At 71.7% G+C, this 47,520-nt stretch carries 47 protein-coding genes; 11 read left to right on the top strand and 36 right to left on the bottom strand.

All coding sequences use genetic code 11. The features are described from left to right. A partial coding sequence (locus tag HMPREF0063_RS16765) for a YhgE/Pip family protein (protein ID WP_007077534.1) occupies positions 1 to 893 on the top strand: 893 nt, incomplete at its 5' end. An 11-nt stretch (positions 894 to 904) separates the two neighbouring features. Here HMPREF0063_RS16765 and miaB read toward each other — a convergent pair. The 4 genes from miaB to HMPREF0063_RS04805 are packed head-to-tail and all read right to left on the bottom strand — an operon-like array spanning position 905 to position 4,393. Then, positions 905 to 2,368: a tRNA (N6-isopentenyl adenosine(37)-C2)-methylthiotransferase MiaB gene (gene miaB, locus HMPREF0063_RS04820; RefSeq protein WP_007077533.1), complete on the bottom strand. Its 1,464-nt coding sequence runs from the start codon at positions 2,366 to 2,368 to the stop codon at positions 905 to 907. A 38-nt stretch (positions 2,369 to 2,406) separates the two neighbouring features. After that, the gene (locus HMPREF0063_RS04815; RefSeq protein ID WP_007077532.1) at positions 2,407 to 2,865 is read right to left on the bottom strand and encodes a hotdog fold domain-containing protein; all 459 of its coding nucleotides are present in this window, start codon (positions 2,863 to 2,865) and stop codon (positions 2,407 to 2,409) included. 40 nt (positions 2,866 to 2,905) lie between these two features. Then, positions 2,906 to 3,289 (bottom strand): hypothetical protein, encoded by a 384-nt coding sequence (locus HMPREF0063_RS04810; protein WP_007077531.1) that lies wholly within the window; start codon positions 3,287 to 3,289, stop codon positions 2,906 to 2,908. Between the two features lie 21 nt (positions 3,290 to 3,310). Next, the gene (locus HMPREF0063_RS04805) at positions 3,311 to 4,393 is read right to left on the bottom strand and encodes a WD40/YVTN/BNR-like repeat-containing protein (protein WP_007077530.1); all 1,083 of its coding nucleotides are present in this window, start codon (positions 4,391 to 4,393) and stop codon (positions 3,311 to 3,313) included. A 108-nt stretch (positions 4,394 to 4,501) separates the two neighbouring features. Between HMPREF0063_RS04805 and HMPREF0063_RS04800 the strand changes: the two genes are divergently transcribed. Beyond that, the gene (locus HMPREF0063_RS04800) at positions 4,502 to 5,932 is read left to right on the top strand and encodes a CapA family protein (RefSeq protein ID WP_007077529.1); all 1,431 of its coding nucleotides are present in this window, start codon (positions 4,502 to 4,504) and stop codon (positions 5,930 to 5,932) included. 7 nt (positions 5,933 to 5,939) lie between these two features. Here the strand turns inward: HMPREF0063_RS04800 and HMPREF0063_RS04795 are convergent, their stop codons facing one another. The 19 genes from HMPREF0063_RS04795 to dapA all read right to left on the bottom strand — a co-directional run bounded on the left by HMPREF0063_RS04795 (position 5,940) and on the right by dapA (position 27,027). Then, complete coding sequence (locus HMPREF0063_RS04795; RefSeq protein ID WP_007077528.1) at positions 5,940 to 6,881, bottom strand: M28 family metallopeptidase; 942 nt, start codon at positions 6,879 to 6,881, stop codon at positions 5,940 to 5,942. A 49-nt stretch (positions 6,882 to 6,930) separates the two neighbouring features. Continuing rightward, on the bottom strand, positions 6,931 to 7,452 hold the full coding sequence (locus HMPREF0063_RS04790) for a regulatory protein RecX (RefSeq protein ID WP_007077527.1): 522 nt from the start codon (positions 7,450 to 7,452) through the stop codon (positions 6,931 to 6,933). A 5-nt stretch (positions 7,453 to 7,457) separates the two neighbouring features. Next, positions 7,458 to 8,543 (bottom strand): recombinase RecA, encoded by a 1,086-nt coding sequence (gene recA, locus HMPREF0063_RS04785; protein WP_007077526.1) that lies wholly within the window; start codon positions 8,541 to 8,543, stop codon positions 7,458 to 7,460. Positions 8,544 to 8,810: 267 nt separating this feature from the next. Beyond that, complete coding sequence (locus tag HMPREF0063_RS04780) at positions 8,811 to 9,005, bottom strand: DUF3046 domain-containing protein (protein WP_007077525.1); 195 nt, start codon at positions 9,003 to 9,005, stop codon at positions 8,811 to 8,813. A gap of 5 nt (positions 9,006 to 9,010) precedes the next feature. After that, complete coding sequence (locus tag HMPREF0063_RS04775) at positions 9,011 to 9,313, bottom strand: helix-turn-helix domain-containing protein (protein ID WP_007077524.1); 303 nt, start codon at positions 9,311 to 9,313, stop codon at positions 9,011 to 9,013. Positions 9,314 to 9,380: 67 nt separating this feature from the next. Then, positions 9,381 to 9,878, bottom strand: a complete 498-nt coding sequence (locus HMPREF0063_RS04770; protein ID WP_007077523.1) for a CinA family protein — start codon at positions 9,876 to 9,878, stop codon at positions 9,381 to 9,383. After that, on the bottom strand, positions 9,875 to 10,501 hold the full coding sequence (locus HMPREF0063_RS04765) for a CDP-alcohol phosphatidyltransferase family protein (RefSeq protein ID WP_007077522.1): 627 nt from the start codon (positions 10,499 to 10,501) through the stop codon (positions 9,875 to 9,877). Before HMPREF0063_RS04765 ends, HMPREF0063_RS04770 begins: the two co-directional genes overlap by 4 nt. A 29-nt stretch (positions 10,502 to 10,530) precedes the next feature. Continuing rightward, positions 10,531 to 10,989, bottom strand: coding sequence for a hypothetical protein (locus tag HMPREF0063_RS04760; protein ID WP_007077521.1), 459 nt, complete (start codon positions 10,987 to 10,989; stop codon positions 10,531 to 10,533). After that, the gene (locus tag HMPREF0063_RS04755; protein WP_083788851.1) at positions 10,986 to 13,412 is read right to left on the bottom strand and encodes a DNA translocase FtsK; all 2,427 of its coding nucleotides are present in this window, start codon (positions 13,410 to 13,412) and stop codon (positions 10,986 to 10,988) included. The genes HMPREF0063_RS04760 and HMPREF0063_RS04755 overlap by 4 nt, the downstream gene beginning before the upstream one ends. Before the next feature lie 40 nt (positions 13,413 to 13,452). Next, positions 13,453 to 14,187 (bottom strand): sirohydrochlorin chelatase, encoded by a 735-nt coding sequence (locus HMPREF0063_RS04750; protein WP_007077519.1) that lies wholly within the window; start codon positions 14,185 to 14,187, stop codon positions 13,453 to 13,455. Between the two features lie 127 nt (positions 14,188 to 14,314). Then, positions 14,315 to 15,058 (bottom strand): sirohydrochlorin chelatase, encoded by a 744-nt coding sequence (locus tag HMPREF0063_RS04745; protein WP_007077518.1) that lies wholly within the window; start codon positions 15,056 to 15,058, stop codon positions 14,315 to 14,317. Next, the gene (locus tag HMPREF0063_RS04740; RefSeq protein WP_040320103.1) at positions 15,055 to 16,170 is read right to left on the bottom strand and encodes a uroporphyrinogen-III synthase; all 1,116 of its coding nucleotides are present in this window, start codon (positions 16,168 to 16,170) and stop codon (positions 15,055 to 15,057) included. Before HMPREF0063_RS04740 ends, HMPREF0063_RS04745 begins: the two co-directional genes overlap by 4 nt. Continuing rightward, a complete protein-coding gene (gene nirD, locus HMPREF0063_RS04735) occupies positions 16,167 to 16,508 on the bottom strand; it encodes a nitrite reductase small subunit NirD (RefSeq protein ID WP_007077516.1) in 342 nt (113 codons plus the stop codon). Before nirD ends, HMPREF0063_RS04740 begins: the two co-directional genes overlap by 4 nt. Further along, the gene (gene nirB, locus HMPREF0063_RS04730; protein WP_007077515.1) at positions 16,505 to 19,081 is read right to left on the bottom strand and encodes a nitrite reductase large subunit NirB; all 2,577 of its coding nucleotides are present in this window, start codon (positions 19,079 to 19,081) and stop codon (positions 16,505 to 16,507) included. Before nirB ends, nirD begins: the two co-directional genes overlap by 4 nt. Positions 19,082 to 19,127: 46 nt before the next feature. Next, positions 19,128 to 20,630, bottom strand: a complete 1,503-nt coding sequence (locus HMPREF0063_RS04725) for an FAD-dependent oxidoreductase (RefSeq protein WP_007077514.1) — start codon at positions 20,628 to 20,630, stop codon at positions 19,128 to 19,130. Next, complete coding sequence (locus HMPREF0063_RS04720) at positions 20,627 to 22,720, bottom strand: molybdopterin oxidoreductase family protein (protein WP_007077513.1); 2,094 nt, start codon at positions 22,718 to 22,720, stop codon at positions 20,627 to 20,629. The genes HMPREF0063_RS04725 and HMPREF0063_RS04720 overlap by 4 nt, the downstream gene beginning before the upstream one ends. Further along, entirely contained in the window at positions 22,717 to 24,282 is a 1,566-nt protein-coding gene (locus HMPREF0063_RS16540) for an MFS transporter (RefSeq protein ID WP_007077512.1), read from the bottom strand. The genes HMPREF0063_RS04720 and HMPREF0063_RS16540 overlap by 4 nt, the downstream gene beginning before the upstream one ends. Before the next feature lie 151 nt (positions 24,283 to 24,433). Next, positions 24,434 to 26,113, bottom strand: coding sequence for a ribonuclease J (locus HMPREF0063_RS04710; protein WP_007077511.1), 1,680 nt, complete (start codon positions 26,111 to 26,113; stop codon positions 24,434 to 24,436). After that, positions 26,113 to 27,027: a 4-hydroxy-tetrahydrodipicolinate synthase gene (gene dapA / locus HMPREF0063_RS04705; protein WP_007077510.1), complete on the bottom strand. Its 915-nt coding sequence runs from the start codon at positions 27,025 to 27,027 to the stop codon at positions 26,113 to 26,115. The genes HMPREF0063_RS04710 and dapA overlap by 1 nt, the downstream gene beginning before the upstream one ends. Before the next feature lie 33 nt (positions 27,028 to 27,060). Between dapA and HMPREF0063_RS04700 the strand changes: the two genes are divergently transcribed. Next, positions 27,061 to 27,867: a thioesterase family protein gene (locus HMPREF0063_RS04700; RefSeq protein WP_007077509.1), complete on the top strand. Its 807-nt coding sequence runs from the start codon at positions 27,061 to 27,063 to the stop codon at positions 27,865 to 27,867. Positions 27,868 to 27,871: 4 nt separating this feature from the next. On the opposite strand, the gene HMPREF0063_RS04695 is transcribed toward HMPREF0063_RS04700, so the two are convergent. From HMPREF0063_RS04695 to HMPREF0063_RS04685, 3 genes are read right to left on the bottom strand one after another with little or no spacing between them, the layout of a single operon-like run. Then, positions 27,872 to 28,243, bottom strand: coding sequence for a VOC family protein (locus HMPREF0063_RS04695; protein ID WP_040320102.1), 372 nt, complete (start codon positions 28,241 to 28,243; stop codon positions 27,872 to 27,874). A 59-nt stretch (positions 28,244 to 28,302) separates the two neighbouring features. Continuing rightward, a complete protein-coding gene (locus HMPREF0063_RS04690) occupies positions 28,303 to 28,776 on the bottom strand; it encodes a dihydrofolate reductase (RefSeq protein ID WP_007077507.1) in 474 nt (157 codons plus the stop codon). Between the two features lie 30 nt (positions 28,777 to 28,806). Then, positions 28,807 to 29,616, bottom strand: coding sequence for a thymidylate synthase (locus HMPREF0063_RS04685; protein WP_007077506.1), 810 nt, complete (start codon positions 29,614 to 29,616; stop codon positions 28,807 to 28,809). 73 nt (positions 29,617 to 29,689) lie between these two features. On the opposite strand from HMPREF0063_RS04685, the gene HMPREF0063_RS04680 reads away from it, so the two are divergent. Together HMPREF0063_RS04680 and HMPREF0063_RS04675 are read left to right on the top strand one after the other, a co-directional pair. Further along, positions 29,690 to 30,184 carry a hypothetical protein gene (locus HMPREF0063_RS04680; RefSeq protein WP_040320101.1) on the top strand — a complete coding sequence of 165 codons (495 nt, stop codon included), beginning with the start codon at positions 29,690 to 29,692 and terminating at the stop codon, positions 30,182 to 30,184. Position 30,185: 1 nt separating this feature from the next. Further along, the gene (locus tag HMPREF0063_RS04675) at positions 30,186 to 30,713 is read left to right on the top strand and encodes a GNAT family N-acetyltransferase (RefSeq protein WP_007077505.1); all 528 of its coding nucleotides are present in this window, start codon (positions 30,186 to 30,188) and stop codon (positions 30,711 to 30,713) included. Positions 30,714 to 30,725: 12 nt separating this feature from the next. On the opposite strand, the gene dapB is transcribed toward HMPREF0063_RS04675, so the two are convergent. Continuing rightward, entirely contained in the window at positions 30,726 to 31,469 is a 744-nt protein-coding gene (dapB, locus tag HMPREF0063_RS04670) for a 4-hydroxy-tetrahydrodipicolinate reductase (protein WP_007077504.1), read from the bottom strand. A gap of 38 nt (positions 31,470 to 31,507) precedes the next feature. On the opposite strand from dapB, the gene HMPREF0063_RS04665 reads away from it, so the two are divergent. Further along, a complete protein-coding gene (locus HMPREF0063_RS04665; RefSeq protein WP_040320100.1) occupies positions 31,508 to 33,328 on the top strand; it encodes a neutral/alkaline non-lysosomal ceramidase N-terminal domain-containing protein in 1,821 nt (606 codons plus the stop codon). 77 nt (positions 33,329 to 33,405) lie between these two features. Here the strand turns inward: HMPREF0063_RS04665 and HMPREF0063_RS04660 are convergent, their stop codons facing one another. Both HMPREF0063_RS04660 and rpsO read right to left on the bottom strand, forming a co-directional pair. Next, positions 33,406 to 35,634: a polyribonucleotide nucleotidyltransferase gene (locus HMPREF0063_RS04660; protein ID WP_040320099.1), complete on the bottom strand. Its 2,229-nt coding sequence runs from the start codon at positions 35,632 to 35,634 to the stop codon at positions 33,406 to 33,408. 275 nt (positions 35,635 to 35,909) lie between these two features. Beyond that, positions 35,910 to 36,200, bottom strand: coding sequence for a 30S ribosomal protein S15 (gene rpsO, locus HMPREF0063_RS04655; RefSeq protein ID WP_007077500.1), 291 nt, complete (start codon positions 36,198 to 36,200; stop codon positions 35,910 to 35,912). A 150-nt stretch (positions 36,201 to 36,350) separates the two neighbouring features. Between rpsO and HMPREF0063_RS04650 the strand changes: the two genes are divergently transcribed. Both HMPREF0063_RS04650 and HMPREF0063_RS04645 read left to right on the top strand, forming a co-directional pair. After that, a complete protein-coding gene (locus HMPREF0063_RS04650) occupies positions 36,351 to 37,211 on the top strand; it encodes an SGNH/GDSL hydrolase family protein (RefSeq protein ID WP_007077499.1) in 861 nt (286 codons plus the stop codon). A 281-nt stretch (positions 37,212 to 37,492) separates the two neighbouring features. Then, positions 37,493 to 37,687: a hypothetical protein gene (locus HMPREF0063_RS04645; protein ID WP_040320098.1), complete on the top strand. Its 195-nt coding sequence runs from the start codon at positions 37,493 to 37,495 to the stop codon at positions 37,685 to 37,687. Positions 37,688 to 37,756: 69 nt separating this feature from the next. Here HMPREF0063_RS04645 and HMPREF0063_RS04640 read toward each other — a convergent pair whose 3' ends face one another. After that, complete coding sequence (locus HMPREF0063_RS04640) at positions 37,757 to 38,719, bottom strand: bifunctional riboflavin kinase/FAD synthetase (protein ID WP_156794039.1); 963 nt, start codon at positions 38,717 to 38,719, stop codon at positions 37,757 to 37,759. A gap of 97 nt (positions 38,720 to 38,816) precedes the next feature. Here HMPREF0063_RS04640 and HMPREF0063_RS04635 point away from each other — a divergent pair, with 97 nt between their 5' ends. Genes HMPREF0063_RS04635 through HMPREF0063_RS04625 form a run of 3 tightly spaced genes read left to right on the top strand, consistent with a single transcriptional unit; the run spans position 38,817 to position 41,203 of the window. Beyond that, positions 38,817 to 39,125 (top strand): hypothetical protein, encoded by a 309-nt coding sequence (locus HMPREF0063_RS04635; RefSeq protein ID WP_156794038.1) that lies wholly within the window; start codon positions 38,817 to 38,819, stop codon positions 39,123 to 39,125. A gap of 9 nt (positions 39,126 to 39,134) precedes the next feature. Beyond that, complete coding sequence (locus HMPREF0063_RS04630) at positions 39,135 to 40,547, top strand: sensor histidine kinase (protein ID WP_007077495.1); 1,413 nt, start codon at positions 39,135 to 39,137, stop codon at positions 40,545 to 40,547. Beyond that, a complete protein-coding gene (locus HMPREF0063_RS04625) occupies positions 40,544 to 41,203 on the top strand; it encodes a response regulator transcription factor (protein ID WP_007077494.1) in 660 nt (219 codons plus the stop codon). Before HMPREF0063_RS04630 ends, HMPREF0063_RS04625 begins: the two co-directional genes overlap by 4 nt. A gap of 7 nt (positions 41,204 to 41,210) precedes the next feature. On the opposite strand, the gene HMPREF0063_RS04620 is transcribed toward HMPREF0063_RS04625, so the two are convergent. From HMPREF0063_RS04620 to infB, 6 genes are all read right to left on the bottom strand, one after another. Continuing rightward, positions 41,211 to 42,065 carry a serine/threonine-protein kinase gene (locus tag HMPREF0063_RS04620; RefSeq protein WP_007077493.1) on the bottom strand — a complete coding sequence of 285 codons (855 nt, stop codon included), beginning with the start codon at positions 42,063 to 42,065 and terminating at the stop codon, positions 41,211 to 41,213. Continuing rightward, complete coding sequence (locus HMPREF0063_RS04615) at positions 42,062 to 42,445, bottom strand: hypothetical protein (RefSeq protein WP_007077492.1); 384 nt, start codon at positions 42,443 to 42,445, stop codon at positions 42,062 to 42,064. The genes HMPREF0063_RS04620 and HMPREF0063_RS04615 overlap by 4 nt, the downstream gene beginning before the upstream one ends. Positions 42,446 to 42,529: 84 nt before the next feature. Beyond that, the gene (locus HMPREF0063_RS04610; RefSeq protein ID WP_007077491.1) at positions 42,530 to 43,780 is read right to left on the bottom strand and encodes a phospholipase D-like domain-containing protein; all 1,251 of its coding nucleotides are present in this window, start codon (positions 43,778 to 43,780) and stop codon (positions 42,530 to 42,532) included. A 127-nt stretch (positions 43,781 to 43,907) separates the two neighbouring features. Then, the gene (gene truB, locus HMPREF0063_RS04605; protein WP_007077490.1) at positions 43,908 to 44,789 is read right to left on the bottom strand and encodes a tRNA pseudouridine(55) synthase TruB; all 882 of its coding nucleotides are present in this window, start codon (positions 44,787 to 44,789) and stop codon (positions 43,908 to 43,910) included. Continuing rightward, the gene (gene rbfA / locus HMPREF0063_RS04600; protein WP_007077489.1) at positions 44,786 to 45,259 is read right to left on the bottom strand and encodes a 30S ribosome-binding factor RbfA; all 474 of its coding nucleotides are present in this window, start codon (positions 45,257 to 45,259) and stop codon (positions 44,786 to 44,788) included. The genes truB and rbfA overlap by 4 nt, the downstream gene beginning before the upstream one ends. 2 nt (positions 45,260 to 45,261) lie before the next feature. Next, positions 45,262 to 47,520 (bottom strand): translation initiation factor IF-2 (gene infB, locus HMPREF0063_RS04595; protein ID WP_040320097.1); only part of this gene is annotated, 2,259 nt, incomplete at its 5' end.

Below are 47,520 nucleotides of genomic sequence, written 5' to 3'. Positions count from 1 at the left end.
CCGACGGCGCCCGCCAGCTGCGGTCGGGGACGTCGCAGCTCAGCGACGGTGCGACGGGCGCGGCGAACGGGGCCGCCCAGCTCGCCGTGGGGGCCCGCGACCTCGCCGCAGGCGGCACGCAGCTCGCCGACGGCAGCGGACAGCTCTCGTCCGGGGCGTTCGAGCTCATGACCGGGCTGCGAGAAGGCAGCGACGACATCCCGGCCTACACCGACGCCGACCGCGAACGTCTCGCCCGGACGGCAGCGACCCCCGTCGAGGGCGACGCCGAGCGGCTGAACGCCGTCGACTCCTACGGCGAGGCGTTGGCGCCGTACTTCATCGCCCTGGCGCTGTGGGTCGGTGCGATGGCCGTCTACCTCTTGCTGCGTCCGTGGTCGGCCCGGGCCGTCGCCTCGACCACCGGCAGCATCCGCACCGCCCTGGCCGGCTACGTGCCCGGTCTCGCCCTGTCGGTCGTCCAGGTCGTGCTCCTGCTGACCGTCCTGCAGGGCGTCCTCGGGATCGACCCGGCGAGCCAGCTGCTGCTGATCGTGGTGGCGCTGGCCACCGCTGCGGCCTTCACCGCGCTGAACCAGATGTTCGTCGCCCTGTTCGGCGGTGCCGGACGATTCGTGGCGCTGGTCTTCGTCAGCCTGCAGCTGACCTCGGCCGGCGGCACCTACCCCATCGAGACCGCCCCCGGGTTCTTCACCGTCCTGCACGACCTGCTGCCGATGACCTACGCCGTCGACGGTCTCCGGGTCGCGTTGGCCGGTGGCACCGAGGGGGTCACCACCGACCTGCTGGTGCTCGCGGGGTTCACCGTGCTGGCCCTGGCCGTGACGATCCTCGCGGCTCGTCGCCGCCAGACCGTCACGGTCGGCCGACTCCACCCGACGCTGCGGGTCTGACCCGGCCGGCGTCAGGTGGCGCAGGAGGGGGCGGGCGGCAGCGGCGCCGGCACCCCCAGCGCGGGCATGCCGAGCCCGACGGTCCGGACCTCGGTCCGCCCCTGGCGGGACTCCCAGGCGTCGCCCGCGCGGGTGCGCCGGACGCCGATCGGCAGGTCGTCGCTGACCAGGTGATGGGGAGCGGCACGGGTGATGCGGACGTCCACGACGTCGCCCGGCCGGATCTCGTGCTCCCCCGGCACGAAGTGGACCAGGCGGTTGTCCCGCGCACGGCCGGTGAGCCGGCGGGTCGCCCCGTCCTTCTTGCCCTCGTGGTCGGAGACCAGCAGCTCGACCACTCGGCCCTCCTGCGTCCGCGCCTCGGCCCAGGCGACCTCGTCGACGACCTCGACCAACCGGTCGTAACGCTCCTGCACCACGGCCTTGGGCAGCTGGTCGGGCAGGTCCGCGGCCGGGGTTCCCGGCCGCCGTGAGTACTGGAAGGTGAAGGCGCTGGTGAATCGAGCCGCGCGCACGACCTCCAGGGTCTGCACGAAGTCCTCCTCGGTCTCACCCGGGAACCCGACGATGATGTCGGTGGTGATGGCCGCGTCGGGCATCGCGGCCCGGACGCGGTCGATGATGCCGAGGAACTTCTCGCGCCGGTAGGACCGGCGCATCGCCCGCAGCACCCGGTCGGACCCCGACTGCAACGGCATGTGGAGCTGCGGCATCACCGTCGGGGTCTCGGCCATGGCGGCGATGACGTCGTCGGTGAAGTCCTTGGGGTGCGGACTGGTGAACCGCACCCGCTCGAGACCCTCGATCCGCCCGCACGCCCTCAGGAGCTTGGCGAACGCCTGGCTGTCGCCGAACTCCACCCCGTAGGCGTTGACGTTCTGGCCCAGCAGCGTGACCTCGACGACACCGTCGGCCACCAGGGCCTCGATCTCGGCCAGGACGTCGCCCGGTCGCCGGTCCTTCTCCTTGCCGCGGAGGGCGGGCACGATGCAGAAGGTGCAGGTGTTGTTGCATCCCACGCTGATGGACACCCAGGCGGCGAACACCGAGTCGCGCTTCGTCGGCAGGGTCGACGGAAAGACCTCGAGCGACTCCAGGATCTCCACCTGCGACTCCTCGGCGACCCGGGCACGCTCCAGCAGCACCGGCAACGACCCGATGTTGTGGGTGCCGAACACGACGTCGACGTACGGAGCCCTGCGAGTGATGGTGTCGCGGTCCTTCTGCGCCAGGCAGCCACCGACCGCGATCTGCATGCCGGGATGCGCCGCCTTCACCGAGGCGACGTGGCCGAGGTTGCCGTACAGCTTGTTGTCGGCGTTCTCCCGCACGGCGCAGGTGTTGAACACCACGAGGTCAGGGGTGCCTGCGCCCACCGGTTCGTAGCCGGCGGTCTCCAGCAGGCCGCTGAGCCGCTCGGAGTCGTGCACGTTCATCTGGCAGCCGTAGGTGCGTACTTCGTAGGTCCTCGTCATGACCGCTCAATCGTACGTGGCGGTCGTGGTCGTCCCGCTCACCTCGTCGGCGTCACCCAGAGATGGATCGTCCCCTCGACGACGACGGTGCCGTCGCGGCGGGTGGCACGCACGGTCACCGGGACGTCCGGTGCCGCGGACCAGTCGGCCTCCGAGGTCTCGGCCGTGCACACCAGGTCGCTGTCGGACTTCGCGAGGTAGCTGACCTCCATCCCCTTGGGCAGCCACCGGTGGCCGGCCGGCGTCGTGGCCTCCGCGAGCAGACCCATGGCCGCCTCGAGCCCGTTGCACACCGCGATGGCATGGACCGTGCCGATGTGGTTCTGCACCGAACGACGCTTCGGCAGGGTCAGCTGGGCGAAATGAGGCCGCATCTCGTCGACCCTCAGGTGGATCGAGGCGAAGTACGGTGCCTTCTGGCTGAACGCGATCGAGAACAGCCGCTTGCCCTGGGGCAGCTTGGACATGGAGCGGTACATCTGCAGGGTCGAGGCCATGACGGGATCCTACTCGCCGGTAACCTCGGGGCGCCAACGGCTACCCCGCCAGCACGACGACCAGGCTCGAGCCCAGCATCACCCCAGCCACCGGCGCCCAGAGTCGGCGCTCGCGAGGGCTGGTGGTGAGGCCGTTGAGCACGAGGGACACGGCGGAGACGCCGACCGCCACCCAGCCGACCCACGGCAGGGCCTCGGCGATCCCCGCCGGGGCGACGTCCGCCACGGACAGGACCGTCACCACGAGCAGCACGAGCACCGACGCCTGGACCACGGCGGCGACGCGCAGACCCACAGGAAGCACGCCGGGGCGCGCACCGCCCATCGTCAGGGAACCCCACGGGGCACCGCCCGCGAGCGCCAGCTGGAACGCCACGGCGAGACCGGCAGCCGCGGCGAAGACGACGGCGGCGACATCACCCATCGACGCGCTCCGAGCGGGTCGTCAGACCTGCGCGGCCCGGATGCACAACACGTCGGGCAGGTTGCGCCGCACCTCGGTCCATGTCGCCGCCTCGTCGGCGCTGACCCAGACGGCACCGTGACGTGAGCCGGCGTAGAGGCCCAGCGGTTCGGCGGTGTCACTGGCGAACGCGTCACGCAGCACGACGGTGTGCGCCTCGTCGGGGAGGCCGGGTCCTGTCTCCGACCACGACTCCCCCGCGTCGTCGGAGCGCCACACCGCGGGCCGGCCCTCCGGCGGGAACCGCTCGATGTCGGCGACGAGGGGAAACACGAAGACGGTGCCGGGCCGGTGCGGATGGGCGACGATCGGGAACCCGAAGTCGACCGGGAGACCTGCTGCGATCGACTGCCACGAGCGTCCGGCGTCGTCGCTGCGGTACACACCGCCGTGGTTCTGCGCGTACAGGCGGTCGGGGTCGCCCGCGTCGACGGCGACCTTGTGCACGCACTGACCGAACTCCGGGGACTCGCCGGGGATGAACTCCGCGCCGATGCCCCGGTTGAACGGTGTCCACGAGTCGCCGGCGTCCTCGGTGCGGTACACGCCGCCGGTCGACATCGCGACGGTCACGACCTGCTCGTCGGAGGGGTGCGGCACGACGGTGTGGATGGCCTGTCCCCCTCCGCCGGGCGCCCACGTCGGTCGGTGCGGGTGGTCCCACAGCCCCCGGACCAACTCGAAGGTCTCGCCACCGTCGGTCGAGCGGAACAACGCCGACGGCTCGGTGCCGGCGTACACGACGCCGGGCTGGTCGGCCGGCGCCGGACGGAGCTGCCAGATGCGCTCCAGCGCCACTCCGGTGTCCTCGGGGAACCGGACCGCACCGCCCGGGGTCTCGGTCCAGGTCGCTCCGAGGTCGTCGGACCGGAACACCTGCGGACCCCAGTGCGGACTCGTCGCGCCGGCCAGCAGCCGCGGCGAGCCGCCGCGGGTGTCGACGGCGACCGAGTAGATCTCCTGCATGGGGAACGCCGGGGGGTCCCACGTCCACGCCGTGCGGTCGTCCTCGGCCCGGCCGACGAACAGCCCCTTGCGTGTACCGACCAACAGGATCGTCGCCATCAGTGCCCCTCTGCCTCGCCCTGCCCGGAATTCGAGGCTAGCCCTCGCGACCGGTCGTGTCCACGGTCGTCCGGACCGGTTGGTCGGACTGCCTAGGCTGGTCGCACCATGGTCGCGATCCACCGCACGACCCGCCGCGGGACCGGGAGACTCCCGGGGCTCATCGCGGTCGGCCTCGCCGCCTGTCTGGCCGGACCGGCCGCCTGCACGACCGAGACTCGCGAGCCTGAGCGCCCGGCACAGGCGTCGGCACCACAGTTCCGAATCCCGCTCGCCGTCGTCACCCACCTCTCCCGCGGCGTCGACGACGTGAGCCTGACCCAGGCCGAGGCCGTCCGCGCCGGTGAGGTGACCGACTGGAGCGCGCTCGACGGCGTGCCCGGACCGTTGCGGCTGGTCGACGCCTCGGACCCCTTGGCGGCCGTGGCCGAGGTCGCCGGCGATCCGCAGGCGGTGGCCGTCGTCCCCGCCGACACGGTCGACCCGCGCGTCCGTGCGCTCCGCATCGACGGCGTCGACCCGCTGCGCGCCGAGGGCGACGTCGCCTTTGACGCCGCGAGCGACGAGCCGGCGGCCACCGTCGTGCGGACCACGATCACCGGCGACATCATGCTCGGCCGCAGGGTCGGCCGCCTGCTGGAGGCGTCAGGTGACCCCGCGGCGGTGTTCCGGCCGCTCGCCGAGCGCCTCGCGGCGGCCGACCTGACCGTCGGCAACCTGGAGTCGACCCTGTCCATGAGCGGTCCGCCGACCCAGGGGGGTGACTCCTTCGGTGCCGATCCGAGCGTGCTGGCCGGCCTGGAGCTCGCCGGCTACGACCTGCTCTCGGTGGGCAACAACCACCTGGGGGACTTCGGTCTCGCCGCGATCAACGAGACCATCGCCGCACTGGCGGGCGCCGGCTTCGCCACGGTCGGGGGCGGCGCCAACCTCACGGAGGCTCGTCGTCCGACCGTCCTGACCCACGACGGCATCAGCATCGGGTTCGTCGCCACCGACTCGATCGGTGAGACCCCGGCCGCCACCGACAGCTCGCCCGGCACCAACCGCCTGAACGCTCCACCCCGCACCGGCCCCCTGGACTCCGCCGCGCTCGACGCCGTCGCGGCCGACATCAGGACGCTGGACGCCGAGGTCGACATCGTGATCGCGTTGCCGCACTGGGGGACGCAGTACACCAACGTGCCGGACGAGATCCAGCGGACGATCGCGACGACCTTCATCGAGGCCGGGGCCGACCTGGTGGCGGGAGGTCACCCGCACTGGGTCCAGGGGTGGGAGACCATCGGCGACGCCACCGTCGTGCACTCGCTCGGCAACTTCGTCTTCGACATGGACTTCCTCGTCGAGAACACCGAGGGCGTGTTCCTCGAGGTGGTGAGCCGCGGCGACCGGATCGTGGCGGTCGAACCCGTGCCGTACGTGATCGGCGACGACTACGCCCCCCGCGTCGTGGACGGCCCCACCGCCCAGGTCATCCTCGACCGGCTGCGGGAGACCAGCGCCGCACCCTGGAACAGCGTCCGACCACGGCCGTGAGCTCCGCTCAGGACGCGAGCCACTGCGCCATGATCAGGCCGACCCGCTCCATCTGACCCGGGTCGATGACGTCGGGGGTGTCCTGCGGCGAGTGGTACCCGGCGTACGGCAGGCTGCCGAGGCGTGCGGCCTCCAGGCCACCGCGCTCGAACGACCAGTGGTCGCTGGTGCGGTTGTCGCCGCAGACGGTGTGCGGGACGCCGGCAGCCACCGCGGCGGCCGCGAGGGAGTCACGCACCGCAGGGGTGGCCCGGCCTCCGTGGCAGATCGGCACCTCGGGTCCGGGCACGCCGACGCGGTCCAGCGACACCATGGCTGTCGTCGCTGCGCGCGCCGGCTCGTCGAGGGCTGCGACGTACTGCTGGGAGCCGAAGTGGTGCAGGTCGTCGCCGGGTCCGCGCGGCTCCTCGGCGCCGAAGGCGATGAACCGCACGGGCAGACTCCCGTCGACGTCGAGGCGGGCCAGCTCGAGCATCATCGCGACCCCTGAGGCGTTGTCCTCGGCACCGGGTGCGACCGGGATGGTGTCGAGGTGGGCACCGACCAGCCGGTGCGGGCGGGTCGGGTCGAAGCCCGGCGGGTCGGCGATGACGTTGACGGAGGTGCCGGCCGGCACGTCGACTCCCCAGGAGTTGCCCGCCGGCGCCTGCACGTCCTGGCGGGAGACGGTGTAGCCGAGCCGGTCGAACCGGTCCGCCACCCAGTCGGCCGCCCGGAGGTACGCCTCGGACGTGGCGTGCCGAGGTCCGATGACCACGGCGAGGTGCTCGACGTCGGCCATCGCCCGCGCGACCTCCAGCACCGGTGCGGGCTCCGGCGCGGGCGCTGCGCTCGTCTGCGGCGCAGACGGCTCGACCGTGGCGCGCGGAGCCGGATCGGATCCCCCGGAGCACGCCGCGAGGAGCAGCACGCCGGAGATGACGAGCGGGACGGTGTGGAGTCGTCGCATGGCAGAACAACGAACGGGCTCCCGGGATCGATCCCGGGAGCCCGTTCGTTCAGCAGGCGTCGTCGACGATCTCGGCGTCGAGCTCGGCTCGGACGACGTCGAAGGCGACCTGCGGTGCGTAGCCCTTGCGGGCCAGCAGGCCGGTCAGCCGCCGGATCTGCGTCGTCGGGTCGAGCCCCTGCATGGTCCTGAGCTTCTTCTGGACCAGCTGGTGGGCGGCCTGGCGCTCGGTGTCGGCGTCGAGCTCGGCGAGTGCCTCCGCGGCGACCTGGTCGTCGACCCCGTGCCGCTTCAGCTCCTGGGCCAGGACACCGGTGGCCAGGCCCTTGCTGCGCTGGCGCCCCTGCACCCAGGAGCGGGCGAACTCACGGTCGTCGACGAGCCCGGCGGCCTCGAACTTGTCGAGCACGACGGCGGCGACCTCGGCGGGAACCCGCTTCTTGAGCAGCGTCTGCTCGAGCTCGGAGCGACTCCGGGCCCGGACGGCGAGGCGGTCGTAGACCACCTGCTTGGCCACGGCATGCTGTTCGGCCACCTCGTCGGCCGTCAGCTCGGTCTCCACGACGCTCATCCCGCTCAGAAGTCGGCCTCGGCGCCGACGGCCTCGGCCGTCTCCTCGACCGCGACGCCGACCCCCATCTGGTCCTTGATGCGCTTCTCGAGCTCCTCGGCGAGGTCGGGATTGTCGTGGAGGAACTGGCGTGCGTTCTCCTTGCCCTGACCGAGCTGGTCGCCCTCGTAGGTGTACCAGGCGCCGGCCTTGCGCACCAGACCGCAGTCGACGCCGACATCGATGAGGCTGCCCTCGCGGCTGATGCCCTTGCCGTACATGATGTCGAACTCGGCCTGCTTGAACGGCGGGGCGAGCTTGTTCTTGACGACCTTGACGCGGGTGCGGTTGCCGACCATGTCGGTGCCGTCCTTCAGCGTCTCGATGCGCCGGACGTCGAGCCGGACCGAGGCGTAGAACTTCAGTGCCTTGCCGCCGGTGGTGGTCTCGGGCGAGCCGAACATCACGCCGATCTTCTCGCGCAGCTGGTTGATGAAGATCGCGGTCGTGCCCGAGCCGTTGATCGCTCCGGTCATCTTGCGCAGGGCCTGACTCATGAGGCGGGCCTGCAGACCGACATGGCTGTCGCCCATCTCGCCGTCGATCTCGGCACGGGGCACGAGGGCGGCGACGGAGTCGATGACGATGATGTCGAGGGCGCCGGAACGGATCAGCATGTCGGCGATCTCGAGCGCCTGCTCACCGCTGTCGGGCTGCGAGATCAGCAGCGCGTCGGTGTCGACGCCGAGAGCCCGGGCGTACTCGGGGTCGAGGGCGTGCTCGGCGTCGATGAACGCCGCCACACCGCCGGACTTCTGAGCGTTGGCGACGGCGTGCAGGGCGACGGTGGTCTTGCCCGACGACTCCGGTCCGTAGATCTCCACGACCCGGCCGCGCGGGAGACCGCCGATGCCCAGGGCCACGTCCAGCGCGGTGGCGCCGGTGGGGATGACGTCGATCTTGGTGCGGCCACGCTCACCCAGCCGCATGACGGCTCCCTTGCCGTGGGCGCGGTCGATCTGGGCGATGGCGTTGTCGATCGCCTTGGTGCGTTCGTCGGTGTCGCCGCCGGTGAGGCGGGTGACGGGGGCAAGTGGTGCTTTGGAGGCCATCAGAGGTCCGATCTGTCGTGGGTGGCGCGGCGTCTACGACGGTAGGAGAGCCCTCAGACATTCCTGGGCCTCGTCGACCCGTCTGTGGACGTCCGCTCTCCTGACGTCAACCTGTGGACGACCCTAGTACGAACATCCGTTCGATCGCGCGCGACACGCCGACCCCCCGAGGCGGTGGATTCGCGACCGAATAGGCCGGCCGGTGGGTTCGCGACCGTATGGGGCGCCTTTCGGTCGCGGATCCACCGCCCGGAAGGGGACGGGACCTCAGCGCTCGGAGGCGGGGAGCTCCAGCCGGGCGTGCACGGCGCGCCAGACGGTCTTGGGGATCACCCCGGCGTCGAGGGCCTCGGTGGGCGTGCGCCCGCCCAGCTCGGAGATGACCTGGGTGTCGGCCCAGACCCGGGCGTACCCGGCGCCCAGGTGCTGGTCCATCCGCTCCCAGAACTCGCTGTGTCGCACGCGGATCAGGCGGCGGAGACCCGGACGTCGCCGGGCGCGATGGAGGACACGCTCGCGAGCTGCGCCTCGGCGCTCTCGACCAGCTCCAGCCGGGCTCCCACGTCGAGCAGGACCTTCGACAGCGGCACGTCGAGCGCGGCGGCCAGAGCAGCGAGGAGCTCCGAGCTGGGCTCCTTCTGGCCGCGCTCCACCTCGGAGATGTACCCGAGCGACACCCGCGCCCGTGCGGACACGTCCCGCAGGGTGAGACCTTCGTCGAGACGGCGCGCGCGGAGGACTTCGCCGACGAGCTGACGCATCGTGGTCATGGTTCACCTCCGGGTGCAGGGCCGACGGGGCTGTCGGTGCTGTCGGTGAGAGCTGCCGACGTGACGGTCAACAGCCCCCGGGCCGTTCCTGTTCCCCCACCCTATCGACCGCGCACGACAGTGCAGCATCCACGGTCGCCCGGCGGATCGTGTCGCGGTCCCCGGCGAGGTCGAGCCGCTCGACCACCACGCCGCGGGCGTCGGCCACCGCCACGTAGACCAGCCCCACCTCACGGCCCTCCGCCGCCGTCGGCCCGGCATTGCCGGTGGTGGCGATCCCGACGTCTGCACCGCACCGCCCCCGGACCCCTGCCGCCATCTGGGCGGCCACGTCCGGGTCGATCGCCCCCCGCGTCCCCAGCAGCCCGGGATCGACGCCCAGCAGGTCCAGCTTCAGCCGTGACGCGTAGGCCACCACCCCGCCCCGCACGACGGCGGAGGCGCCTGCGACGCCGACCAGCTCGGCGCACACCAGCCCACCGGTCAACGACTCCGCGGTGGCCACGGTGAGACCGCGGTCGGCCAGCAGGCCGATGAGCCCCCGCGCGTCCCGCGTCGCGCTCACGACGGTCGGGCCGCCAGGAAGTCGGCTCGGATGCGTCGGGCGTCGACGACGTACTGCCACGCGGTCACCATCGTGATCGCGACCGCGCCGGCCATCAGGACGTGGGTGACCCACAGGGCGACGTCGCTGGCCGCGGTGTCCCACAGCTCGAGCGGGAGGATGTAGCCGGCGAGCGCGGTCGCCTGCAGGGTGGTCTTGATCCGACCGCCCTGGCTGGCCGGCATCACGCCGTACTTCTTGATGAACAGGCGCATGATCGTGATGCCCCACTCGCGCACGAGCACGGCGACGGTGACGAGCCAGAACAGCCAGTGGTCGAAGATCAGGGCCAGACCGATGAAGGCCATGCCGGTGAGCGCCTTGTCGGCGATCGGGTCGGCGAGCTTGCCGAAGTCGGTGACCAGACCGCGGCTGCGCGCGATGTCGCCGTCGATCCGGTCGGTGACCATGAGCAGTCCGAACGCGAGGAACGCCCAGAGTCTCCACTCGACCTGCTGACCTGCGTCGAACAGCAGCAACCACCCGAAGAGCGGGACACCCGCGATCCGCACGACGGTCAGCGCGTTCGCGATGTTGAGGTTGCTCGGCGCCTCCGGGACGGCGGAGGGTTCGGGCGGGGTCATGGGGGCCTTTCCGGCGACGTCAGGACACCTCAGTATGCGACAGCGCCGCGACGCTGCGCCAACTGCGTCCGGGCCTCGGCGGGCGCGACCGTCGTCGACAGACCCAGCGGCGTCGAGTACACCCGCAGCCCGTCGGCGCTCACGACCTTGACCCGAGCGTCGTGCCGCCACCCCTCGCGGGCCTCGACCCGGATCTCGCCCATCTCGTTCCACAACAGCCCGATCCACCCGTCCCCGTTGCGCATGCGGACCCCGTGGTCGTCGGCAATGAACAACGGCGTGCTGGCGTCACCGGTCCCCCGCAGCAGCGCCAGGGCCAGCACCAGGAACACGGCGGCCGGCGCCGCCAGCACCGGGTCGCGCTGGTCGTACGCCATCGCCCCGAACCCGGCTGCGAGCACCACACAGCACAGTCCGAGCACCAGGTACAGCCGCACCCGGCGATGGATCTCGAAGGTCGGGGCGGGCTCGGCGGCGTGCGCGCTCATGCTCCGGCACCGATCGTGGCCAGCACCTGCTCGAGCTCGTCGGGCTTGATGAGGACGTCCCGCGCCTTCGAGCCCTCGCTGGGGCCGACGACGCCCCGACTCTCCATGATGTCCATGAGGCGACCGGCCTTGGCGAACCCGACCCGCAGCTTGCGCTGGAGCATCGACGTCGAGCCGAACTGCGTGGTGACGACCAGCTCGACCGCCTGCAGCACCAGGTCGAGGTCGTCGCCGATGTCGTCGTCCAGCTCCCGCTTGCTCTGCGCGGGGGCGGTGACGTCGTCGCGGTAGCTGGGCTGCAGCTGCGTCTTGCAGTGCTCGACGACCGCGTGGATCTCGGCCTCGGTGATCCAGGCGCCCTGCATCCGCATCGCCTTGTTGACGCCCATCGGCAGGAACAGTCCGTCGCCCTGCCCGACCAGCTTCTCGGCGCCCGGCTGGTCCAGGATGACCCGGCTGTCTGCCAGCGAGGAGGTGGCGAACGCCAGCCGGCTCGGCACGTTGGCCTTGATGAGTCCGGTCACGACGTCGACCGAAGGCCTCTGCGTGGCCAGGACCAGGTGGATCCCGGCTGCTCGCGCGAGCTGCGTGATCCTCACGACGGAATCTTCGACGTCCCTCGGAGCCACCATCATCAGGTCCGCGAGCTCGTCGACGACGACCAGCAGGTAGGGGTACGGCGCGAGGACCCGCTCGCTCAACGCGGGCAGCTCCACCGTGCCGGCCCGGACGGCGGCATTGAAGTCGTCGATGTGGCGGAAGCCGAAGTTGGCGAGGTCGTCGTAGCGCATGTCCATCTCGCGGACGACCCACTGCAGCGCCTCGGCGGCCTTCTTGGGGTTGGTGATGATCGGCGTGATCAGGTGCGGGATGCCCTCGTAGGCCGTCAGCTCGACGCGCTTCGGGTCGACCATGATCATCCGGACCTCGTCGGGCGTCGACCGCATCAGGATCGAGCTGATCATCGAGTTGACGAAGCTGGACTTGCCCGATCCGGTGGCGCCGGCCACCAGCAGGTGCGGCATCTTGGCGAGGTTGGCGACGACGAACCCGCCCTCGACGTCCTTGCCGAGACCGATGACCATCGGATGGTGGTCGCTGCGGGCCTTGGTCGACCGCAGGACGTCACCCAGGGACACCATCTCCTTGTCGACGTTGGGGATCTCGACCCCGATCGCCGACTTGCCCGGGATGGGGCTGAGGATCCGGACCTCGTTGGACGCGACGGCGTAGGCGATGTTCTTGCTGAGCGCCGTCACCTTCTCGACCTTGACCGCCGGGCCGAGCTCGACCTCGTACCGCGTGACCGTCGGCCCGCGGGTGTACCCGGTGACCTGCGCGTCGATCTGGAACTGCTCCAGCACCTCGGTGAGCCGCTCCACGACCTCGTCGGACGCCGCCGACCGTGCCTTGTGCGGCGAACCCTCACGCAGCACCGTGCTGTCGGGCAGGGAGTAGATGACGTCCCCGGACAGGGCCAGCTGTTCGGCGCGGGCCGGCAACGGCTCCAGCGGAGGCAGCTGCGCCTCCTCGACCGGTGCGGTCTCGTGCACCGCGGGCGCGGGGTCGTCGGTGACGTCGTCGGGCACGTCGATGAGCGGGTTCTCGTACGGTTCGTCGACGACCGGCGCCGCCGGGGTGCGCGGGTGGGACCGGCGGGCGGACGGGGCCGGCTCGGCCTCCTGCGGACGACCGAGGATCCGGTCGCGGGTGGCGCGGAGTCGTTCGGGCACCGCGTGCACGGGGGTGTTGCTCAGCACCAGCACGCCGAAGGCCACGACCAGCACCAGCAGCGGCGCCACGACGTAGCCGGTCTTCAGCAGGTCCATGGGGACGGCGGAGAACAGGTAGCCGAGCGCTCCCCCGGCCTCCCGCACGGCCGCCATGTCGCCCGGGCGTGGCACACCGTTGGACAGGTGGACCAGACCGAGCACCCCGCCGCCGACCGCGAGCCAGGCGATCACCTGACGGCCGGCCGGACCCTGCTCGTCCGGGTGCCGCAACGTGCGCCACGCGATGATGGCCAGCACGACCGGCACACCGACCGACAGCACACCGACCGTGCCTTCACAGACCTGACGGATGACCCGTCCGGCCGCTCCGGGCAGCTGCCACCACGTGGCGGCGGCCACCACCATGCCGAGACCCAGGACGGCCAGGCCGACCCCGTCCCTGCGGTGGGCGGGATCGAGGTCGCGGGCGCTGCGGCCGATGCTGCGCGCGATCGCGCCGATCACCCCGGCCAGGCCGAGCCAGATCGCCCGGAGGAGCCGACCGAGGCCGGTGACGGCGCGAGCCAAGGGGCCAGGTCCGGTCTGCTTCGCGGCGGGGCGTCGTGGGGCGGGACGCTTCGCTGTGGGCTTCTTGCGGGCCTGGCTGCCGGACGGCCGCTTGCGCGGCGGGGAAGACGTACGGGTCGCCATGCCCCAAGCCTAAAGCAGAACTCGAGCCTTTCGCGGGACGTCAGCCGTGGGCGAGGCGGGGTTCGTCGCCGGGACCGGCGGCCTGCGGGGCTCCGGGCACGCTGCGGGAGCGGGCCCGGTCCAGCACGAGCCCCACGAGCCGGGGGTCCGGGGCACCGTGGGTGAGGATCGGTGCGGTGACCACGTCGGCCCCCGCCTGGCCGATGACGTCGAGCGCATGGCCACGGGTCAGCAGGTAGGGCGCCACGACGACCCGCCGCCCGTAGGCCCGGGCGACGTCGAGAGCCTCGACCAGCGAGGTGTCGGGACCCCCGAGCGACCCCACGTGGACCCGTCCGCCCCAGACGGCGCTGAGGAGGCGAGCCGCCTTCCCCACGTCGGTGACGGCGCGGTCCTCCACCAGGGCGTCGATCGCCAGCACGATGGTGTCACTCGGTCGGGCCCCGGCCGCGATGAGCCGCTGCACACCGATCTCGGCCAGCACCCAGTCGGGGCCGAGCGGCGCGGTCACCGTCACCGAGGCGTCGACGGCTGCCGCCCGGGTGATGTCGACCGACACGGCACGGTCGTGCACCAGCACGAGGGGCACCAGCGCCCGTGGCCCGCTGGTGGAGGCGACGACCTCGGCGATGCCCGGTTCCTGGCCGTCCAGGTAGCAGTCGACCACGTCCAGGCCTCGCGCCTCCCGTCGCACGGCGTTGACCAGTCGCGACAGGTCCGCACGGCCCGCGGGGTCCTCCGCGCCCCGCGCGCAGAGGATCAACGAACGGTTCACGGGCGGCGCTCCCCGTCGTCGGGCGGGCCGGCGACCGCAGAACCCGAGACACCTGCGGTGACCGTCCCGACACGACCCATGCCGTCAGCGTGGCGCGACGGTGTTTCGCCGGCGTTTCGCGGACGGTTCAGGACCGTGACAAGTGCCACTCGACCGCTCCCGACCGTGGCGTGGCCGCGGCAGCGCGGTCCAGCCGTCCGATCGCTGCGGCCACTCGATCGACGACCACGGACACCACACCGCGGTCGACCGGCCCGTCGTCCAGCAACGGTGGTGTGACGAGGTCGACGCCCGAACGGTCCAGCCGGTCGTGGAAGAAGCCCGGAGCCAGCAGGTAGGAGGCCGCCACGGTGCGTCGCCCGGGGCGGGCGACGGTCCGGACGACGTCCGCGAAGGCCGGACCCGAGCCGCCCAGGTGCCCGGCCACGACCGGGCCGCCCCGTGCTCGGGCGAGGTCGTCCGCGGCCCGGTCGACCTCGTCGATCGCGCGCCGCTCGGTGGAGCCCGCCACCCCGAGCACGACGACGTCGTCGGGGGTCGACCCGGCCTCGAGCAGCCGCCGCAGCATCAGAGCGGTCAGTCGGGGGTCGGGACCCAGAGGCTCGGCCGCCACGGCCCACGGACGATCGGCGGCCCGGGCGATGTCGACCCGCACGTGCCAGCCGGCGGTGAGCAGCAGCGGCAGCACCACGACCGGCCCGGGCGCGACGTCGACCACGGCGGCGGGCCGCGGCTCCTGCACGTCGACGAAGGCCTCCTGGACGTCCAGGTGCTCGACCGTGCGACGGACGGCGTCGACCAGGGCCGTGACGGCCCGTCGCGCGGCCGGCGCGTGGGTCCCGTGACTGGTGGCCACGACCGTGGTGGTCACGGCGCCTCCCGCACGGCCAGGCGGTACCCGCGCTTGACGACCGTCTGCACCACGGCGCGACCGACGGCGTCGCGGAGCCGCGCCACCGCGACCTCGGCGGAGTGCGGGTCGGTCGACTCCCCCGGCAGCACCAACAGCAGCTCCTCGCGTGTGCGGACCGTCCCCGGCTCGGTCGCCAGCAGGCGCAGCACGGCGAGGCCGCTCGGCGACACAGGGAGCGGCACGTGGTCGAGCGTCGCGGTGGTCGCACGCACCCGGAGGTCACCGCCCGCCGTGCGGACGCTCGTGGATGCGTCACCCAGCAGGATCACGAGTGATCGGACCAGCGCACCGAGCCGGGCCCGCTCCGGCAGCAGCGGGTCGAACCCGGCAGTCCGCAGGGGCTCCGCGGTCACCGGACCGACCGCCGCGACGACCAGTCGGTCGTCCTTCGCCAGCCGCAGGACCTCGTCGAGCACCCCGGCGGCCTGCACGACGTGGAGCCACGCCGCGGCGCCGGGCGCCGAGGTGAAGACCACCGCGTCGAAGCTGCCGTCGGCGGTGTCCCGGACCGATCGCTCGAGCACCGCGCGGTCCGGGGGCGGGCCCCACCGGTAGACCACCAGCCCGTACGGCCGCGCCCCTGCCGCTGCCAGGCGGGTCTCGAGTCCGTCGTCTCCTGCTCCGTGGTGCTGCACGGCGATCGACAGCCCGTCCACGCCCTCCGCCAGGAGGAAGTCGGCGATCTCGGCCGAGGTCTCGGACTCCGCGACCCAGTCCGGCACGAGCCCCGCCGCCTGCAACGCACCCCGCGCCTTGGGTCCGCGGGCGACCAGGCGCACCGACCTCAGGGCGTCGATCAGGTCACCCCCCAGACCCGCGGCCTCCGCGGTGTCGAGCCACCCCCGCAGACCGATGCCGGTTGTCACCACCACGATGTCCGCACCCTCGGCGATGAGGTGCCTGGTCCGGTCGAGCAGGGTCTGCTCGTCGATGTGGGACTCCACCCCGAGCGCAGCAGCGACGCTCACCTCGGCGCCTCGGCGCTCCAACGCGAGCGCGAGGTCCGACGCCCGGCGCTGCGCCGTCACCAGCACGCGGGTCCCCGCCAGGACCGGGCCGAGCGTCGTCACCGGTCCGTGCCCGTCGTGCCGATCTCCACCCATCCGTCCATGATGCGGGTCGGCCAGACGTCGAGGCCGACCTCGGGGTCGTCGAGGCAGAGACCGGTCACCAGGTCGAAGGTCTGCTTGTGCATCGGCGATGCCACCGTGGGCACCCCTTGGCGGGTCCCGACGAGCCCGCGAGCCATCACGTTCGCGCCGCTGAACGGGTCGCGGTGCCCGACTGCGTGGACGCGCTCGCCGGTGGCCGAGCGGAACAGGGCGATCTGGATGCCCCCGACGAGCGCGGCCGCGCCTCGGTCCGGCAGGAGGTCGTCGAGCCGGCACACCCGCTGCCACCGGCTCACGCGGTCACGTCCGACGGCCGGACGGCGATCGTGGCACCGGCGACGAGGACGCTCCGCTCGACCGGCGAGGCGGGTCGGCGCTGTCCGCGCTCGTCGACGTACGCCAGATCGGGGTCGGCCGTGTCCGGAGCATTGACGAACGACCGGAAGCGGCTCAGCTTGGCCTCGTCCGCGAGGGTCGCGGCCCACTCGTCGACGTAGCTGCCGACGTGCGCCTCCATCGCCGCGTCGAGGTCGGCCCCGATGCCGAGACTGTCGTGGAGCACCACCGCCCTGACCGCGTCGAGGCCACCCTCGACGGACTCCAACCACGGGGCGGTCCGCTGCAACCGGTCGGCCGTCCGCACGTAGTACATGAGGAACCGGTCGGTCGCTCGCACCAGGTCCTCGGTCGACAGGTCCTCGGCGAACAGCTGCGCGTGCCGCGGGGTGAAGCCGCCGTTGCCCCCCACGTACATGTTCCAGCCGCGGTCGGTCGCGATGACGCCCACGTCCTTGCTCCGGGCCTCGGCGCACTCCCGCGCGCAGCCCGACACGCCGAGCTTGATCTTGTGCGGTGACCGCAACCCCCGGTAGCGCTGCTCGAGCTCGATCGCGAGAGTCGTGGAGTCCTGCACCCCGTACCGGCACCATGACTGGCCGACGCAGGACTTCACGGTGCGCAGCGACTTGCCGTAGGCGTGCCCGGACTCGAACCCCGCGTCGACCAACCGGCGCCAGATGTCCGGCAGCTGCTCGATGCGCGCGCCGAACAGGTCGATCCGCTGTCCGCCGGTGATCTTGGTGTACAGGTCGAAGTCCGCAGCCACCTGGCCGATCGCGATGAGCCCCGCGGGGGTCACCTCCCCGCCCGGGATGCGCGGCACCACGGAGTAGGTGCCGTCCTTCTGCAGGTTCGCCATCACGTGGTCGTTGGTGTCCTGCAGGGCAGCGTTCTCGCCCTCGAGCACATGTCCGTGACCGAGACTGGACAGGATCGAGGCGACCACCGGTCGGCAGATGTCGCAGCCGCGCCCCGAGCCGTGCCGGCCCAGCAGTTCGCTGAAGGTGCTGATGCCGCTCACCCGGACGACGTCGAACAGCTGGGCCCGCGACAGCGCGAAGTGCTCGCACAACGCGGTGCTGACCTCGATCCCCGATGCGGCCAGCCGCTCGTCGACGAGCTTCTTGACCAAGGGAACGCACGACCCGCAGCTGGTGCCCGCGCGCGTGCAGGTCTTGACGCCCGCCAGGTCGGTGCAGCCCTCGTCGGTGACCGCGGCCCTCACCTGGCCGGCACACACGTTGTTGCAGGAGCACACCGTCGCCTCGTCGGGCAGGTCGCCGCCGGCGGCGGGCGCGACACCTTCGGGCAGCAGCCAGCCGGTCGGGTCCCCCCCGAGGGCGCGGCCCACCATCGGGCGCAGGGTCGTGTACGCGCTCGCGTCACCGACCAGGATGCCGCCCAGGAGCGTCGCGGCGTCGTCGCTCATGACCAGCTTCTTGTAGACCCCGGCGGTGGGGTCGGCATAGACGACCTCGAGGCTCCCCGACGTGAGGGCGAAGGCGTCGCCGAAGCTGGCCACATCGACGCCGAGGAGCTTGAGCTTGGTGGAGAGGTCGGCCCCCTCGAACACCGCCGTACCACCGAGCAGGCGGTCAGCGACGACCTCGGCCATCGTGTACCCGGGCCCGACCAGACCCCAGACACCCCCCGCGACGTGGGCGACCTCGCCGATGGCGTAGATCGACTCGTCGGACGTGCGGCAGCCGGGGTCGGCCACCACTCCGCCCCGCTCGGCGACCTCCAGCCCGGCGCTCCGCCCCAGCTCGTCGCGGGGGCGGACGCCGGTCGCGAACACCACGACGTCGGCCCCGATGCGATCCCCGTCGGCGAACTGCATCCGGGCGACGCGTCGGTCACGTCCTGCCACCACCCGCGCCGTGGCGGTGGCGGTCCGCACGGACACGCCGGCCCGTTCGATGAGCCGGCGGAGCGCCTCACCGCCGGCCTGGTCGACCTGCAGCGGCATGAGCCGGTCGGCGAACTCCACCACCGTGGTCTCACACCCCAGGGCGGACAGGGCTCCTGCTGCCTCCAGTCCCAGGAGCCCTCCGCCCACCACGGCCCCCCGCACGGGCCTGCCGAGTGCCGCGGCCCGGTCCAGGACCCACTGCCGGAGCTCCGTGACGTCGTCGACCGTGCGGTAGACGAAACAGCCCGGCAGGTCGGCGCCGTCGATCGGCGGCACCGTGGCGTACGAGCCGGTCGCCAGCACCAGGCGGTCGTAGGCAAAGGTCGTGCCGCGGGCGTGGACCAGTCGCGACTCGCGATCGATCGCGGTCACCGCGGAGTGGCGGTGGAGGCGGACCCCGGGCCGGCGCCAGAGCTCCCGGTCGCCCAGCACCAGGTCGTCAGGGTCCCGGTCGGCGAAGAACGAGGTCAGAGCCACCCGGTCGTACGGCGGCCGGGACTCCTCCCCGAACACGTCGATGTCCCACTCCGCGTCGGCACCTCGCTCCACCATCGCCTCCACGAGACGATGGGCCACCATGCCGGCGCCCACGACGGCGAGCCTCTTCTTGTCGGTCATGTCATCGACGCTAGGCCGCTCACGTGTCGGGGCCGCTGACGTCGTGTTACCCGGTGGGAACACTTGTCTCACGGGTGGTCGGGGCCGACTGTGAGGCGGCGTGCGGATCGGAGCGCTCCAACCAGTCGACGAGCCCGCAGACGAGCTCGCGACACCCGCCGCACCCCGTGGTGGCCGCAGTCGCCGCAGCCAGTGAGTCGACCGTGGTCGAACCCTCGTCCCACGCCGCGACCAGATCTCCCTTGGTCACCCCGTTGCACCGGCACACCGTGGTCGCCGCCGGCATCGCCGTGGGTGACGCAGCCGGTGGCCGGGCCGAGCCGGAGCCCGCGAGCAGGTGCAACGGATCCTCGGGCAGAAGTCCCGGCCGGTCGAACTGGGTGGAGAGGTGAGCCGCGAGCTCAGGAGCACCCACGCACGTGAACCCCGCCAGGGTGTCGCCCCGCGTCACGAGCTCGACGTGCCGGTGGACCTGTGGATCGGCCAGCGACACCACCCGGTCCCCCTCGTGGGCGGTCGTCGACCGATCCCCCATCGTCACGACGCTGAGTCCCGCTGCCTTGAGGCTCATGGCCGATCCACTGACGGCAGGCAGCTCCACGGGGACGTCGAGGGCGATGCTGCGGGCCAGGGCTCGCGCCTGTGCCCACCCCGGGGCCACCAGTCCGCTGATGCCGGCAGGGGTCTCGGCGCAGTCGCCGATGGCCGCGATGCGACGGTCCAGGGTCGTGCGGAGCCCGTCGCCCACGACGATGCCGACATTCGTCTCCAGCCCGGCCGCCCTGGCCAGCCCCGTCTCCGGTGTCGTGCCGGCCGCCAAGACGACCAACCCGGCAGGGTACGAGACCCCGTCACGCAGTCGCACGGCGGTGACCCGGCCGTCGGAGACGCCCACGGCCGCGATCTGGACGGCACTGACGACCTCGATGCCGAGCCCCTCGGCTGCGCCCTGCGCGATGCGTCCCGCGCCCGGGTCGAGGGCGCGGTCCAACAGGTGCGGAGCGCTCGACAGGACCGTCACCGCGACACCTCGGCGCCTCAGACCGCAGGCGAGCTCGACCCCCAAGGGACCGCTGCCGACGACCACCGCGTGGTCGACGTTCAGGGCTCCGGCCGAGATGTCACGGGCGTCGTCGAGCGTCCGGAGCACGTGGGCGCCCCTCGGCAGGCCGTCCCGCAAGCCGGGCAGCAGCGGGATGCGACCCCGGGCGCCAGTGGCCAGGACGAGGTGGTCGTAGGGGTGTTCACCCTGCGTCGTGACGACACATCGGCGTTCGCGATCGATCTCGATCACCGCCACCCCCAGCTCCATCCGGACCCGGCTCCCGTCGGTCGTGGGCAGCGACAGTCCGGCCAGGTCGACCCGACCGGCGATCAGCTCGGTCAGCAGCACGCGACTGTACGGCTGGTAGGGCTCCTCGCCGAGCAGCGTGATGTCGACGTCCGGGGCCAGGCGACTCAGCTCGTCGACGAACCGATGGCCCACCATCCCGGCACCCACCACGACGACCCTGGCGGTCCGGCCGCCGCTCCGTCCTGCGTGGCTCATGTCCTGGTCCTGGCGACGGAGACCGCACAGACCTTGAACTCCGGCATGCCGGACACGGGGTCCACCGCGGCAAGGGTGACAGCGTTGACGAGGCCCTCGTCCGCGAAGTGGAAGGGGACGAACACCGTGTCGGGACGGATGTCGGGGCTGATGCGGGCCTGCGCCCTCATGGACCCCCTCACCGAGGTGATGCTGATCTCGTCGACACCCTCCACCCCGATCCGCTGCGCCAGGGCAGGATGGATCTCGACGTAGGCCCGTGGCATCGAGCCGTTGAGCTTCGCCACCCTCCTGGTCTGCGCTCCCGACTGGTAGTGCTGGAGCACGCGCCCGGTCACCAGCCAGACCGGCGCGTCGGCACTCACGACCTCGGCCGGACCGGTCTGCCGGACCGCGACCATCGAGGCGCGGCCGCTCGGCGTCGGGAACGAGTCGGCGAACAGGCGCGGGGTGCCCGGGTGGTCATCGGTCGGACACGGCCAGTGGAGCGCCTCGCCGGCGTCCAGGCGGTCGTAGGAGATGCCGGCGTAGTCCGCCCGGCCCCCGGCGCTGGCGCGGCGCAGCTCGTCGAACACCTCCCGCGGCTCGGTCGCCCAGGTCCCCGGAGCCTCGAGGCGCCGGGCCAGGTCGGCGAATATCTCCAACTCGGACCGGACACCGGCCGGTGCCCGGACGGCTTGTCGACGGCGAAGGACGCGGCCCTCGAGACTGGTCATCGTGCCGTCCTCCTCCGCCCACTGGGTGACCGGTAGGACGTAGTCCGCCAGCATCGCGGTCTCGGACGGGACGATGTCGCAGACGACCACCAGGTCGAGCGACTCCAGCCGGCGGCGGACCGCCCCGGCGTCCGGCGCACTGACCACGATGTTGCTGCCGTGCACGAAGAGTGCCCGCGGGCCGTCAGGTGTGCCGAGGCTGGCGAGCAGCTCGACCGCCGGCACCCCGGGCCCCGGGATCTGGTCCGGCCGGACGCCCCAGACCGCGGCGACGTGCTCGCGCGCCGCCGGGTCGGCGATCATGCGGTATCCCGGCAGCTGGTCCGACTTCTGACCGTGCTCGCGACCGCCCTGACCGTTGCCCTGCCCGGTGATGGCGCCGTAGCCGCCGCGCTCGGCACCCACGAGGCCGAGGGCCAGGGCGAGGTCGATGACGGCCGTCACCGTGTCGGTGCCGTCGGTGTGCTGCTCGGAGCCACGGCCGGTCAGGAGGAAGGCGCCCCCACCCCCGCGGTGGGGACTGGCGTCCGCGAGGAGGCGGGCCATGCGACGTACCTGGGTCTCGGACACCCCGGTCGTGGCGGCCACCCGCTCCGGCCACCACTCGGCGACACTGCGGCGGACCGCATCCACGCCGTCGACCCGGTCCGCCAGGTATCCGGTGTCCACCAGGGACTCGGCGAAGACGACGTGCAGCAACCCCAGGACCAGCACGAGATCGGTGCCCGGGACCAGCTGGACATGCTCGCCCGCGCCGTCATCGGTCAGTCTTGCGGTGGCGCTGCGGCGCGGGTCGACGACGACCAGACCCCCGCGAGACCGCACACCGCCCAGGTGCTGGACGGCCGGCGGCATGGTGTCCGCCAGGTTGCTGCCGAACAGCACCACGACGTCGGCGTCGTTGAGGTCGGTGAGGGGGAACGGCAGTCCACGATCGACGCCGAGGGTCCGGTTCGCGGCGGCAGCGGCCGAGGACATGCAGAACCGGCCGTTGTAGTCGATCAGGCGGGTTCTGAGCGCGAGCCTGGCGAACTTGCCGAGCTGGTACGCCTTCTCGTTGGTGAGACCCCCGCCCCCGAAGACGGCGACACCGTCCGGTCCCGCCGACTCCCGGACGGCTCGGACCCGTGCGGCGATGTCGTCGAGTGCCTCGTCCCAGCCGACCTCCACGAAGTCGCCGTCGACCGTGCGGCGCAACGGAACCGTGAGTCGGTCCCGGACCGTCAGCAGCTCGGTGCTGGTCCAGCCCTTCTGGCACATGCCGTTGACGTTCGTGGGAAACGCCCGCGGCACGGCGACCAGGGTGTCGGCGTCCCCCTCCGACAACGTCTGGGCGCACTGGAGCGCACAGTAGGGGCAGTGGGTGTCGGTCACACGCCTGCCTCGGCCATGGTCGCTCCGGGTCGGCGGTAGACCGACCAGGTGACGACCGAGCAGAGGACGTAGTACGCGGCGAACACCATGAACGCCGCCTTGCACGCCTCCACGGGATCGCCGACCCAGGGCGAGCCGAACGTGATGGGGATCAGGAACCCACCCATCGCGCCGGCCGCTCCGATGATGCCCAGGGCCGCCGAACCCTCCTTGACGGCCCTGGCCTCTGCCGCCCTGCGCTCGTCGGTGCCGGCGGTGGTGGCATTCTGCGCCTGCGCCTTGAAGATGTGCGGGATCATCTTGTAGGTCGAACCGTTGGCGATTCCCGTCGCGGCGAACACGAACAGGAACAGCCCGAGGAACCACGGGAAGATGTCGGAGTTGTGGTTCACCGCGGCCGTGATCTCCGGCGAGAAGCCGGGGAACGAGGCGGGGTCGGCGGTCCAGGCCGCGATCTGCTCCGGCGCAGGTACGGGCACGGGATCGAGCAGGGTGAGGGAGTAGAAGACCCCCAGGGTGCCGACGATCATCGCCAGGAAGCATCCGAGGGTGACCCGGGCGCCACCGACGCGGTCTGCCAGCCAGCCGCCGAACGGGCGCGTGAGCGACCCCACGAGCGCGCCGAGGAAGGCGTAGTAGACGAAGTTGATGCCGATGGACTCCGTCGGGATCGGCGACCGGAAGAAGTTGATCTTGATCAGCAGCGGCATGGCCGCCGAGTAGCCGATGAAGGACCCGAAGGTCCCGATGTACAGCAACGACATGATCCAGGTGTGCTTGTACCGGGCCACGGCCAGCGTCTCGCGTGGCTTGCCGCTCGCTGACGCCAGGTTGTTCATGAACAGGTAGGCCGCCACCGCGCCGATGACGGCGAGGACGGCGTAGAGATATCCGACCCGCTGGAGGTTGATCGCGTCGGCCGCCTTGATCGCTCCGAAGGCGCCACCCGCACCGACGATGATCGGCAGGAAGAACTGGATCAGGGCGACCCCGATGTTGCCGCCGGCCGCGTTCAGTCCGAGCGCTGAACCCTTGAGCCGGGTCGGGTAGAAGTAGTTGATGTTGGTCATGGAGGACGAGAAGTTGCCGCCTCCGAATCCGGCTGTCGCGGCGATCACGACGAAGGCCCAGTACGGCGTGTCGGGCCGCTGGACCACGATGACGAACAGCACCGTGGGAACGACCAGCAGGGCGGCACTGATCATGGTCCAGTTGCGGCCACCGAACGTGGGCACCGCGAACGTGTAGGGAAGTCGCAGCAGCGAACCCACCAGGTTCGGCACGGCGACGAGGAAGAACAGCTGCTGGGCGCTGAAGTCGAAGCCGGCCCTCGCCAGCATCGCTGCGCTCACGCTCCACAACAACCAGACGGAGAAGCCGAGGTGCTCGGCGAAGATCGACCAGACGAGGTTGCGTCGGGCGACCTGCCGGCCGGACGACTCCCAGAAGTCCGGGTCCTCGGGGTCCCAGTGCTCGATCCAGCGACCCGTGCGGCGTCGGACGACCGCCTCGTCGCCGGGCTCGGTGGGCGGTTCGGTGGCGGGGGTGACGACGCTGGTCATGGCTGGCTCCCGGCTCGGCCCCCACGGATCGGGGACGGTACGACCGAACCTAGGTACGCCGTGTTTCTCCCAAGGGGGCCACGCGGTCAGATCCAGGTAACACCTCGCGCACAGGTCCGCCGTGCGGTGTGTGAGAACGGCCCAGCCCGGCTCAGGCCTCCAGGACGATGGGCACGATCATCGGCCGACGCCGCAGCCGGCGACCGGCGTACGACCCGAGGGTGCGGCGCACGGTCTGCTCGAGCTGGCGGGCGTCGCGGGTGCCGTCAGCCATCGCACGCTCGAGGTCGACCACGATCTTGGACCTGACCTCGTCGAAGACCGAGTCGTCCTCGGCGATGCCACGGGCGTGGATCTCCGGTCCGGTGACGATCTTGCCCGAGGTGGAGTCCACGACCACGACGACGGAGATGAACCCCTCCTCGCCGAGGACGCGACGGTCCTTCAGGTCGGAGTCGGAGATGTCGCCCACCGACGACCCGTCGACGTACACGTAGCCGCAGTCGAAGGCACCGGTGATGGAGGCGTGCCCGTCGACGAGGTCGACCACGTAGCCGTCCTCCGCGAGCAGCACGTTCGGGACACCGGTCTGGGTCGCGAGGGCACCGTTGGCGTGCAGGTGGCGGATCTCGCCGTGCACCGGCATGACGTTGGTGGGCTGCACGATGTTGTAGCAGTAGAGCAGCTCGCCGGCCGATGCGTGACCGGAGACGTGCACCAGGGCATTGCCCTTGTGCACGACCTTGGCACCGAGCTTGGTCAGTCCGTCGATGACCCGGTAGATGGCGTTCTCGTTGCCGGGGATCAGCGAGGACGCGAGCAGGACCGTGTCGCCGGGCTCGAGGCTGACCTGGGGGTGGCTGTTGTTGGCCATCCGGGACAGCGCGGCCATGGGCTCGCCCTGCGAACCGGTCGACATCAGCACCATCCGCTCCGGCGGAGCCGCGTCGATCTTGTCGACGACGACGCCGTCGGGCACCTTGAGGTACCCCAGGTCGCGGGCGATCTGCATGTTGCGCACCATCGACCGGCCCACGTAGGCGACCTTGCGGTCGTACTTCACCGCGGTGTCGAGGACCTGCTGGACCCGGTGGATGTGCGAGGCGAAGGAGGCCACGATGATGCGCTTGGTGCTGCGGGCGAACACCGCCTCGATCGCGGGCGTGATGTTGCGCTCGGAGGTGGTGAAGCCGGGCACGTCGGCGTTGGTCGAGTCGGTGAGGAACAGGTCGACACCGGCCTCGCCCAGCCGGGCGAACGCCCGCAGGTCGGTGATGCGTCCGTCGAGCGGCAGCTGGTCCATCTTGAAGTCGCCGGTGTGCAGGACGACCCCCGCAGGGGTGCGGATGGCGACCGCCAGGGCGTCCGGGATGGAGTGGTTGACCGCGACGAACTCGCACTCGAACGGCCCGAAGGTCTCGATGTCGCCCTCGGACACGATGTGCTTGGGCACCTCCTTGAGCCGGTGCTCCTTGAGCTTGGGGTCGAGGAAGGCCAGCGTCAGCTGGGACCCGGCGACCGGGATGTTCCCCCGCTCGCGCAGCAGGTACGGCAGACCGCCGATGTGGTCCTCGTGCCCGTGGGTCAGCACCACGGCGACGATGTCGTCCAGACGGTCCCGGATGGGGCCGAAGTCCGGCAGGATCAGGTCGACGCCGGGATGGTGCTCCTCGGGGAACAGCACCCCGCAGTCGACGACCAGCAGCTTGCCGTCGTACTCGAAGACCGTCATGTTGCGACCGATCTCGCCGAGGCCGCCGAGGGCGAACACGCGCAGCCCGTGCTCGGGCAGCGGCGGGGGCGGGTCCAGCTCGAGGTGCAGGTGACTCATCAGGCCTCCAGGAGGTGGGCGGCCACGAGACCGGCGCGGATCGCCGCGATCTCGTCGTCGGTCGCCGGGGGAAGAGGGGATCGTACGGTGGCGTGCTCCAGCACACCGAGGAGCTGCAGGGCGACCTTGGCGGTCATCGCGCCCTGGGAGGTGGTCATCAGGGCCCGCACGGCCGGGACCAGACGGGTGTTGATGGCCCGCGCGGCCGGCAGGTCGCCGGCGTCGACCGCACGCACCATGGCGGCGTAGTCGGCCGCGGCCGCATGGCCCACGACACTCACGACGCCTGCCGCACCGATCGCCAGCCACCCGAGGTTGAGGGCGTCGTCACCGGAGTAGACCGCGAGACCGGTCTCGGACATGATCCAGGCTCCCCGCTCCAGGTCGCCCACGGCGTCCTTCATGGCCACGACGGTCGGGTCAGCGGTGAACTCGCGGTAGGTGTCCTCGGAGAGCTGGACCCCGGTCCGCCCGGGGATGTCGTACAGCATGATCGGCACGTCGCCCCCGGCCCGGGCCACCTGGCGCACGTGGGCGACGATGCCGCGCTGCGGCGGCCTGCTGTAGTACGGCGTCACGACCAGCAGCCCGTGGGCGCCGGTGCGCCGCGCCTGCTCGGCCAGCTCGACGGAGTGACGGGTGTCGTTGGTGCCGACGCCGGCGACGACCGTCGCGCGGTCACCGACGGCCTCGAGGACCGCCGCCAGCAGGCGGCCGTCCTCGGCGATGGTCGTCGTGGGCGACTCCCCCGTGGTGCCACTGACGACGAGCCCGTCGTTGCCGGCGTCGACCAGGTAGGTGGCGACCTTCTGGGCGGTGGCGAGGTCCTGCGCCCCGTCTGGCGTGAACGGCGTGACCATGGCGGTCAGCACGCGACCGAACGGCGCGGCCGGGCCGGCGAGGGGGGACGTCATGAGGACGAGGCTACCGCCCGGCAGGATGGCTCCATGAGCAGCACCGAGCCCACCTCCGACGAGGACGTCTACCTGGTCGACACGACCTCCACCGCGCGCACCCCCGGCGTCCGCGACCTGGTGATGACGGACCGGTGGAACACCCCGATCGAGCGGCCCAACGGCGGGTACGTGCTGGCGGCCATGCTGCGGGGAACCGGGGACGAGCTGGGGGTCCCGCACGACCCGCTCTACGCGGCGATCTCCTACCTCGGTCCCCCGTCCGTCGGGCCGGCGACCATCGAGGTCGAACCGGTCAAGCAGGGGCGTCGGGTCGTCACGGCCTCGACCCGGTTGCTGCAGGATGGTCGGCTGGTCGCCGTGATGACCTCCGGATTCGGGCCCCGGGAGGACGAGCGCACCACCGAGCTCGGATCCCCTCCGGCCCTGCCGGCGCCCGACCAGTGCCTGGACCCCTCCGACCACGGGGGGCCAACCGGCGGGCTGTTCGACCGGGTGGACCACCGGTTCGCCACCGTGCCCGGCTGGTCGACGGGCGCCCCCAGCGGTGATCCTGCCCACGACCTGTGGCAGCGGTTGGCCGGTGGACGCACGATCGACGCCTACGCCCTGGGCTTCCTGGTCGACTCCGCACCGCCGCCGGTCATGGAGCTCGGCGAGATGGCCTCGATGACCGTGCAGCTGACGGTGCACTTCCATCGTCGGCCGACGCCGGGGTGGATCGCGACCCGCCTCTCGACCCGTCACCTCGTCACCGGGTTCCACGAGGAGGACTGTGAGCTGTGGGACGAGTCCGGCCGCCTCGTGGCCCAGAGCCGGCAGCTGGCGATCCTCGGCTGAGCCGTCAGGACCCGCCGGTGTCGGTCGTTCCCTCGTAGAGACCGATGTGGTTGCCGTCGGGGTCCTCCAGGACCGCGAACCAGCTGGTCTCCGAGATCGGCGACCGACCGACCAGCACCCGGCCCCCGCGAGCCTCGGCCAACGCGAGCGTCTCGTCGATGGAGTCGACCTCGACGGTGGAGCGTGGCTGGGTGAACGAGTCCTCCCGAGGCGCCAGACCTCCGCCCGAGAGCTGGTTCGGGGCGCGCCACATGGGATAGCCCTCGAAGCCCGGGTACTCCTCGATCTGCCACCCGAAGAGTGCGGAGTAGAACCCGGTCGCGCGCTGCATGTCACTGACCGGGATGTCGACGTGTGTGATGTCTCCGTGGGCCATGGCGTGTCCTCTCGTCGAGGTCAGTCTCGCGGCGTCCATCTCGACGGGCAAGGGCCGGTTCAGCGCCGCTGGTGGGTGACGACGTCGAACCCGGTGCGGTGCTCGCGCGCGACCTCGCGCCAGCCGGCGGGGTCGACCGGCGGGAAGAAGGTGTCGCCGTCCGGCGCGGCGTGCACCTCGGTGACGACCATCGTGTCGACCAGGTCGCGGTCGAGGGCCTCGGCGTACACCTGGGCCCCGCCGACCAGGAAGGCCTGGTCGTCCAGCGCCGCCGCCCGGTGCACGGCGTCCTCGACCGAGTGGGCGACCTCGACCCCCGGCGCGGACCAGCCCGGCTGGCGCGTGACGACGATGGTGGTCCGCCCCGGGAGCGGGCGGCCGATCGACTCGTAGGTGGCCCGTCCCATCACCAGGGGGTGACCGTGCGTGATCTGCTTGAAGTGGGCCAGGTCCTCGGGCAGGTGCCAGGGCAGCGCACCCTCGGCGCCGATGACGCGGTTGGTCCCCATCGCCACGACCAGGGTGAGGGTCACCCGGACACCCCATCCCTCATGACGCTGGCCTCATACGGCGATCGGAGCCTTGATCGACGGGTGCGGGTCGTAGCCCGTCACCTTGATCGAGTCGAAGCCGAAGCCGTCGATCGAGTCGACCTGCGGGTCCAGCCAGAGGTCCGGCAGCGGCCGTGGCGCACGGGTCAGCTGCTCACGCGCCTGGTCGAGGTGGTTGAGGTACAGGTGCGCGTCGCCGAGCGTGTGGACGAAGTCACCGACCTCCAGCCCGGCGACCTGCGCCACCATGTGCGTCAGCAGGGCGTAGGAGGCGATGTTGAACGGCACGCCCAGGAACACGTCCGCCGAGCGCTGGTACAGCTGGCAGGACAACCGGCCCGGCCCGTCGGTGCGGGGCTCGACGTAGAACTGGAACAGGGCGTGGCACGGGGCCAGGGCCATGGCGTCGAGGTCGGCGACGTTCCAGGCGCTGACGAGATGGCGGCGCGAGTCCGGGTCGACACCGAGCTGCTGGACCACCGCGGCCAGCTGGTCGACGTGCTGGCCCGACGGTGTGGGCCACGACCGCCACTGGTGTCCGTACACCGGGCCGAGGTCACCGTTCTCGTCGGCCCACTCGTCCCAGATCGTGACGCCGTGCTCGCGCAGGAAGGCGGTGTTGGTGTCGCCGGACACGAACCACAGCAGCTCGCCGACCACCGACGGCAGGTGGATCCGCTTGGTGGTGACCAGCGGGAACCCGGCCCGCAGGTCGTAGCGGGTCTGGTGGCCGAACACGCTCAGCGTCCCCGTGCCGGTGCGGTCGCTCTTCTCGACCCCCTCGTCGAGGATCCTCCGGATGATGTCCAGGTACGCCTGCATGCAGCGAGGATACTCGCGCCCGCGTCGCTGACCCACGCCCGAGGCGGCGCGTCGCTGTGGGAGGATCTCGGACGTGCCTCCGGTCCGCTACGACGCCACCGCCCGACAGCTCCGCCAGTTCGCGGCGCTGCAGGTCGGGCTGACCGGTGCCTTCCTCGTGGTGCTGTTCGTGATGCTCGGCGACGTGGGCGGCGACCTCCCGCCGTGGTGGGTGGTGCTGGCTCTGCTCGTCGCGGTGGCCATCGGGGCAGCCCTGGCCGAACGGGTGTGGCTGACCGCCGATCCGCTCGATCCCGCCGCCGACCCCGAGGAGGTCCGGGAGGAGGCCGTCTCGGTCTTCGCCGGTCAGACGGTCCGCAAGCTCGTGTACTGCGAGATCCCGATCCTGTTGGCGGTCGTCACGACCTTCCTCCTCGATGCCGCCGCGTGGCCGATCCTCGTCGCCGGGCTGCCGGGTCTGGCCGTCCTGGCGTTCGAGGTGTGGCCGTCCCTGCGCAACGCGACCCTGACCTCGGCGATGCTCGACGCCGGCGGAGCCCGTTCCGACCTCGTCCGTTCGTTCGTCTGACGTGCCCACCGCCGACGTCAGCGCCCGGTTGGCCTGGCCCGACGACGCCCGGGCGATCGCCGGGGTCCAGCTCGCCGCGTGGCAGCACGACCGCCTCCTGCCGGACGGTGTGCCACCGATCGAGGTCGACGACCATGCCGCACGGTGGGAGGCCACCCTGACCCGCTCACCCGAGGCCCGCTTCCGCGTGCTGGTCGGTCTGGAGCGGGCGTCCGTGCGCGGGGTCGTGGTCGTGCACCCCAGTACCGACCCCGACGCCGACCCCGTGGTGGACGGCGAGATCGGTGAGCTGCTGGTGCACCCGGACCATCGTTCCGCGGGGCATGGCTCCCGTCTGGTGCAGGCCGCGGTCGACACACTTGTCGCGGACGGGTTCACCCGCGCCCGCTGGTGGATCATGGCCGCGGACGACGCCCGTCGCGCCTTCGCCGAGAGCGCGGGCTGGGCCGCCGACGGAGCCCACCGCACGCTCGAGGACGGCGCCGGTCACACCGTCAAGCAGGTCCGCCTGCACACCGCCCTGAGCTGACCGGCGCCCGGTTCAGACGCCGAGGACCGACTCGAGCCCGACGGTGACGCCCGGGCGCGCGCCGACGGCACGCACCGCTGCGACCACACCCGGCATGAACGAGGCCCGGTCGTGCGAGTCGTGCCGGACGGTCAACGACTCCCCCACGCCACCGAGGAGCACCTCCTGCGAGGCGACGAACCCCCGGGCACGAACGGCGTGCACGGGGATGCCCGCCACGACGCCCCCGCGGGCGCCACCCGGATCGGTGGTGGTGGCGTCGGGCAGCTCGGGCGACCCGGCGGCCCGCCGCGCCTCGGCGATCATCTCGGCCGTGCGGGTCGCGGTGCCCGAGGGCGCGTCGACCTTGTCGGGGTGGTGCATCTCGATGACCTCGACGGACTCGAAGAACGGCGCCGCCACCGCGGCGAAGCGCATCATCAGCACCGCTCCCACGGAGAAGTTCGGCACCACGAGCACCTCGACCTCGGGGCTCGCGCCCAGTCGTCCACCGACGGTCGCGACGCGGGTGTCGTCGAAGCCGGAGGTGCCGACGACCACGTGGACGCCGTGCTCGATGCACCAGAGCACGTGGTCGAGCGCGACGTCGGGCTGGGTCAGGTCCAGGGCCACCTCGGCACCGGCGGCGGCGATCAGGTCGAGATCGTCGCCCACGTCGATCTGCGCCACGACCTCCAGCCCGTCGGCCGCCTCCAGCGCGCGCACCGCTTCGGACCCCATGCGCCCCTTGGCGCCCAGCACCGCGACCCGTGTCATGGCGTCAGCCTATCGACGCCGGCACTACGGTGTCGGGCATGGCGACGTCGCAGCGGTCCTTCCTCGTCGGACGGGGGCGCGCCGACATCACCGGCGAGCCGTGGGGCGTCGGCATGATGGGCTACGGGATGCCCGACCAGCGCACCCGCGGCATCCTCAGCCGGCAGACCGCCCGGGCGTTCGTGATCGACGACGGGTCCCGCAGGATCGCGTTCGTCGTGGCGGACATCGGGATGTTCTTCCAGGCCGGGGTGGACGAGATCCACGTCCGGCTCGGTCGCCGCCTCGGCGGGGTCTACTCCGCCGACAACGTCGTCCTGACCGCCACCCACACCCACTGTGGGCCGGGAGGACACGGTCACCACGCGCTCTACAACGTCACGACCTCCGGGTTCCACCGAGCCACGTTCGAGCGGCTGGTCGACGGCGTGGTCGAGGCGGTCGCACGGGCTCACGGCGACCTCTCGCCCGCCCGCCTGGTGCTGACCCGTGGCGAGCTGTCCGACGCCAGCGCGAACCGGGCGCGCGAGGCGTTCGAGCGCAACCCCGCGCCCGACCGGGCGCCGTTCCCCGACGGCGTGGACCCGGCCGCCACCCTGCTGAGGTTCGAGCGGGACGAGCGGCTCGTCGGCGCGATCCACTGGTTCGCCGTGCACAACACCTCCATGACCAACCGCAACCGGCTGATCAGCTCGGACAACAAGGGGTGGGCGGCCGCGGCGTGGGAGGCCGAGGATCCGGACCTGGTCACGGCGTTCGCCCAGACCAACGCCGGTGACCTGTCGCCGAACCTGGACCTGCGGCCCGGCAGCGGTCCGACCTCGGACGAACGGGAGAACACCCGGATCATCGGTGAGCGGCAGCTGGCGTCGGCCCGATCGCTGGCTGCCGAGTCCGGTGCCGAGCTGGAGCCGGTCGTCGACGTGCGCCGGGTCCATCTCCGTCTCGCCCGCCGCACGACGGCCGACGGCACGACGGGTCGGGCCGTGCTCGGCGCCAGCTTCGCCGCCGGCAAGCTGACCGACGGTCCCGGTTCACCGCTGTTCGACGAGGGACGCCGCAACCCGGTCCCCGAACGGGTCAGCCGCTGGTTCTACCGGCGCCGCCCGGGGTTCGCCGACGCCCAGGCGCCCAAGGACCTGTTCCTCCCGGTGGGCCCCATGGGGTGGGTCGCCGAGACCTTCACGGTGCAGCTGGTGCGGATCGGCGCCCTGCACCTGGTGTGTCTGCCGTTCGAGGTCACGGTCGTCGCCGGACTGCGCATCCGCACCGCGGTGGCGGCCGAGCTCGGCGCCCGGGTGGAGGACGTGCTGCTGCAGGGCTACGCGAACGGCTACGGCCACTACGTCACGACCCCCGAGGAGTACGAGGTCCAGCTCTACGAGGGCGGCTCGACCCTGTTCGGCCGTCATCAGCTGACGGCCATCACCGAGTCGGTCGTCGGTCTGGCGCGGGCGATGGCCACCGGTACCGACGTCGAGCCGGGTCTGGCGCCGCGGCCGCACCGCTTCCGGGTGAACAGCCCTGCCGGTTCGGCCCGGTTCGAGCGAGGGCGGACGCTGGACGTCCTCGTCCAGCCCGGGCCGGCCGTGGTCGGAGCCACCGTCTCGGCGCGGTTCGCGGCCGACCACCCCAACGCGGTGCTGCGCGCCACCTACCTGCGGGTCGAGCGTCGCCAGGGCGACCGCTGGGTCACGGTGGCCGACGACGCATCGCCCGGCACCACGATCACCTGGTCGCGCGACCGGCGCCTGCGGTTCACCGCCGACGTCACCTGGGTGGCCGGCGCCCCCGGCACCCACCGGATCACCTACGTCGGTCGGACCGAGGTCTCGACCACAACGTTCGAGGTGGGCTGACTCCCCCACGACGTCGTCCGCCCCCGGGGATCCCCGGGGGCGGACGACTCGGGCCACCATCGGCGGCACGGGGTGGGTCAGGCGTCGGCGGTCTCGGTCGCCGGCTCCTCGGAGCTCTCGGACACCGGAACCAGCGAGATCTTGCCGCGGTCGCCGAGCTCGGCGATCTCGACCTGGATCTTCTGGCCGACCGACACGACGTCCTCGACGTTGTTGACGCGCTGGCCGCCGTTGAGGTCGCGCAGCTTGCTGATGTGCAGCAGGCCGTCCTTGCCCGGGGACAGGGAGATGAACGCGCCGAAGTCGACTACCTTGACCACGGTGCCGAGGTAGCGCTCGCCGACCTCGGGCATCGTCGGGTTGGCGATCGCGTTGATCGCGGCCCGGGCGGCCTCGGCAGCGTCGCCGTTGTCGGCGCCCACGTAGACGGTGCCGTCGTCGTCGATCGAGATCTTCGCGCCGGTGTCGTCCTGCAGCTGGTTGATGACCTTGCCCTTCGGGCCGATCACCTCGCCGATCTTGTCGACCGGGATCTTGATCGTGATGATCCGCGGCGCGTAGGGGCTCATCTCGTCCGGCTCGTCGATGGCCTGCGCCATGACGTCCAGGATCGTGAGACGGGCACCCTTGGCCTGGTTCAGCGCGCCGGCCAGCACGTCGGCGGGGATGCCGTCGAGCTTGGTGTCGAGCTGCAGGGCGGTGATGAATTCCGGCGTGCCGGCGACCTTGAAGTCCATGTCGCCGAACGCGTCCTCGGCACCCAGGATGTCGGTCAGGGTGACGTACTCGGTCCGACCGTCGACCTCACCGGAGATCAGGCCCATCGCGATGCCCGCCACCGGCGCGCGCAGCGGCACACCGGCGTTGAGCAGTCCCAGCGTCGACGCGCAGACCGAGCCCATCGACGTCGAGCCGTTGGAGCTGAGCGCCTCCGAGACCTGACGGATGGCGTAGGGGAACTCCTCGCGCGTCGGCAGCACGGGCAGCAGCGCACGGCCCGCGAGCGCGCCGTGACCGATCTCGCGACGCTTCGGCGAGCCGACCCGGCCGGTCTCACCGGTGGAGAACGGCGGGAAGTTGTAGTTGTGCATGTAACGACGCTTGGTCTCGGGGCTCAGCGTGTCGAGCTTCTGCTCCAGGTCGAGCATGTTGAGCGTGGTCACGCCCAGGATCTGGGTCTCGCCACGCTGGAACAGCGCCGAGCCGTGGACGCGCGGGATGACGCTGACCTCGGCGGAGAGCTCGCGGATGTCGGCCAGGCCGCGTCCGTCGATGCGGACCTTGTCACGCAGCACCCGGTCACGGACGAGGGACTTGGTGAGCGAGCGCAGCGCGGCGCCCAGCTCCTTCTCGCGACCCTCGAACCGCTCTCCGAGCTGCTCGACGACGTTCGCCTTGATCTCGGACTCCCGCTCCTCGCGGTCGGCCTTGTGCAGGATGGTGAGCGCCTGGGCGAGGTCACCGGAGGCCACCTCGGCCACCGCGTCGAACGCGTCGTCCTCGTAGTCGAGGAAGATCGGGAAGTCCTTGACCGGCTTGGCCGCAGCGGCGGCGAGCTCGGACTGGGCCTCGCACATCTGGCGGATGGCGACCTTGGCGGCCTCGAGGCCACCGGCCACGACCTCCTCGGTCGGCGCCTGGACGCCGGACTGGACGAGGTCCCACGTGGCCTCGGTCGACTCCGCCTCGACCATCATGATCGCGACGTCGCTGGAACCGTCGGCCTGGGCCGCGATTCGACCCGCGACGACCATGTCGAACACGGCCTCCTCGAGCTGGCTGTGCGACGGGAACGCGACCCACTGGCCGTCGATCAGTGCGACGCGGGTGGCGCCGACCGGCCCGGTGAACGGCAGGCCCGAGATCTGCGTCGACGCCGACGCGGCGTTGATGGCCAGCACGTCGTACGGGGTGTCGGGGTTGAGCGCCATCACGTTGATGACGACCTGGACCTCGTTGCGCAGGCCCTTCTTGAAGGTCGGGCGCAGCGGACGGTCGATCAGGCGGCAGGTGAGGATCGCGTCCTCGCTGGGGCGGCCCTCGCGACGGAAGAACGAACCGGGGATGCGACCCGCGGCGTACATGCGCTCCTCGACGTCGATCGTGAGCGGGAAGAAGTCGAGGAACTCCTTCGGGTGGCGGCCGGCCGTGGTGGCCGACAGCAGCATGGTGTCGTCGTCGAGGTACGCCGACACCGAGCCGGCGGCCTGCTGGGCGAGCACGCCGGTCTCGAACCGGACGGTGCGGGTGCCGAAGCGACCGTTGTCGATCACGGTCTCGACGGTGTGGAGGGTGGATTCCGTCATGGAGATCCCTTCCGCAGGCGGGTGCCTGCTCATCGGATGAGGACGAGGCACACCGGCTGGCGATCGCGTCCCGAAGGGGCTCGCCGGTCATCGATCGAGGCCTGCGGGGCCCGCCTGTGCGGGGCCCGAGGGCCACTACCGAGGACCGAGCTGTGCGTCGTGCCGGGGTGTCTCGTCCGTGGTGGGTGGTGCTGTGGAGTTGGGGTGGTGCGGGTGGTGCGGGTGGTGCTGTGACGACGGGCGGCCACTCGTGGGAGTGACCGCCCGTCGGGGGTTCAGCGGCGCAGACCGAGGCGCTCGATCAGCGAGCGGTAGCGCTCGATGTCGGCCTTCTGCAGGTAGTTGAGCAGCCGGCGGCGCTGGCCGACGAGCAGCAGCAGACCACGACGGCTGTGGTGGTCGTGCTTGTGCTCCTGCAGGTGCCCGGTCAGGTGGGCGATGCGGCCGGTGAGGACCGCGATCTGCACCTCGGGGGACCCGGTGTCGCCCTCGTGGGTGGCGTACTGGGCGATGATCTCGGCCTTGGGCACGTCTGCGACGGTGGGCGCGGCAGTCTTCTTCGACATGGGTCTCCTGGGAGGTGAGGTTGCACGGCGCGCCCGGGCCTGTTCACCGGGGCACTCTGGATCCGTGGCCGTTGCACGGCACCGCTCAGGGTATCAGCGCCGGGCGTGCCGGGACGAATCGAGGTTGTCGCCGGGGGCTAGCCTCCCCCCATGGTGACCGCACGGGTGGCACGGGCCCTGACCGCGACGGCGGTGGCCGTCGCGCTGGCCTCCTGCTCCACTGCCGATCCTTCCGCCGACGCCGGCGCCGCAGCCGCCCCGGTGCCCACCGCGGCGACGGCCGGGCCGGCGGCCGGGTTCGTGGCCCTGGGCGACTCCTTCACGGCGGGCCCGGGCATCGGTCTGCTGCAGGTGGAGAGCGGCTTCTGCCAACGGTCGCAGGAGAGCTGGCCGCAGCTCCTGGCCGGGCAGCTCGGCCGCGACGTCGTCGACCTCAGCTGCGCGGGTGCCACGAGCGGCGACCTGGAGAGCACCGTGGCCGGAGGTGCCCTGGGCCCGTCCACCGATCTGGTCACCGTCGGCGCGGGCGGCAACGACGGCGGACTGTTCCTCGCCCTGCTGCGAGCCTGCAGCCGCGATCGCAGCGACTGCCGATCCTTCGTCGAGCAGCGGGCCCCCGAGATCCTCGACCGGACCGCCGACGACCTGGCCACTCTCCTCGCCTCGATCCGCGAGGCCGCCCCGGCGGCCGACGTACTGCTGGTCGGGTACCTGCGCATCCTGCCGGACGCCGGCACGTGCGCGGCCGTGGGCATCGGCGCCGACAACGCCGATGCGGTGCGCACGGCCGAGGAGGCCCTGGACCGGACCCTCACCGAGGCCGCACGGGACGCGGGGGTCACCTACGTGCCGGTGCGCGAGGCGAGCCGCGGTCACGACGCCTGCGCCGGGGACGAGGCATGGACCAACGGCATCCGGGCGGCCGACGGTGACGGCATCACCTTCCATCCACGCCGGGTCGGGATGGCGGCCGTGGCCGACCTGGTCGCGAGCGCGGTCTCACCTCGGTAGGCGGCACCGGAAGACGGCTCCTTTCTGATGTGATCACCATCACATCGATCAGCCGTCACAGGCAGCCGCTTGCGGAGGTCCTCCACGAAGTAGTCGAAGCGGACTGCATTCGACACCACACAGGAGCATCATGCGCACACACCCGGGGAGATCAATCCCCAGCTCAATCTGGCTGACGCCTGCCTTGGTGGCGCCACTCACGGCGACGCCCGTGCCCGCTGCACGAGCTGAGGCGTCGGATGAGATCGCTTTCGCCGCTTCATTGGATGGATGGGCGTGTCATGTTGACCCGGCGCCGAAGTGAGATCGCCTTCGTGCTTGCAGTCGTCGTGGCCGGGGGCCTGGTGAGCTTCTTCGTCGTCAGCGACGACGCTGGCGTCTGGACCACCATGACGATCTCGGTCGTGTGCTTCGTCGTGGCCTCAGTCGGCGTCTCGGCGATCCGGAAGAAGCCTGCCCGCGGCAAGGAGCCGTAGACCGACCGTCTCCGTGATCGTCCGCAGTGGGTTGCTCCGCCGGACCCCGCCCCCTCGTCGGGGCACCGCTCACTGGACGCCGAGGGCTCGTCGGGCGTCGTCGACGTCGGCCGCCATCTGCTCGAGCAGGGCGTCGAGTCCGTCGTAGCGTTCCATCGCCCGCAACCGGAGGACGAACTCGACGACGACGTGCTCGCCGTAGAGGTCGAGGTCGTGGCGGGCCGACCCGTCGGACGCCATGACGTACGACTCGACCCGCCGCTCGGTGCCGTCGAAGGTGGGGTTCGTGCCGACCGACACGGCGGCCGGCAGACGCTCCCCGGACGCCCGGACGAACCAGCCGGCGTACACGCCGTCGGCGGGGACGGCCTCACCGTCAACCACGGGCACGTTGGCCGTCGGGTAGCCGATCTCGCGGCCCCGCTGGTCACCGCGGACGACCTCGCCCTCCACCGCGAAAGGTCGCCCGAGCACGTCGGCGGCGCCGGTGACGTCACCGGTGGCGACCAGCCGCCGGACCAGGGTCGAGGAGTGGTCCTCGTCGCCGCCGTCCAGGGCGAGCCCCTCGGCCACGAAGTCGTGCTCCTCGCCGAGCCGCTGCAGCAGGGCGACGTCGCCGGCCGCCCGGTGCCCGAAGCGGAAGTTCTCGCCCACCACCACGGCAGCAGCGTGCAGGTCGTCGACGAGGACCCGGCGCACGAACTCCTCGGGACTCCAGGCCGCCATCGCGTGGTCGAAGGCGAGCACCCGGACCTCGTCGGCGCCGGCGTCCCGCAGGAGCCGGACCCGCCGGGTCAGGCTGGTCAGGCGCACCGGCGCGCGCTCCGGCGCGAACACCTGGACCGGATGGGGATCGAACGTCACGGCGACCACCGTGGGGACCGGTGGTGCCAGGGCTGCGGCGAGCTCGCGGCAGCGGTCCACCACGTGCCGATGGCCCCGGTGCACGCCGTCGAAGTTGCCGATCGTGACCACGCTCCGACCACTGACCGGACCGAGGTCCGCTCCGCCTGCGTCACGCCACGTCGCCACGGGGGAACTGTGCCACACCGCCGGGCCCGCCGAACCATGAGAGGGCTCTCATCGTCGTCTCATGTCGCTGCCATGCGCGATGCGGCACAGTGGATCCGTGCGCGCACCCCTCCGAGTCCTTCCTGCAGCCCTCGTGCTGGTGGGGTTCGTGCTGGTCGTGCTCGTGGTCGGACGCATGGCCGCCACGGCCGGACCGGATCCCGCCGAGATCACCCCCATCACGATCACCCCGGCCCCGGCCGAGCCCGCCGAGCCCGCTCCTGCACCACCGCCGCCCCCCGAACCTGCACCCGAGGCGCAGCCACCGACCGGCGGGGATCCCCAGCGGATCGACTCCCCTCCCCGCGACATCGACGACGACGACGACTTCGACGACGACGATGACGACGATGATGATGACGACTGACGGGCGCCGATGACCCGCAACCTGTCGGTCCGCAGTCGCATCACCGCGGCCGTGGCCGTCCTCACGGGCGCGTCGCTGCTGGTGGTGGGGGTGACGCTGTGGTTCGTCGAGACCGAACGGATCGAGCGGACGTCCACCCAGGCGGTCCTGCAGGAGGTCGCCGAGTTCCGGACCTTCACCGGCAGCACCGACGCCACGACCCGACCCGCCCCGACCTCGGCCGACGACGCCGTGCGCGACTTCCTCGCACGGAACTCGCCCGACGCCCGCGAGATGCTGTGGATCTTCCCCTCGACGGGCACCCCGCAGTACGCCGGTGAACCCGATCGGCGGCTGCAGCGGTCACCGCAGTTCGTCGACCTGGTCGGGACGTTGCGCTCGGACGGGGGGTTGGAGGTGCTGCGCGTCGACGGCAACGACTACGTGGTCGCGGTGCAGCCGATCTCCGACGGAGCGACGACGGCGGCGTTCGTGGTCAGCCACGACCTCACCGCGGCGAGGGCCGACCTGCGCGAGCTGCTGGTGACCTACGGCCTGCTCGCGGCCCTGTCGTTGCTGGCGATCACCGCTGTCGCGTCCTGGTCGGCCGGCCGTCTGCTCAGCCCGCTCCACCGCCTCCGGGCCACGGCACAGGGCATCACGGGCGGCGACCTGCAGGGACGTCTGGTCGTGACGGGACAGGACGACATCGCAGAGCTCCAGCGCACCTTCAACGACATGCTCGACCGGGTCGAGGCCGCCTTCGGGGCCCAAAGGCAGCTGCTCGACGACGCCGGTCACGAGCTCCGGACCCCCCTGACGATCCTGCGGGGCCACCTGGAGGTGCTGGACGCGGCCGATCCCGGTGACGTGGACGCGACCCGGACCCTGTTGCTGGACGAGATCGACCGGATGTCCCGACTGGTCGAGGACCTGATGATGCTCGCCAAGTCCCGTCGTCCCGACTTCGTCAGCCCGCGTCCGACCGAGGTGGAGCCCCTCACCCGCGGCATCCTCGACCGGGCCACCGGCCTGGGCGACCGTGACTGGGTGCTCGACGCCGCTGCCCCCCTCACCACCGAGCTCGACGGCCAACGGATCGTCCAGGCGATGGTCCAGCTGGCCGGCAACGCGGTCCGGCACACCGCGCCCGGCGAGGTGGTCGCGGTGGGGTCCCGCGTGCACCAGGGTCGGCTCGAGCTGTGGGTGCGCGACACCGGCACCGGCGTCGACCCGGCCGTCAGGGACCACCTGTTCGACCGGTTCGTCCGTGGGGTCGACGACGACACCGGCTTCGGTCTGGGCCTGTCGATCGTCCGGGCGATCGCCGTCGCCCACGGCGGCGACGTGGTCCTCGACGACGAGGTGCCCGGCGGCGGGGCGACCTTCCGGCTACGGTTGCCGGTGGTCCGGGTGGACCCCGAACCGGAGGACCTGTCGTGAACCGGATCCTGATCGTCGAGGACGAGGAGCGCATCGCCTCCTTCGTCGCCAAGGGTCTGCGCGCGCACGGGTTCACCCCCACCGTCGTCGCCGACGGCATCACGGGGATCGACTACGCCGTCAGCGGCGAGTTCGACCTCGTCGTCCTCGACATCGGACTTCCCGGCGCCGACGGGTTCGAGGTCCTGGAGCGTCTGCGACGCGAGCGGCCGGGGTTGCCGGTCATCGTGCTGACCGCCCGGGACTCGGTCACCGACACCGTCGCTGCGCTCGAGGGAGGGGCCGCCGACTACATGTCCAAGCCGTTCCGATTCGACGAGCTGCTCGCGCGGGTACGGCTGCGGCTGCGGGTCGCGTCCGAGCCGGCCGCCGACGACGCCGTGGAGGTCGGCGACGTCCGCCTCGACCTGCGCACGCGGCGCACCACCGTCGCGGGCCGGGAGGTCGACCTCTCGGCACGGGAGTTCACCCTGGCCGAGGTCCTCATGCGCCACCGCGGCCAGGTGCTGTCGCGCGAACAGCTGTTGTCCCAGGTCTGGGGGTACGACTTCGACCCGGGGTCCAACGTCGTGGACGTGTATGTCGGCTACCTGCGCAAGAAGCTCGGGGCCGACCTCGTCAGCACCGTGCGAGGGGTCGGCTACCGGGTGGACTGACCGCGGCCTAGCGCAGCGAGAACCCGCCGAGCCGGGCGGTCGGCAGCGCCTCGAGGACCCGTTCGAACGCCTCGGCGACCTCGACCGGGTGCGGCCGGTCGGCGGCGAGCGGCGACAGGCACCTGTCGAGGATGTCCGCGACCGGGCCCGGCACGTGCGGGGGCAGGGCGCGGCGGGGCTGGTCCAGCTGCGCCCAGCGTGGCTCGCTCGGCCACGCCCGGCGCCCGGCGGCGGCGCGGAACATCGTGGTGCCGAAGCCCCAGACGTCGCTGGCGGGTCCGACCACGCCCAGCTCGCCCGGTCTGCACTGTTCGGGAGCCATGTACTGGTCGCTGCCCGCCGGGTGCGACAGGGCAGCAGCGGTCGGCAGGTCGACGGCGATGCCGAGGTCGAGCAGCTGGGCCGGCGCGCCGGCGACGACGTTGCTGGGCTTGATGTCGAGGTGGACGACGCCCTCGTGACGCAGGTACACCAGGGTGGCGGCCAGCTCGATGCCGACGGGCACCAGCTGGTGGACCGGGAGTGCACCGTCGCGACCGATCAGGTCGGACAGGGTGGGCCCGTCGATGTGCTGCAGCAGGAGGTAGGGGCGGTGGGCGTCGACGTCGGCGTCGAGCAGCCGCACGATGCCCGGGTGTCGCAGGCGTTCCAGCAACGCCGCCTCCCGGCGCATCTGGTCGCGGGTGACGGCGGAGTCACGCTCCGTCCGCAGCACCTTGGCGACCACGACGCAGTGCCGACGCTCGTCGAACGCCAACCACACCTCGTGGTCCACCCCGCCACCGAGCGACGACACGGCCGCGAGACCGGGGGCGATCATGTCGCCCCCGGTCAGCACGGTCGTGTCGGGTCCGTCGGTCACTGGCTGTCGGCCGACGCGGCGCTCGGCGCCGACGGGGCGCTGGCGGCGCTCGGAGCCGACGGCGCGCTCTGCGGCGTCTGGAAGGACGGGGCGCTCGGGGCCGACGGCGCACTGGGTGCGGACTGGACACTGGGCGCCGACTGGACCGTGGGCGCGGAGACGACGCTCACGCCGGTGTTGCGGGTGTCCAGGTCCCCGTCACGGTCGCGGTCACGGTCGGTGTCGTCGTCCTCGACGGTCACGACGGACGACGACGAGTCCTCCCGCTTGACGGCGGGGTCGACGGACGAGTCGGCATTCGCGGCGATCGCCACGCCGGCTCCGCCGACCACCACCACGGCGGCCAGGGTCACGAGTCCAGTCTTCAGGGGCAGGTTCATGGTTCCTCCTCGATCGGTTGATGACTCGACTCTCCTGCGCTCAGGTGAGTCGTCCATGAGCCGATCGTGAGAGGACTCTCATGCTCAGAGCAGCGGCCGCAGGGGTCGCAGGATCAGTTCGCAGACCCGGGCCACCAGGTGGCGACGCTCCCACTCGGCGCGGGTCAGCTCTCGCGCCTGCGGTGGGCGGGTGTCGTTGTCGAACACCGCCTCCAAGTGCGCGGCGAGTCCGGGATCGATGATCTCGAGATTGATCTCGTAGTTGCCGGTCAGGCTCAGCCGGTCAATGTTCGCCGTGCCCACGGTGCTCCACCGGCCGTCGATCGTCGCGGTCTTGGCATGCACCATCCAGTCCTGGTACAGCAGGATCCGCACGCCGCCCGCCAGGAGACTGCCGTAGAACCCGCGGGACAACCAGTCGGCCACGACGTGGTTGGAGACCTCCGGCATCAGGATGCGGACGTCCACCCCGCGGCGCGCGGCGTCCAGCAGTCCCTGCAGGATGTCGTGGTCCGGGATGAAGTACGCCGCGGTGATGTAGATGTGGTGCTGGGCCCGGTCGATCGCCTCCAGGTACATGCCGCGGATGGGGTACATCAGCTGTCCGGGCGTGTTGCGGTGGGCTCGCACGTGCGGGTCCCAGCTGGCGGTGCCGATCTGGTGCAGCCGTCGCAGCGACCCGCCCCGCAGGTTCCAGAAGTCGACGAAGGCGTTGTCGAGGTCCCACACCGCAGGGCCGGTCACCCGCAGGTGGGTGTCGCGCCAGTCGGTCGCGTAGAGGTCGCCGATGTTGTAGCCGCCCACGTACCCCACGGTCCCGTCGACGACCAGGATCTTGCGGTGGTCCCGACCGAGTCGGCGCGGGTTGAACACCTGGAGCCCGGCCGCCCAGACCGGGTAGCGCAACACCTGGATGGGGGCCGGGAACCTGAGGAACGACGGTGACACGACGAGGTTGGCGAAGCCGTCGTAGATCACGTGCACGTCGACGCCGCGCCCCGCGGCCCGGACGAGCGCGTCCTTGAACCGTTGACCGGTCGCATCGGCCTTGAGGATGTAGGTCTCGAGCAGGACCCGCTCCGACGCGGCGTCGATCGCCGCGAGCATGTCCTCGAACAGCTCGGCCCCGTCGGTGAAGGTCGCGATCTGCGACCCGGCGACCGGGACCGCCCGTACGGGCGTCCGCCGGAACGGCTCGGCGGCCCGCTTGCCGCGCAGCAGCTTGCGGATCTTGGTGGTCGACATCAGCCCCACCACCACGACCACCACGGCCACCAGCCACGTACGGGCGGCCCGCCAGGCGATGGCACGCGGGGACGGGGGGCGGATTCTCATGGTGCGCCCACCCTAGTCATCCCGACCCGTCCGTCGGGCGGTGGATTCGCGACCGATACAGCCGTCTTTCGGTCGCGGTGACACCGACGGGCCCATTCGGTCGCAGATCCACCGCCCCGGATCGGGGTCAGACGAACACGGCGACCGGGCGGGCGTCGTCGCCGGCCTGCTCGTACAGCGCGAGGAACCGGCCGTCCGGCGCGAACAATGCCACGGGTCCCGCCGACGGGAGCGTCGTGTCCGGCAGCGCGCGACCGAACCCGACATGCCGGGCCGCCTCCTCGTCGAGGTCGACCGCGTCGAACGTGGCGCGGGCCACCTCGTCCAGGGGGACCACCGAGAACTGCACGGCGAGCTGGTCGAGCGTCGCTGCGACGCCCAGCCCGAAGGCGCCGACCCGCGTGCGTCGCAACACGGTCAGGTGGCCACCGACGCCCAGGGCATCGCCCACGTCGCGGGCGAGGGCACGCACGTACGTGCCGCTGGAACACGTCACGCGGACGTCGACGTCCACGAAGCCGTGGTCGACGCGCACCTGCTCGGCCACGAGCTCCGCGACCGTGACGCGGCGAGCCTTCAGCTCCACCTGCTCCCCGGCGCGCACCCGTGCATACGACCGCTGACCGTCGACCTTGATCGCCGACACCGAGGACGGCACCTGGTCGATCTCGCCCCGCAGCGGGACCAGGGCGGCCTCGACCTGCTCGGCAGTCAGGTGCGAGGCGTCGGTGGTCGACGTCACCTCACCCTCGGCGTCGTCGGTCGTGGTCGCCGCGCCCAGCCGCACGGTTGCCAGGTACTCCTTGTCGGCCAGCTGCAGGTGCCCGAGCAACCGGGTCGCCCGCTCGATCCCCAGCACGAGGACCCCCGTGGCCATCGGGTCCAGCGTGCCGGCGTGCCCGACCTTGCGCGTGCCGGCCAGCCGGCGCACCCGGCCCACGACGTCGTGCGAGGTCCAGCCGGACGGCTTGTCGACCACCACCACGCCGCCGCGGGGCGGTGCGGTCACGGACGCCCCGGGCCGTCGGTCTCGTCGCCGTCGGACTCGCCGTCGGACTCCTCGCCGTCCGAGGTGCGGTACGGGTCGGGCTCCCCGGCGTAGGTCGCCCCGACCGCCTGAGCGGCGACCGCCTCGTCCTGCTCGCGGGCCCGGTTGAGGAGGTCCTCGATCTGCCGCGCGGTCTCCGGCACGGCGTCCAGGAAGAACTCCAGGGACGGCGTGTGGCGGATGCCGAGCTGCTTGCCGACCTCCTTGCGGAGCACGCCGTTGGCGCTGGCCAGGGCTGCCGCGGTGCGGTCGATGTCGGCCTGGTCGCCCAGCACGGTGTAGAAGATCGACGCGTGCTGGTTGTCACCGGTGAGCCGGACGTCGGTGATCGTGACGAAGCCGAGCCGCGGATCCTTGATCCGCCGCTCGAGCATCTCCGCCACGACCACCTTGATCCGGTCGGCGATCTGGTGGTGCCGAGGGCCGGGCACGACTAGGCCCGCTTCTTCTCACGCAGCTCGAAGGTCTCCACGACGTCACCGATCTTGATGTCGCCGTAGCCCCGCAGCACCAGACCGCACTCGAAGCCCTCACGGACCTCGCTGACGTCATCCTTCTCCCGCCGGAGGCTGGAGAAGTCCAGGTTGTCGGCCACGACCGAGCCGTCACGCAGCAGGCGAGCCTTGGCGTTGCGCTTGATGGTGCCGCTGGTGACCATGCAACCGGCGATGTTGCCGATCTTGGACGACCGGAAGATGTCGCGGATCTCGGCCGTGCCGAGCTGGTGCTCCTCGAACTCCGGCTTGAGCATGCCCTTGAGGGCGGACTCGATCTCCTCGATCGCCTGGTAGATGACCGAGTAGTACTTGATCTCGACACCCTCGCGGTCGGCGACCTCGGTCGCCTTGCCCTGGGGCCGGACGTTGAAGCCGATGATCACGGCGTTGGACGCCGCAGCCAGCATCACGTTGGTCTCGGTGATCGCACCGACACCGCGGTCGATGATCCGCAGGGCGACGTCGTCGCCGACCTCGATCTGCGACAGCGCGTCCTCCAGCGCCTCGACCGAACCGGAGCCGTCACCCTTCAGGATGAGCAGCAGCTCGTCGGTCTCGCCCTTCTCCATGGAGGACATGAAGTCCTCCAGGGTCCGGCGACCGGTGCGCTGGGCCAGCAGCGCGTTGCGCTCGCGCGCCTCACGCTTCTCGGCGATCTGACGCGCCAGACGGTCGTCGGCCACGACCATGAAGTTGTCGCCGGCGCCGGGCACCGCGGTGAGACCGAGCACGAGAGCCGGCCGCGAGGGCGTGGCCTCCTCGATGTTCTCGCCGAACTCGTCGAGCATGGCGCGGACGCGGCCGAACGCCGGTCCGGCCACGATCGAGTCGCCGACCCGCAGCGTGCCGCGGTGCACCAGCACCGTGGCGACCGGACCGCGACCGCGGTCGAGGTGGGCCTCGATGACCAGACCCTCGGCGTTCTGCTCCGGGTTGGCCCGCAGGTCCAGGGACGCGTCCGCGGTGAGGACCACGGCCTCCAGCAGGGCGTCCAGGTTGAGACCGGCCAGGGCCGAGACGTCGACGAACATCGTGTCGCCGCCGTACTCCTCGGGCACGAGTCCGTACTCGGTGAGCTGGCCGCGTGCCTTGGTCGGATCGGCGTCGGGCTTGTCGATCTTGTTGACCGCGACCACGATCGGCACCCCGGCGGCCTTGGCGTGGTTGAGCGCCTCGACCGTCTGGGGCATCACGCCGTCGTCGGCCGCGACCACGAGGATCGCGATGTCGGTGGCCTGGGCACCACGAGCACGCATGGCGGTGAACGCCTCGTGACCCGGGGTGTCGATGAGGGTGATGGCCCGGTCGACGCCGTCGACCTCGGTCCGCACCTGGTAGGCACCGATCGTCTGGGTGATGCCGCCGGCCTCCTTGGCCACCACGTTGCTGCTGCGCAGGGCATCCAGCAGCTTGGTCTTGCCGTGGTCGACGTGACCCATGACGGTGACGACCGGGGGGCGGGCCTCGAGGTCCTCGTCGTCGCCCTCGTTCTCACCGAACTCCAGCGAGAAGGACTCCAGCAGCTCGCGGTCCTCGTCCTCCGGGGAGATGACCTCGACCTGGTAGTTGAGCTCCTCGCCCAGCAGCAGCAAGGTCTCGTCGTTGGCCGACTGCGTCGCGGTGACCACCTCGCCGAGGTGGAACAGCACCTCGACGAGCGACGCGGCGTCGACGCCGATCTTCTCGGCGAAGTCGCTCAGCGACGACCCGCGGGTGAGGCGGACGGTCTCGCCGCCGCCCTTGCGGACCCGCACGCCGCCGATCGCCGGCGCCTGCATCTGGTCGAATTCCTGGCGCTTCGCGCGCTTGCTCTTGCGACCGCGACGCACCGGGCCACCGGCGCGACCGAAGGCACCCTGGGTGCCACCACGGTTGTTGCGGTTGGCAGGTCCGCCACCCGGACGACCGGCGAACCCGCCGCCACCGCCCGGGGCGCCCCCGGGACGGCCGGCGAACCCGCCGCCACCGCCCGGACGACCACCGGGACCACCGGTGCCGCCGCCGGGGCGACCGCCGGGACCACCGGCGCGGCCGCCGGGACCCGGACGACCGCCGGGACCGGGACGCGTGGACGGACCGGACAGGCCCGACTGCTTGGGCATCATCGCCGGGTTAGGACGCGGCATGCCGGGTCGAGCCGGCGGAGCGGCACCGTCGCGGGCGGCCGGCGGCCGCGGTGCGCGGTCGGCCTGCAT

Source organism: Aeromicrobium marinum DSM 15272 (genome assembly GCF_000160775.2).
In the GTDB taxonomy this organism is placed as follows: domain Bacteria; phylum Actinomycetota; class Actinomycetes; order Propionibacteriales; family Nocardioidaceae; genus Aeromicrobium; species Aeromicrobium marinum.
Note: the sequence above shows the minus strand (reverse complement) of the source record. Positions and strands in the feature narration are given on the sequence as shown.

Excerpts from the sequence above, each read along its gene's own strand:
- miaB (WP_007077533.1), bottom strand. The coding sequence starts at position 2,368 with ATGACGAGGACCTACGAAGTACGCACCTACGGCTGCCAGATGAACGTG.
- HMPREF0063_RS04815 (WP_007077532.1), bottom strand. The coding sequence starts at position 2,865 with ATGGCCTCGACCCTGCAGATGTACCGCTCCATGTCCAAGCTGCCCCAG.
- HMPREF0063_RS04810 (WP_007077531.1), bottom strand. The coding sequence starts at position 3,289 with ATGGGTGATGTCGCCGCCGTCGTCTTCGCCGCGGCTGCCGGTCTCGCC.
- HMPREF0063_RS04805 (WP_007077530.1), bottom strand. The coding sequence starts at position 4,393 with ATGGCGACGATCCTGTTGGTCGGTACACGCAAGGGGCTGTTCGTCGGC.
- HMPREF0063_RS04800 (WP_007077529.1), top strand. The coding sequence starts at position 4,502 with ATGGTCGCGATCCACCGCACGACCCGCCGCGGGACCGGGAGACTCCCG.
- HMPREF0063_RS04795 (WP_007077528.1), bottom strand. The coding sequence starts at position 6,881 with ATGCGACGACTCCACACCGTCCCGCTCGTCATCTCCGGCGTGCTGCTC.
- HMPREF0063_RS04790 (WP_007077527.1), bottom strand. The coding sequence starts at position 7,452 with ATGAGCGTCGTGGAGACCGAGCTGACGGCCGACGAGGTGGCCGAACAG.
- recA (WP_007077526.1), bottom strand. The coding sequence starts at position 8,543 with ATGGCCTCCAAAGCACCACTTGCCCCCGTCACCCGCCTCACCGGCGGC.
- HMPREF0063_RS04775 (WP_007077524.1), bottom strand. The coding sequence starts at position 9,313 with ATGACCACGATGCGTCAGCTCGTCGGCGAAGTCCTCCGCGCGCGCCGT.
- HMPREF0063_RS04765 (WP_007077522.1), bottom strand. The coding sequence starts at position 10,501 with ATGACCCCGCCCGAACCCTCCGCCGTCCCGGAGGCGCCGAGCAACCTC.
- HMPREF0063_RS04760 (WP_007077521.1), bottom strand. The coding sequence starts at position 10,989 with ATGAGCGCGCACGCCGCCGAGCCCGCCCCGACCTTCGAGATCCATCGC.
- HMPREF0063_RS04755 (WP_083788851.1), bottom strand. The coding sequence starts at position 13,412 with ATGGCGACCCGTACGTCTTCCCCGCCGCGCAAGCGGCCGTCCGGCAGC.
- nirB (WP_007077515.1), bottom strand. The coding sequence starts at position 19,081 with ATGACCGACAAGAAGAGGCTCGCCGTCGTGGGCGCCGGCATGGTGGCC.
- HMPREF0063_RS04725 (WP_007077514.1), bottom strand. The coding sequence starts at position 20,630 with ATGAGCCACGCAGGACGGAGCGGCGGCCGGACCGCCAGGGTCGTCGTG.
- HMPREF0063_RS16540 (WP_007077512.1), bottom strand. The coding sequence starts at position 24,282 with ATGACCAGCGTCGTCACCCCCGCCACCGAACCGCCCACCGAGCCCGGC.
- HMPREF0063_RS04710 (WP_007077511.1), bottom strand. The coding sequence starts at position 26,113 with ATGAGTCACCTGCACCTCGAGCTGGACCCGCCCCCGCCGCTGCCCGAG.
- dapA (WP_007077510.1), bottom strand. The coding sequence starts at position 27,027 with ATGACGTCCCCCCTCGCCGGCCCGGCCGCGCCGTTCGGTCGCGTGCTG.
- HMPREF0063_RS04700 (WP_007077509.1), top strand. The coding sequence starts at position 27,061 with ATGAGCAGCACCGAGCCCACCTCCGACGAGGACGTCTACCTGGTCGAC.
- HMPREF0063_RS04695 (WP_040320102.1), bottom strand. The coding sequence starts at position 28,243 with ATGGCCCACGGAGACATCACACACGTCGACATCCCGGTCAGTGACATG.
- HMPREF0063_RS04685 (WP_007077506.1), bottom strand. The coding sequence starts at position 29,616 with ATGCAGGCGTACCTGGACATCATCCGGAGGATCCTCGACGAGGGGGTC.
- dapB (WP_007077504.1), bottom strand. The coding sequence starts at position 31,469 with ATGACACGGGTCGCGGTGCTGGGCGCCAAGGGGCGCATGGGGTCCGAA.
- HMPREF0063_RS04665 (WP_040320100.1), top strand. The coding sequence starts at position 31,508 with ATGGCGACGTCGCAGCGGTCCTTCCTCGTCGGACGGGGGCGCGCCGAC.
- HMPREF0063_RS04660 (WP_040320099.1), bottom strand. The coding sequence starts at position 35,634 with ATGACGGAATCCACCCTCCACACCGTCGAGACCGTGATCGACAACGGT.
- rpsO (WP_007077500.1), bottom strand. The coding sequence starts at position 36,200 with ATGTCGAAGAAGACTGCCGCGCCCACCGTCGCAGACGTGCCCAAGGCC.
- HMPREF0063_RS04650 (WP_007077499.1), top strand. The coding sequence starts at position 36,351 with ATGGTGACCGCACGGGTGGCACGGGCCCTGACCGCGACGGCGGTGGCC.
- HMPREF0063_RS04645 (WP_040320098.1), top strand. The coding sequence starts at position 37,493 with ATGTTGACCCGGCGCCGAAGTGAGATCGCCTTCGTGCTTGCAGTCGTC.
- HMPREF0063_RS04630 (WP_007077495.1), top strand. The coding sequence starts at position 39,135 with ATGACCCGCAACCTGTCGGTCCGCAGTCGCATCACCGCGGCCGTGGCC.
- HMPREF0063_RS04615 (WP_007077492.1), bottom strand. The coding sequence starts at position 42,445 with ATGAACCTGCCCCTGAAGACTGGACTCGTGACCCTGGCCGCCGTGGTG.
- HMPREF0063_RS04610 (WP_007077491.1), bottom strand. The coding sequence starts at position 43,780 with ATGAGAATCCGCCCCCCGTCCCCGCGTGCCATCGCCTGGCGGGCCGCC.